The 52,319-nt window shown below is 71.4% G+C and carries 37 protein-coding genes and 2 pseudogenes; 30 read left to right on the forward strand and 9 right to left on the reverse strand.

Annotated elements, in window-relative coordinates:
- Window positions 1-166 precede the first annotated feature (166 nt).
- Both IE182_RS17465 and IE182_RS17470 read right to left on the reverse strand, forming a co-directional pair.
- Window positions 167-715, reverse strand: a complete 549-nt coding sequence (locus IE182_RS17465; RefSeq protein WP_190110777.1) for a DoxX family protein — start codon at window positions 713-715, stop codon at window positions 167-169.
- A 52-nt stretch (window positions 716-767) separates the two neighbouring features.
- Window positions 768-1,400: a TIGR03085 family metal-binding protein gene (locus IE182_RS17470; RefSeq protein WP_190110778.1), complete on the reverse strand. Its 633-nt coding sequence runs from the start codon at window positions 1,398-1,400 to the stop codon at window positions 768-770.
- A gap of 123 nt (window positions 1,401-1,523) precedes the next feature.
- On the opposite strand from IE182_RS17470, the gene hisI reads away from it, so the two are divergent.
- The 18 genes and pseudogenes from hisI (at window position 1,524) to IE182_RS17555 (ending at window position 30,704) form a co-directional block, all read left to right on the forward strand.
- Window positions 1,524-1,907: a phosphoribosyl-AMP cyclohydrolase gene (gene hisI, locus IE182_RS17475; RefSeq protein ID WP_190110779.1), complete on the forward strand. Its 384-nt coding sequence runs from the start codon at window positions 1,524-1,526 to the stop codon at window positions 1,905-1,907.
- An 11-nt stretch (window positions 1,908-1,918) separates the two neighbouring features.
- Window positions 1,919-3,475, forward strand: a complete 1,557-nt coding sequence (locus tag IE182_RS17480) for an anthranilate synthase component I (RefSeq protein ID WP_190110780.1) — start codon at window positions 1,919-1,921, stop codon at window positions 3,473-3,475.
- Between the two features lie 82 nt (window positions 3,476-3,557).
- Window positions 3,558-4,208 carry a TIGR02234 family membrane protein gene (locus tag IE182_RS17485; protein ID WP_190110781.1) on the forward strand — a complete coding sequence of 217 codons (651 nt, stop codon included), beginning with the start codon at window positions 3,558-3,560 and terminating at the stop codon, window positions 4,206-4,208.
- Between the two features lie 102 nt (window positions 4,209-4,310).
- Window positions 4,311-4,538, forward strand: coding sequence for an HGxxPAAW family protein (locus tag IE182_RS17490; protein ID WP_190110782.1), 228 nt, complete (start codon window positions 4,311-4,313; stop codon window positions 4,536-4,538).
- Between the two features lie 100 nt (window positions 4,539-4,638).
- Window positions 4,639-5,070 (forward strand): DUF2752 domain-containing protein, encoded by a 432-nt coding sequence (locus IE182_RS17495; RefSeq protein ID WP_190110783.1) that lies wholly within the window; start codon window positions 4,639-4,641, stop codon window positions 5,068-5,070.
- A gap of 148 nt (window positions 5,071-5,218) precedes the next feature.
- Window positions 5,219-6,031, forward strand: a complete 813-nt coding sequence (gene trpC, locus IE182_RS17500; protein WP_190110784.1) for an indole-3-glycerol phosphate synthase TrpC — start codon at window positions 5,219-5,221, stop codon at window positions 6,029-6,031.
- A pseudogene (gene trpM, locus IE182_RS32795) lies at window positions 5,970-6,191 on the forward strand (tryptophan biosynthesis modulator TrpM); the annotation flags it as partial. The gene trpC and the pseudogene trpM, both read left to right, overlap by 62 nt.
- Window positions 6,192-6,327: 136 nt before the next feature.
- A complete protein-coding gene (gene trpB, locus IE182_RS17505; RefSeq protein WP_190110785.1) occupies window positions 6,328-7,572 on the forward strand; it encodes a tryptophan synthase subunit beta in 1,245 nt (414 codons plus the stop codon).
- On the forward strand, window positions 7,572-8,387 hold the full coding sequence (trpA, locus tag IE182_RS17510; protein ID WP_190110786.1) for a tryptophan synthase subunit alpha: 816 nt from the start codon (window positions 7,572-7,574) through the stop codon (window positions 8,385-8,387). The genes trpB and trpA overlap by 1 nt, the downstream gene beginning before the upstream one ends.
- Window positions 8,388-8,392: 5 nt before the next feature.
- Complete coding sequence (locus tag IE182_RS17515; protein WP_373303578.1) at window positions 8,393-9,238, forward strand: DsbA family protein; 846 nt, start codon at window positions 8,393-8,395, stop codon at window positions 9,236-9,238.
- Between the two features lie 199 nt (window positions 9,239-9,437).
- A complete protein-coding gene (locus tag IE182_RS17520; RefSeq protein ID WP_229844897.1) occupies window positions 9,438-19,925 on the forward strand; it encodes a LamG-like jellyroll fold domain-containing protein in 10,488 nt (3,495 codons plus the stop codon).
- Between the two features lie 45 nt (window positions 19,926-19,970).
- A complete protein-coding gene (locus tag IE182_RS17525) occupies window positions 19,971-20,471 on the forward strand; it encodes an SMI1/KNR4 family protein (protein WP_190110787.1) in 501 nt (166 codons plus the stop codon).
- 500 nt (window positions 20,472-20,971) lie between these two features.
- Window positions 20,972-21,130, forward strand: a complete 159-nt coding sequence (locus tag IE182_RS17530) for a hypothetical protein (RefSeq protein ID WP_190110788.1) — start codon at window positions 20,972-20,974, stop codon at window positions 21,128-21,130.
- A gap of 262 nt (window positions 21,131-21,392) precedes the next feature.
- Window positions 21,393-22,241, forward strand: coding sequence for a DUF8017 domain-containing protein (locus tag IE182_RS17535; protein WP_190110789.1), 849 nt, complete (start codon window positions 21,393-21,395; stop codon window positions 22,239-22,241).
- Between the two features lie 80 nt (window positions 22,242-22,321).
- Window positions 22,322-23,335, forward strand: a complete 1,014-nt coding sequence (gene lgt, locus IE182_RS17540; RefSeq protein ID WP_190110790.1) for a prolipoprotein diacylglyceryl transferase — start codon at window positions 22,322-22,324, stop codon at window positions 23,333-23,335.
- 242 nt (window positions 23,336-23,577) lie between these two features.
- Window positions 23,578-24,309 carry a VIT1/CCC1 transporter family protein gene (locus IE182_RS17545; protein WP_190110791.1) on the forward strand — a complete coding sequence of 244 codons (732 nt, stop codon included), beginning with the start codon at window positions 23,578-23,580 and terminating at the stop codon, window positions 24,307-24,309.
- Between the two features lie 391 nt (window positions 24,310-24,700).
- Window positions 24,701-29,251, forward strand: a complete 4,551-nt coding sequence (gene gltB / locus IE182_RS17550; protein WP_190110792.1) for a glutamate synthase large subunit — start codon at window positions 24,701-24,703, stop codon at window positions 29,249-29,251.
- The gene (locus IE182_RS17555) at window positions 29,244-30,704 is read left to right on the forward strand and encodes a glutamate synthase subunit beta (protein ID WP_190110793.1); all 1,461 of its coding nucleotides are present in this window, start codon (window positions 29,244-29,246) and stop codon (window positions 30,702-30,704) included. The genes gltB and IE182_RS17555 overlap by 8 nt, the downstream gene beginning before the upstream one ends.
- 87 nt (window positions 30,705-30,791) lie before the next feature.
- Here IE182_RS17555 and IE182_RS17560 read toward each other — a convergent pair whose 3' ends face one another.
- From IE182_RS17560 to IE182_RS17570, 3 genes are all read right to left on the reverse strand, one after another.
- Window positions 30,792-31,460: a calcium-binding protein gene (locus IE182_RS17560; protein WP_190110794.1), complete on the reverse strand. Its 669-nt coding sequence runs from the start codon at window positions 31,458-31,460 to the stop codon at window positions 30,792-30,794.
- Entirely contained in the window at window positions 31,457-32,650 is a 1,194-nt protein-coding gene (gene wecB, locus IE182_RS17565) for a non-hydrolyzing UDP-N-acetylglucosamine 2-epimerase (RefSeq protein ID WP_229844900.1), read from the reverse strand. The genes IE182_RS17560 and wecB overlap by 4 nt, the downstream gene beginning before the upstream one ends.
- A gap of 66 nt (window positions 32,651-32,716) precedes the next feature.
- Complete coding sequence (locus IE182_RS17570; RefSeq protein WP_190110795.1) at window positions 32,717-33,970, reverse strand: glycosyltransferase; 1,254 nt, start codon at window positions 33,968-33,970, stop codon at window positions 32,717-32,719.
- Between the two features lie 522 nt (window positions 33,971-34,492).
- Here IE182_RS17570 and IE182_RS17575 point away from each other — a divergent pair.
- Together IE182_RS17575 and IE182_RS17580 are read left to right on the forward strand one after the other, a co-directional pair.
- A complete protein-coding gene (locus IE182_RS17575; protein ID WP_190110796.1) occupies window positions 34,493-36,334 on the forward strand; it encodes a DUF2334 domain-containing protein in 1,842 nt (613 codons plus the stop codon).
- Between the two features lie 5 nt (window positions 36,335-36,339).
- On the forward strand, window positions 36,340-37,389 hold the full coding sequence (locus IE182_RS17580; RefSeq protein ID WP_229844901.1) for a glycoside hydrolase family 113: 1,050 nt from the start codon (window positions 36,340-36,342) through the stop codon (window positions 37,387-37,389).
- A 43-nt stretch (window positions 37,390-37,432) separates the two neighbouring features.
- Here IE182_RS17580 and IE182_RS17585 read toward each other — a convergent pair whose 3' ends face one another.
- The gene (locus tag IE182_RS17585) at window positions 37,433-38,302 is read right to left on the reverse strand and encodes a hypothetical protein (protein WP_190110798.1); all 870 of its coding nucleotides are present in this window, start codon (window positions 38,300-38,302) and stop codon (window positions 37,433-37,435) included.
- 208 nt (window positions 38,303-38,510) lie between these two features.
- On the opposite strand from IE182_RS17585, the gene IE182_RS17590 reads away from it, so the two are divergent.
- From IE182_RS17590 to IE182_RS17610, 5 genes are all read left to right on the forward strand, one after another.
- The gene (locus IE182_RS17590; protein WP_190110799.1) at window positions 38,511-39,311 is read left to right on the forward strand and encodes a serine protease; all 801 of its coding nucleotides are present in this window, start codon (window positions 38,511-38,513) and stop codon (window positions 39,309-39,311) included.
- Between the two features lie 287 nt (window positions 39,312-39,598).
- On the forward strand, window positions 39,599-40,303 hold the full coding sequence (locus IE182_RS17595) for a hypothetical protein (protein ID WP_190110800.1): 705 nt from the start codon (window positions 39,599-39,601) through the stop codon (window positions 40,301-40,303).
- A 289-nt stretch (window positions 40,304-40,592) separates the two neighbouring features.
- Window positions 40,593-41,276, forward strand: coding sequence for a response regulator (locus tag IE182_RS17600; RefSeq protein ID WP_190110801.1), 684 nt, complete (start codon window positions 40,593-40,595; stop codon window positions 41,274-41,276).
- On the forward strand, window positions 41,273-42,427 hold the full coding sequence (locus IE182_RS17605) for a sensor histidine kinase (protein ID WP_190110802.1): 1,155 nt from the start codon (window positions 41,273-41,275) through the stop codon (window positions 42,425-42,427). The genes IE182_RS17600 and IE182_RS17605 overlap by 4 nt, the downstream gene beginning before the upstream one ends.
- Window positions 42,428-42,539: 112 nt before the next feature.
- On the forward strand, window positions 42,540-43,283 hold the full coding sequence (locus IE182_RS17610) for an MBL fold metallo-hydrolase (protein ID WP_190110803.1): 744 nt from the start codon (window positions 42,540-42,542) through the stop codon (window positions 43,281-43,283).
- Here IE182_RS17610 and IE182_RS17615 read toward each other — a convergent pair.
- On the reverse strand, window positions 43,253-43,657 hold the full coding sequence (locus tag IE182_RS17615) for a VOC family protein (protein WP_190110804.1): 405 nt from the start codon (window positions 43,655-43,657) through the stop codon (window positions 43,253-43,255). The two genes, IE182_RS17610 and IE182_RS17615, sit on opposite strands and share 31 nt — an antisense overlap.
- A 46-nt stretch (window positions 43,658-43,703) precedes the next feature.
- Window positions 43,704-44,987 carry an alpha/beta hydrolase gene (locus IE182_RS17620; protein WP_229844902.1) on the reverse strand — a complete coding sequence of 428 codons (1,284 nt, stop codon included), beginning with the start codon at window positions 44,985-44,987 and terminating at the stop codon, window positions 43,704-43,706.
- Between the two features lie 184 nt (window positions 44,988-45,171).
- Here IE182_RS17620 and IE182_RS32615 point away from each other — a divergent pair, with 184 nt between their 5' ends.
- From IE182_RS32615 to IE182_RS32625, 3 genes and pseudogenes are all read left to right on the forward strand, one after another.
- The gene (locus IE182_RS32615; RefSeq protein ID WP_308432119.1) at window positions 45,172-46,860 is read left to right on the forward strand and encodes an endo-alpha-N-acetylgalactosaminidase family protein; all 1,689 of its coding nucleotides are present in this window, start codon (window positions 45,172-45,174) and stop codon (window positions 46,858-46,860) included.
- Window positions 46,861-46,869: 9 nt separating this feature from the next.
- Window positions 46,870-47,136: pseudogene (locus IE182_RS32620) on the forward strand (glycoside hydrolase family 101 beta sandwich domain-containing protein); the annotation flags it as partial.
- A 30-nt stretch (window positions 47,137-47,166) separates the two neighbouring features.
- The gene (locus IE182_RS32625) at window positions 47,167-48,237 is read left to right on the forward strand and encodes a hypothetical protein (RefSeq protein ID WP_308432120.1); all 1,071 of its coding nucleotides are present in this window, start codon (window positions 47,167-47,169) and stop codon (window positions 48,235-48,237) included.
- 62 nt (window positions 48,238-48,299) lie between these two features.
- Here IE182_RS32625 and IE182_RS17630 read toward each other — a convergent pair whose 3' ends face one another.
- Window positions 48,300-50,063 carry a glycoside hydrolase family 35 protein gene (locus IE182_RS17630; protein ID WP_190110805.1) on the reverse strand — a complete coding sequence of 588 codons (1,764 nt, stop codon included), beginning with the start codon at window positions 50,061-50,063 and terminating at the stop codon, window positions 48,300-48,302.
- Window positions 50,064-50,190: 127 nt separating this feature from the next.
- Between IE182_RS17630 and IE182_RS17635 the strand changes: the two genes are divergently transcribed.
- The gene (locus IE182_RS17635) at window positions 50,191-51,081 is read left to right on the forward strand and encodes a helix-turn-helix transcriptional regulator (RefSeq protein ID WP_190110806.1); all 891 of its coding nucleotides are present in this window, start codon (window positions 50,191-50,193) and stop codon (window positions 51,079-51,081) included.
- 16 nt (window positions 51,082-51,097) lie between these two features.
- Window positions 51,098-51,403 carry a chorismate mutase gene (locus tag IE182_RS17640; protein WP_190110807.1) on the forward strand — a complete coding sequence of 102 codons (306 nt, stop codon included), beginning with the start codon at window positions 51,098-51,100 and terminating at the stop codon, window positions 51,401-51,403.
- Window positions 51,404-52,319: the final 916 nt, after the last annotated feature.

Consider the following 52,319-nt stretch of genomic DNA (forward strand, 5'->3'; position numbering starts at 1 on the left):
GCGTGCGTGCTGGGGGCGCCTCCCAGCGGTAGCTGGGGGAGTCGCGGGCCAGGCGGGACTTTGCGGACACGGCCTAGCCCGCGGGGCTTTCGTCCTCGAACGCCGGACGGGCTGTTCTTCGGCCCGTCCGGCTCTTTGAGTACCAGGGCAAGCCCGGCCCCCCGCCCTAGTGCCGGATCAGCAGGAACACGGCCCCCGCCACCAACGCCAGCACGATCGCCGCCACCCCGTACACCAGCCGGTTCTCCCGCAGCACCGGCACGTGGTGGTCCACCGAGTACCGCCCCGGCCCCGTCAGCGCCAAAGCCGTGGCCGACAAGGCGACCAAAAGGGTGAATTCCACCCCCTTCGGCAGGAAGAACCCGCCGTCCCACGTCACGCCCAGCGCGTTGACCATCGTGCCCAGCACCGCCGCGGCCGCCAGCGGCGTCAGCAGCCCCAGGGCGAGCCCCAGGCCGCCCAGCGTCTCGCTGAGCCCGGCGATGACGGCCATCGCCTTCGGCGCCGGATAGCCCAGCGCGGCGAAGCCCTTCGCGACGCCGTCGATCCCGGGCCCGTCGAACCAGCCGAACAGCTTCTGCGTGCCGTGTCCCACCATGATGATGCCGAGCATGAGGCGCAGCAGCAGGAGTCCCAGCGAGACGCCCGTGTCCGCTCCCGCCGGCGGTGCGCCGCCGCGGTCGCCGTACGCATAGGTTCCGCTGCGGTAAGCCATGATGGGCACCTTTCTCCGGATCCCTGGATCCCCCCGGACGGCCCCCGAGCCTCTAGATTCCCAGTGTCCCCTTCTGCAGCTTCGCCAGCGCGTCCTCGCCGCCGTCCAGCTCCACCGTGGCGGCGTCCTGGCGGCCGAAGGCGAAGAGGGTCAGCTCCCCGGGCTCCCCGGTGACCGTCACCACGGGCGTGCCCCGGCGGGCGACCGCCGTGCGGCCGTCGGGCCGGCGCAGCACCAGCCCCACCGGTGCCTTGCGCCCCAGCAGTCGTGCCGTCCGCTCCAGCCGGCTCCACAGCGCGTCCGCGAAGACCGGGTCCAGGGTGCGCGGCGACCACTCGGGCTGGGCGCGGCGCACGTCCTCGGTGTGGACGAAGAACTCGACGGTGTTGGCCGCCTCGTCGACCTGCTTGAGGGCGTACGGCGACAGGCGCGGCGGGCCGGTGCGGATGAGCTGGATCAGCTCCTCGTACGGCTTCCCCGCGAACTCCGCCTGTACGCGCTCCAGGCGGGCGGCCAGCGGCTTGAAGACGATGCCGGCCGCCGCGTCGGAGCGCCGCTCGCGCACCACGACGTGCGCGGCCAGATCGCGGGAGCGCCAGCCGGCGCACAGCGTGGGCGCGTTGGGGCCCACGGTCTCCAACAGGTCGGCGAGGAGCAGACGTTCGCGCTGGGCGTGAGTTGACATGGCGTCAGCCTACGGCCGCGCCCCCCGGCGGGGCCACGCCCACCCGGCCCAGGCGTGTTGGCATCCCTGGCAGCAAGCTGCGACCGCGGCCCCCGGCCGCCCGCGAGGGGGCAGAATGGGGCCATGACCGGCAACGCCCCCTCCTCCGGCCCCTCGGCCGGCTCCGCTCTCGACCCCGCCATCGCCGCCCGCCTCAAGCGCAGCGCCGACGGCCTGGTCCCCGCCATCGCCCAGCAGTACGACACCGGCGAGGTGCTCATGCTCGGCTGGATGGACGACGAGGCACTGCACCGCACCCTCACCACCGGCCGCTGCACCTACTGGAGCCGCAGCCGCCGGGAGTACTGGGTCAAGGGCGACACCTCCGGGCACGCGCAGCACGTGAAGTCCGTGGCCCTGGACTGCGACGGGGACACCCTCCTGGTGAAGGTCGACCAGGTCGGCCCGGCGTGCCACACGGGCACCCGCACCTGTTTCGACGCCGACACCCTCCCGCTGGGACAGTAGGCTCCGCTGCCATGGCTGCCACGTCCGCATCTGTCGCCCACGGGTCCGGCGGGGATGTCACCCCCGACGCCGACACCTTCCGCACGCTGGCGAAGGACCGCCGGGTCATCCCGGTCACCCGCCGCTTCCTCGTCGACGGGGACACCCCCGTCGGCCTCTACCGCAAGCTCGCCGCCGAACGGCCCGGAACGTTCCTCCTGGAATCCGCGGAGAACGGCCGGACCTGGTCCCGCTACTCCTTCATCGGCGTCCGCAGCGCCGCCACCCTCACCGTGCGCGAGGGGGAGGCCCACTGGCTGGGCACCCCGCCCGTGGGCGTGCCCACCACGGGTGACCCGCTGGCCGCCCTGAAGACCACGGTGGAGGCCCTGCACACCCCGCGCGACCTCATCGAGGGCGCCGGACTGCCGCCCTTCACCGGCGGCATGGTGGGGTACCTCGGCTACGACATCGTCCGCCGCCTGGAGCGGATCGGCGAGCACCCCGGCGGTGCCGACGGCCTGGACCTGCCCGAGCTGACCATGCTGCTCACCTCCGACCTCGCCGTCCTCGACCACTGGAACGGCACCGTCCTGCTGATCGCCAACGCGATCAACCACAACGACCTGTCGACCGGCGTCGACGAGGCGTACGCCGACGCCGTCGCGCGCCTCGACGCGATGGCCGCCGACCTGTGCCGCCCGGTCCCCACCGACCCCACCGCCCTGCCGCCCTCGGAGCTGCCGGAGTACACCGCCCGCTGGGGCGGCCCCGACTACATGGCGGCCGTGGACGACATCAAGGAGCGCATCCGCGCGGGCGAGGCGTTCCAGGTCGTGCCCTCGCAGCGGTTCGAGACGCCCTGCACGGCCTCCGCGCTGGACGTCTACCGCGTGCTGCGGGCGACGAACCCGAGCCCGTACATGTACCTGTTCCGCTTCGACGGGTTCGACGTCGTCGGCTCCAGCCCCGAGGCGCTGGTCAAGGTCGAGGACGGGCGGGCGATGGTGCACCCCATCGCCGGCACCCGCCCGCGCGGGGCCACCCCGCAGGAGGACGCGGCGCTCGCCGAGGAGCTGCTGGCCGACCCCAAGGAGCGCGCCGAGCACCTGATGCTCGTCGACCTCGGCCGCAACGACCTCGGCCGGGTCTGCCGGCCCGGCAGCGTCGAGGTCGTCGACTTCATGGCGATCGAGCGCTACAGCCACGTGATGCACATCGTCTCCACGGTCACCGGCCGGCTGGCCGAGGGCCGCACGGCCTTCGACGTGCTCACCGCCTGCTTCCCGGCCGGCACCCTCTCCGGGGCCCCCAAGCCCCGGGCCATGCAGATCATCGAGGAGCTGGAGCCCACCCGGCGCGGCCTCTACGGCGGCTGCGTCGGCTACCTCGACTTCGCGGGGGACTCCGACACCGCCATCGCCATCCGCACCGCGCTCCTGCGCGACGGCACCGCCTACGTCCAGGCGGGCGCCGGCGTCGTCGCCGACTCCGACCCGGCCGCCGAGGACGCCGAATGCCGCAACAAGGCGGCGGCCGTCCTCAGGGCGGTGAACACGGCGAACCGCCTCGGCCGGCCGGGGCACTAGGTCGGCCGTACCCCACGGGGGCGTACGGCCGACGTACGCCCCCGTGGGCGCGGCCCCCGGCCGACAGGGGATAGTGGTAACCGTGAGCGCAGCCGTACCCCATCCCCGCCCCGCCGCCGCCCCGCACTCCGCGGGCGGCGCCCGACGCAGCGTCGCCGTCGCCCTCCTGCTGAGTGCGGCCGGCGCCGCGCTCGTCCTGCTGGCCGGCGGCCGCACCTGGTCCGAGGGCACCGCCCCCGTCGCCGAGGGCAGCAGCGTCCCGGAGCACGCCAGCGGCCAGGACGTCACCGCCCTGCCCGGCGCCCTGGCCATCGTCGCCCTCGCCGCCCTGGTCGCCGTCTTCGCCGTGCGCGGCGCCGGCCGCACGCTGGTGTCCGTGCTGCTCGCACTGAGCGGCGCCGGCATCGTCGTCGCCGCGCTCACCGGCGCCGACGACACCGCCGCCCTGGAGGAGAAGGCCGCCAAGGTCTCCGGCCTCACCCGCGCCTCCATCGAGAACGTCGGCCACACCGCCTGGCCCTGGGTCGCCGTCGCCGGCGGCGTCCTGCTGCTCCTGGCCGGACTGCTCGCCCTGCGCTACGGCCGTCACTGGCCCGCCATGTCCGGCCGCTACGAGCGCGAGGGCGCGCCCCGCCCCCGCCGCACCCGGACCGCCCCCGACCCGGACCGCCCCGAGGAGCTGTGGAAGGCCCTCGACCGCGGCGAGGATCCCACGGGCGGAACCGGCCGGTGACACACGGCCAACCCCGGCGCACGGCGGCCCGGGGCGTCGGGGAGAATGACCCCGAGCGATCTCTGCGCCCGCAGGCGCGTCACAGCAACGAGGAGTCAACTCATGTCGGCTAGCGACCACGGCCACACCCCTGCCGCCTGGACCGGCGTCACCATCGCCTTCATCGGCTTCTGCATCTCGGGCGCGTTCGTCGTGATGGCGAAGCCCGCCGGTTTCTGGGCCGGCATGGTCGTGGTCGCCCTCGGCGGCGTCGTCGGTCTGGTCATGCGCTCCATGGGCATGGGCCAGGCCCCCAAGCGCGCCCCGAAGCCCCAGGCGCAGAAGGTCTGACCCCTTCCTGCCCCCGCCTAGGCGCGGCCCGGGCCCGTACGGTCGTAAGAACACGGGCCCTGAGCTGCGCCTTCGTGCTTTCCGGCCGACACTCGGCTGTGTGAGTGTTCCTGCCCGCGGCCCGCGCCGCGCCCGTACGGCGGCCCGGCTGGCCGCGCCGCTGGGCGTGGCGGCCGGCCTCGGCGCGGCCGTCGCCTGGGTCGCCGTCGTGGACCCCAACCGGCCCGGCCGCTACCCCGCCTGCCCGCTGCTGCGCTGGACGGGCCTGTACTGCCCCGGCTGCGGCGGCCTGCGCGGCCTGCACGCGCTGGCGCACGGCGACGTCGTCACCGCGCTGGGCGCCAACGCCCTGGCCGTCGCCGGTTATGCCGTCTTCGCCGTGCTCTGGGGGGCGTGGCTGGTCAGGGCAGTACGGACGGGTGGGGGTATGCCGGTCGATTTGCGGGCAAAACACTGGTGGGTGCTGGCGGGGATCGTCCTCGCCTTCACGACGGTGCGGAACCTCCCGTTCGGGGCCGTGCTGGCACCCTGAGGAGTTACTCGCGGGTTCGGATGGCAGGAACCTGCGTCAACCGGATGCGAAACCTTCGCCCTCCGGCAAGTACCATCGCAGTTGCCTGGTAGGTTCGTGCCGAGCCGCACCAGTCCAGACCAGCCGAGTCCGGAAGGGGGCCGCTCGCGTGAGTGTGCTCGACGAGATCATCGACGGAGTCCGTGCCGACCTCGCGGAGCGGCAGGCGCGCGTCAGCCTCGACGAGCTCAAGGAACGCGCGGCCAAGGCTCCGCAGGCCCGCGACGGCGTCGCCGCCCTGCGCGGCGAGAACGTCAGCGTGATCTGCGAGGTCAAGCGGTCCAGCCCCTCCAAGGGCGCGCTCGCGGCCATCGCCGACCCGGCCGGCCTCGCCGCGGACTACGAGGCGGGCGGCGCGGCCGTCATCAGCGTCCTCACCGAGCAGCGGCGCTTCGGCGGCTCGCTCGCCGACCTGGAGGCCGTCCGCGCCAAGGTCGACATCCCGATCCTGCGCAAGGACTTCATCGTCACCGCCTACCAGCTGTGGGAGGCGCGGGCCTACGGGGCCGACCTCGCCCTGCTGATCGTCGCCGCGCTGGAGCAGGAGGCCCTCGTCTCCCTCATCGAGCGGGCCGAGTCCATCGGGCTCACCCCGCTGGTCGAGGTGCACGACGAGGAGGAGGTCCAGCGCGCGGTGGACGCCGGCGCCCGCATCATCGGCGTCAACGCCCGCAACCTCAAGACCCTGGAGGTCGACCGCGGCACCTTCGCCCGCGTCGCCCCCGAGATCCCGGACGGCATCATCAAGATCGCCGAGTCCGGCGTGCGCGGCCCGCACGACCTCATCGCCTACGCCAACGAGGGCGCCGACGCCGTGCTGGTGGGCGAGTCCCTCGTCACCGGCCGCGACCCCAAGGGCGCCGTCGCCGACCTCGTCGCGGCCGGGGCCCACCCGGCCCTGCGGCAGCACGGACGGGGCTGACCGAGCCATGAGGGCGTACGCGCGTCTGGCCCGGGGGTGCCGCCCCCGGGGCTGCCGTGCGCCCGCGCGCCGCATACTCGGGCGTCGCGTGCGGTACCACATCGGCTGTGAGCCGGGCCAGATCAACGGGATGCGATGGCGCCGCAGCGCCGAGCTGTAGCTTCCCGTCATCGCCGGGTGCAGCGCCGTCGCCCCCTCCCGCCGTGCGGCAGGAGGCGGCCACCGGCGGCGGGCGTTCGCGTCCGACCGCCCGCCCGTCACCCGGATCGCCCACAGATCCGCTGAGGAGTACCTCCGTGTCCTCTGACTTCTTCGTTCCCGACCCCGAGGGGTCGGTGCCCACCGCCGCCGGCTACTTCGGCGCGTTCGGCGGCAAGTTCATCCCCGAGGCGCTCGTCGCCGCCGTCGACGAGGTCGCCGCCGAGTACGAGAAGGCCAAGGCCGACCCCGCCTTCGCCGCCGAGCTCAACGACCTGATGGTCAACTACACCGGCCGTCCCAGCGCCCTCACCGAGGTGCCGCGGTTCGCCGAACACGCGGGCGGCGCCCGCGTCTTCCTCAAGCGCGAGGACCTCAACCACACCGGCTCGCACAAGATCAACAACGTGCTGGGCCAGGCGCTGCTCACCAAGCGCATGGGCAAGACCCGCGTCATCGCCGAGACCGGCGCCGGGCAGCACGGCGTGGCCACCGCCACCGCCTGCGCCCTCTTCGGCCTCGAATGCACCATCTACATGGGCGAGGTCGACACCCAGCGGCAGGCGCTCAACGTCGCCCGCATGCGGATGCTCGGCGCCGAGGTCATCGCCGTGAAGTCCGGCAGCCGCACCCTCAAGGACGCCATCAACGAGGCGTTCCGCGACTGGGTCGCCAACGTCGACCGCACGCACTACCTCTTCGGCACCGTCGCCGGTCCGCACCCCTTCCCGGCGCTGGTCCGCGACTTCCACCGCGTCATCGGCGTGGAGGCCCGCCGTCAGATCCTGGAGCGCGCCGGCCGGCTGCCGGACGCGGCCGTCGCCTGCGTCGGCGGCGGCTCCAACGCCATCGGCCTCTTCCACGCCTTCATCCCCGACGAGGGCGTCCGGCTGATCGGCTGCGAGCCGGGCGGCCACGGAGTCGAGAGCGGCGAGCACGCGGCCACCCTCACCGCCGGCACCCCCGGCATCCTGCACGGCTCCCGCAGCTACGTCCTGCAGGACGAGGACGGCCAGATCACCGAGCCGTACTCCATCTCGGCGGGCCTCGACTACCCGGGCATCGGCCCCGAGCACTCCTACCTCAAGGACATCGGCCGCGCCGAGTACCGCGCCGTCACCGACGACGCCGCGATGCAGGCCCTGCGCCTGCTCTCGCGCACCGAGGGCATCATCCCGGCCATCGAGAGCGCCCACGCGCTGGCCGGCGCCCTGGAGCTCGGCCGCGAGCTCGGCAAGGACGGGCTGATCCTGGTCAACCTCTCCGGCCGCGGCGACAAGGACATGGACACGGCGGCCCGTTACTTCGGGCTGTACGACAACGCTGCCGAGGGGGCCGAGTAATGGCGGGCAACATCGAACTGCTGAACTCGGTCCTGGCCGCCGCCAGGTCCGAGAACCGCGCCGCGCTCGTCGGCTACCTCCCCGCGGGCTTCCCGACGGTCGCCGACGGCGTACGGGCCATCACGGCCATGCTCGACGGCGGCTGCGACGTCGTCGAGGTCGGCCTGCCGCACAGCGACCCGGTCCTGGACGGCCCGGTCATCCAGACCGCCGACGACATCGCCCTGCGCGGCGGCATCAAGATCACCGATGTCCTCCGCACGGTCAAGGAGGCGCACGAGATCACCGGTGCGCCCGTCCTGGTGATGACCTACTGGAACCCGGTCGACGCCTACGGCGTGGAGCGCTTCGCCGCCGACCTCGCGGCAGCGGGCGGCGCGGGCTGCATCCTGCCCGACCTGCCGGTCGAGGAGTCCGAGGTCTGGCGCAAGGCCGCCGAACAGCACGGCCTGGCCACGGTGTTCGTGGTCGCGCCGAGCAGCCGCGACGACCGCCTCGCCAAGATCACGGCAGCGGGCAGCGGCTTCGTCTACGCCGCCTCCCTGATGGGCGTGACGGGCACGCGCGAGTCGGTCGGCCAGGAGGCCCAGGACCTGGTCCGCCGCACCCGCGCCATGACGTCGCTGCCGGTGTGCGTCGGTCTCGGCGTCTCCAACGCCGAACAGGCGGCCCAGGTCGCCCAGTTCGCCGACGGCGTCATCGTCGGCTCGGCCTTCGTCAAGCGGCTGCTGGAGGCACCCGACCTGGACAGCGGCCTCGCCGCGGTCCGCACCCTGGCGGGCGAACTGGCGGAGGGCGTGCGCAAGCGCGCGTAACTCTTTTGAAGGAAACGACGGCCGGGGGTGCGCTGGTGCGCACCCCCGGTTCGTTGTACCGGGACGTGAGCCAGAAGAACAGCGACGGAAAGCGCAGCGCCCGCGAGCGCCTGCAGGAACAGCGCCAGCAGGAGGAGTCCCGGGCCAAGCGCAAGCGGACCCTGATCGCGGGCGTCGTGGTGGTGGCGGTCCTCGGCGCGGGCGCCGGCATCGCGGCCCTGGTGGCAGGCTCCACGAGCGGCAAGGACAACAAGCGCAAGGCGTCCGGCCCCGTGATCGCCCCCCAGGGCGCGGTGGGCAAGGACGCCCTCGCCATCCCGGTCGGCGACCAGGCCGCCAAGGCCACCCTGGTCGTCTACGAGGACTTCCGCTGCCCGGGCTGCGGCCAGTTCGAGAACGGCTTCCGCGACACCATCCACGACCTGCAGGACAAGCGCCAGCTCAAGGCCGAGTACCACCTGGTCGCCCTGATCGACAAGAACCTCCACGGCACCGGCTCCGTCAACGCCGCCAACGCCGCGGCCTGCGCCCAGGACGCCGGCAAGTTCCTCGCCTACCACGACGAGCTCTACAAGAACCAGCCGCCGGAGACCGACGACGCCTACGGCAAGAAGGCCCGCCTGCTGGAACTGGCCGGCAAGGTCGACGGCCTGAAGACCCCGGCCTTCGAGAAGTGCGTCAACGAGGGCACCCACGACAGCTGGGTCCAGAAGTCCCAGGACAACTTCACCACCTCCGGCCTCCGCGGCACCCCCACGGTCATCCTCAACGGCAAGAGCCTGTACGACGACCCGACGAAGCCGCTGACGCCGGAGAAGTTCCGGCAGATGGTGGCGGAGGCGCAGAAGTAGGGGTCGCCTGCGAGGGATTGTCCATGGATGGCCGGAATTTGAGATTCCGGATGTGTAATGGAATTGCAAATTCCGGTCATTGAGGGACCGTTATATCCCTTATGGGGTTGAGTGAAGATCGCCTAAGTAGTAGACATGGGCGATTTTTGTCCACTCCTTAGGGAAAGTCGTGCGTTTTACACGTCACATATCCTTCGCCATGGCGCTTGTCATGGCCCTGCTGTGCGGGACCGAGCAGGTCGCGCTGGCAGTCGATCAATGGAATCGAAGTTCACCAGGCAGTCCTGGAGCTCCCGATCAACTATGGGGATCCGCGGCCGGCCGGGGCCACCGGGCTACTGGGGGCGCCACCGAAGCCGCGGCCACGGGCGGCCGTCCGGGAGCACTGGAAGCCCCGGGCCAGCTGCCGGCCGAACACAAGCTGACCGAGCGTGAGCTCGGTGGCAAGCCCCAGCAGCCCACGATGGGCAAGGCGGAGCAGGCCAAGGCCCCGGACACCCCGACGCCACAGGGCTTCTCGGAGAAGACGAGCAAGGAGGTGCCCGCCGGGCGGCAGGAGCGTCGGCGCACCTTCCTCAACGAGAACGGCACCTACACCACCCGTTTCTACAACGAACCCGTTCATTTCAAGGATCGCGACGGCTCCTGGAAGCCGATCGACTCCACACTGGTCCGCTCCGACCGTGGCCTTCGTGTGGCGAGCCAGGCCGGACCGCTGTGGGAGACCCGCTCGACCGCGGCTGCCATCAGCTTCGCCCCCACGGCGGACGCGAGCCCGGTGATGAGCATGAAGCTGAGCGACGGTCCGTCGCTGGGCTACGGCCTCTCGGGAAGCACCTCCGCGCCGGGCAAGGTCGACGGGAGCGTCATCACCTACCCCGACGTTCGCCAGGCCGCGGACCTGCAGTACATCGCGGGCAGCGACTCCGTGAAGGAGACGCTCCTCCTCAAGAGCAAGGACGCGCCGACCGAATGGCGCTTCCCGCTCCTGACGGACGGTCTGACCGCCAAGCTCGACGACCAGGGCGGAGTGGTGTTCGTCGACAAGGACGCCCACATGCGCGCCCGGATGCCGGCGGGCTGGATGGAGGACTCGCACCTGGCGGAGAACGCCAACCAGGGTGAGATCTCCTCCGGTGTCCGCTACGCGCTGGACACGGAGAACGGCCGCCACGTACTGGTGGTTTCGCTCGACAAGGACTGGCTGAGCGCGCCGGAGCGAGTGTTTCCGGTGAAGGTCGACCCGTCGGTCAAGGGCATCGACGCCACATCCGGAACGTATGTCCAGGCGCCGTACAACACCGACTTCTCCAGCGACACGGTCCTCAAGGCCGGCACGTACGACGGAGGGTCGCACAAGGCGGCGTCGTTCCTGCGCTTCGACGGCGTGGAGAGCTCGCTCAAGAACGCCTGGGTGCTCGACGCCAAGCTGGCCCTCTACAACACGTGGTCGTACTCCTGCGACGCGCGGCCGGTGACCGTACACCCCATCACCTCCGACTGGGCCGAGTCCTCGACGAAGTCGTACCCCGGCCCGGCGACCGGATCGTCGCTCGCTTCCAAGAGCTTCGCGCACGGTTGGCGTCCGCCGAACACGGAGACGTGGGCCTGCGGCGCCGCGTGGGAGTCGATGGGGCTGGGCTCGGACGGCCGTCAGCTCGTCGACGACTGGACCCACGGCCGCAAGAAGAACTACGGCCTCGCCGTGAAGGCATCGGAATCGGACTCCAAGGCGTGGAAGCAGTTCGGCTCCGACGACTACCCGAACGGGAAGCCGAGCCTGGACGTCACCTGGACGCGGTACGGAGCCACGTACAAGGTCGGTGACTTCACCAAGCCGGTGACGGCCACCTCTCAGGGATCCATGAAGGTCACCGTCACCAACCAGGGTCAGGACACCTGGACCAGGGGTGGCAAGATCCAGCTGCGCTACAACCTGTACGACGAGTCGGGCAAGGAGTACAACGACGCGTCGCACGTCGCCTGGACCCCGATGCCGCAGGACGTCGCGCCCGGTCAGAGCGTCACTCTCGACGCGAAGATCGCCGCGCTCCAGCCCGCCACCTACACCCTGGTGTGGACCATGGACGTCCTCGACGGCCCCAGGTTCACCAGCGAAGGCGTACCGGGATCGGCGATCAAGTTCGCCGCCGTCAACCTTCCGCCGCAGCTCACGGCCGAGTCGCCCGCCAGCGGTGCGATGCTCAACTCCCTGACCCCGAACCTCTGGGCATCCGGAAAGGACGAGGACCACTCTCCGTCCGGCAGCCTGCAGTACTCCTTCGAGGTCTGCGAGGTCGAGGGCAAGGACGCCCGGAAGAACTGCCGCAGCAGCGACCGCGGTACGGCCCAGCAGTGGGCCGTACCCAGCGGCTGGCTGTCGTGGAGCAAGAACTACGCCTGGTACGCCTATGCCTACGACGGCAAGGACACGTCCAACCGTCCGGGTCCGGCGTACTTCACCACACAGGTCCCGCAGCCCGCTGTGACCGCCCACCTCGGTGGCGACGGCGGCCATGAGTTCGGCAGCCGGTCAGGCAACTACGCTACAGCCGCCACCGACGCCTCCGTCCCCACCGTGGGACCGGAGCTGTCCGTGGTCCGCACGTACAACTCGCTCGACCCGCGCAGCGACAATGTCTTCGGCAGCGGCTGGTCCACCCGATGGGACATGCGCGCGGTCGCCGAGGGCACCGGCAATGTCGTGGTCACGACCGCCGGTGGCAGCCGCGTCCGCTTCGGCCGGAACACCGACGGCACCTACGCTGCTCCCGCCGGTGGCCCGATCACTCTCACCTCCGTCAGTGGTGGCGGTTGGGTGCTGCGCGACAAGTCGGCCAGCACGTACTCCTTCGACTCCTCCGGTCGGCTGACGAAGATCACTGACGGGGTGGGCCGGGAGCAGCGGCTGACCTACACCGACGGCAAGCTGACCGAGGCCCGCGACGTGCTCTCCGGGAGGTCGCTCGTCTTCACCTGGAGCGGCGGCAAGGTCGCCACGGCCACCGCCAAGGGCACGGCCCCCGGCGCGGACGGTCTGACGTGGGCGTACACCTACACCGGAGACCGCCTCACCAAGGTCTGCCCGCCAGGTACCACCGACAAGTGCACGGTCTACGAGTACGGCGACGGCTCGCTCTACCGCAGCATGGTGCTCGACCAGAATCCCGTCTCCTACTGGCGGCTGGGCGAGTCCCAGGGTGCGATCGCCGCGAGCGACGCTCCTTCCCGCACCGGCCTCAACCAGGCCCTCTACCGGGACGTGAAGGTGGGCGCGGCGGGAGCCGTGGCGGGCACGAGCGACAAGGCAGCCTCCTTCGACGGCACCGACTCCTATGTCGAGCTGCCCGAGGACACCCTGCGGACGTCGACCTTCCTCACCACTGAGCTGTGGTTCAAGACCACCAAGCCTGGTGTGCTGGTCGGTTTCCAGGACGGCCGCCTTGCCGACGGTCAGCCCAACGACTGGACCCCCGCCCTCTCCGTCAACAGCGCGGGCAAGCTGGTCGGGCAGTACTGGACCGGCAGGGTCCAGCCCATCGTCAGCGGCAACGCCGTCAACGACGACACCTGGCACCACGCGGCGCTCACCTCGGCCGGCACCACACAGTCGCTGTACCTCGACGGTGTCCTGGTCGGCTCGCTGACCGGGCCGATCGACCACCGCAAGCAGTCCTTCACCTACCTGGGTGCCGGCTACTCCAGCACCAGCTGGGACGGCCAGGCCGCCGGCGTCCGGCACTTCACCGGTCTCATGGACGAGGTGGCCGTCTACCACCAGTCCCTGGACGCCACCACCGTCGCCGAGCACTACGGTGCCCGCGCCGCGTCGGGCCGGCTGACCAAGGTCACCCTTCCGTCGGGACGCGTCCACGCCCAGGTCACCTACGACACCGGCACCGGTCGCGTCACCGAGACCACGGACGACAAGGGCGGCACATGGAAGGTCTCTGCGCCCTCCTACTCCGCCGGCTCGGCGGCGTACGCCGACACGGTCCGCACGTCCGGGCCCGTCGAGTACTGGCGGCTCGGTGACCGCAGCGGTTCCACTGCGTCCAACGAGATCAGCGGTGGCGCGGACGGTTCCTACCGCGACGGCGTGATGCTCGGCGCGGTCGGGGCCTTCTCCGACGGCGACGACGGTTCGGTGACGCTCGACGGGGCGTCGGGTGCCGTGGAGGTCCCCACGGACCCGCTCAAGGGGGCCACCTCGCTCTCCTTCGAGCTGTGGTTCCGCACGGGGAAGCAAGGTGTCCTGCTGGGTCTGCAGAACGCGGAGCTGGGCAAGCAGCCGACCGACTGGAACCCGAGCCTGCTGGTCGATTCGGACGGCAAGCTGCGCGGCCAGCTGTGGCACGGTGGCTCCTGGCAGCCGATCGTCTCCGGCAAGAAGGTCACGGACAACGAGTGGCACCACACGGTCCTCACCGGAGGCACTGGTGGGCAGACGCTCTATCTCGACGGCGCCAAGGTCGGTTCCCTGGCCGGTGCCGCCAAGCCGGAGACACTGGACCACGCCTACCTGGGCGCGGGCCACTCCAGTGAGGGCTGGGACGGCCAGAGCGCCGGCACTCGCTATCTCACCGGCCAACTGGACGAGGTGGCGTTCTACACCAAGGAGCTGACCGACGCCACGGTCGCCGAGCACTACCGCTCGCGCACCGGCCTGGTCTCCGGTGACGGCGGCCACTACCGGGGCACGGTCACCGCCGACGCGCCCTCCGGCTACTGGCGCCTGGACGAGACCAGCGGCGACAAGGCCCACAGCAAGGCCGCCGTGTACGCCGGTGACGGCACCTACGCCAAGGCCGGGCTCGGCGCCACGGGCGCTTTCGGGCCCGGCGACAACGGCGCGGTGACGTTGGCCGGGGACGGCTGGGTCGAGCTGCCGTTCGGAGTCATGGGCAACACCCCGGCCATGACGGCCGAGATGTGGTTCCGCACGAGTAAGCCGAGCGGTGTGCTGCTGGGCCTGCAGAACACGGAGCTGGGCAAGACACCCACCGACTGGAACCCCAGCCTGCTCATCGACGCCGACGGCAAGCTGCGCGGTCAGCTCTGGCACGGCGGTTCCGGGAAGCCGGTCGTCTCGGGCACGGCGGTCACCGACAACGAGTGGCACCATGTGGTCATCACCGGCGGCAGCACCAGCCAGTCCCTCTACCTGGACGGTACGAAGGTCGGCGGCCTCAACGAGCCGTCCAAGCCGGAAACCATGGCCCACACATACCTGGGCGGTGGCTACTCGAGCGAGGGCTGGGACGGTCAGAAGCCGGGTACCCGGTACTTCACCGGTGACCTCGACGAGGCTGCCTTCTACCCGAAGGAGCTCACCGAGGATCAGGTGGGCGAGCACTACCGGGCGATGCGCTACTCCGGCGTGTCCTCGCTGACGTCCACCATCAGCGTCACCGACCCGGCGGGCAGGACCAGCAGCGTCTCCTACGACGCCCTGCGCGGCCAGCGCCCGGTGACCGCGACGGACGCCGAAGGGGGCCGTACCACCTACACGTACGACACCGGCGGCTTCCTGCACACGGTGACCGACCCCAACGGGCACTTCGCCGTGACCGGACACGATGCGCGCGGCAACACGGTCTCGAAGACCACCTGCCGTGACGCCAACTCCTGCTGGACGTCCTTCACCGACTACTACCTGAACACCACCGACCCGCTCGACCCGCGCAACGACAAGCCCACGGCGACCCGCGACGCCCGCTCCACGAGCGCCCGGGACGACCGTTACCGCACGTCGACGACGTACACGGCGCTCGGTCTCCCGGACACCACGGTCCTCGCGGACGGCCGCAAGTCGGTCACGGCGTACACCGGCGGGCAGGAACCCGCCGTCGGCGGTGGCACCGTCCCGGCCGGCCTGGTCCGGACGACCACCGCTCCCGGCGGGGCCGTCACGGAATACGGCTACACCGCGCAGGGCGACCTCGCCCAGGCGACGGCCCCGTCCGGGCTGGTCACGCGCTACACCTACGACGGCATCGGCCGGAAGATCTCCGAGACGCAGGTCTCGGACAGCCGGCCGGACGGTGTGACCACGGCCTTCGCCTACGACGCCATGTCCCGGATCGTCTCCGAGACGGGCGCTGCGGTGAAGAACGAGATCACGGGCGTCACCCATACCGCGAAGACCACGCGCGCCTTCGACCCCGACGGCAAGCTGCTGACCGAATCCACGGAGGACACCACGGGCGGTGACGCCAAGCGCACCACCACCCACCACTACGACGAGCACGGCCTTGGGGACAAGACGACCGACGCCGAGGGCAACGACACCGTCGTCGCCTACGACGTCTTCGGCCGCACGTCCCGTACGACCGACGCCCTCGGTACGACGTACGAGTTCCGCTACACGCCGGGCGGCCGCCTCGCGGAAACGGTTCTCAAGTCGTGGAAGGGCGACGCCTCCGGCGACCCCAAGGATCTGGTGGTCGCCTCCCACGCGTACGACCCGGTGGGCCGTCTGGCCTCGACGGCCGACGCCATGGGAGCCGTCACTGCCTTCACCTACTACGACGACGGAACCCTCGCCTCGAAGACGGCCAAGGCCGTCACCCGGGCCGACGGCAGCAAGCACGACATCGTGCTGGAGGCCGACACCTATGACGGAGCAGGGAACCTGATCCAGCAGACGGCCGGTGGCGGCACCGCCACCGTCGTCAACGAGCTGGACGCCACGGGCCGCGTCACGCGCAGCGTGCTCGACCCCAACGGCCTCAACCGCTGGACGTCCTACGCCTACGACGACGCCGACCGGCCCGTCGAGCAGAAGACCGCGCTGAGCACGCAGCGCTTCACCTATGACAAGGCAGGCAACAGGCTCACCCAGACCGCCGTCGACGGCGACCGCTCGCGTACGGCGAAGTTCGCCTACGACCAGCGGGGTCTGACCGTCACGTCGACGACCCCGCGCGGCAACGAGACCGGCGCCGACGCGGCGGCCTTCACCACCACCAACCGCTACGACGCCCTCGGCCGCCTCGTGGAGCAAACCGCCCCGCAGGTCCAGGCCGAGCAGCCGGGCCAGCAGCCCCAGGCCGTCAAGCCCAGCACCCTCAGGGGGTACAACACCTTCGGCGAGGCCACCGAGGCCCGCGCCGCGAACGGGTCGGTGACCCGCACCACGGTCGACAAGCTCGGCCGGGCCACCGCCGTCACCCTGCCCGACTACACCCCGCCCGGCGGAGAGAAGATCACCGCCGTCTCCCGGGTCGTCTATGACGCCGTGGGCCGCAAGACGGCGACCACCGACCCGCTGGGCCGGACGGTCAGCTACGCCTACGACCAACTGGGCCACCTGATCCGGCAGTCGCTCCCGGCGACCAGCCTGCTCAACGCCAATCTCGGCGGCGACGCCGGCACCTTGCAGCAACCGTCGACACTCGACGACAAGGCGAATCGTTTCACTTGGACGCCCACGGGCCTGCGCCTCTCCGCTACCGGGCCCACCGGCGCGCGGACCGAGGCCACGTACGACGAGCTGGGCCGGAAGCTGACGGCCACGACCGTCGAGCGCTACCCGTCGGTGCAGAACCTGACAGCGCGCTACGCCTGGGACGACGCGGGCAACCAGACGACGTCCACCAGCCCGGCGGGCCTGGTCACATCGGCCACGTACGACGTGGCGGGCGAGGTCCTGAGCACCATCGAGCCCGGCGGCGGGGCGACGAAGTTCGTGTACGACGCCCTGGGGCGCCGGATCCAGGCCGTCGACGCGACGGGCCGGAAGAGCGTCACGCGCTACGACGGCTTCGGCGGTGCGGTCGGCACGGCCGACTACGGCACCGGTGACACCGTTCTGCGTTCGACCGCTGTGGAGTACGACGCCGACGGCAATCGCGTCTCCGCCACTTCGGCCTCGGGATCGAAGGCGACCTTCGCGTACGACGCCCTGGGCCGGATGACGCAGCAGGCCGAGCCCGTCGCCGACGGCAAGTCCATCACCACTGCGTTCGGCTATGACGTGATGGGCAACCGCACGCGCCTGACGGACGGCCGTGGCAACGCCACGACCTACACCTTCACACCGTGGGGCCTGCCCGAGTCCACGATCGAGCCCGCGACGGCGGCGCAGCCGAAGCCTGCCGACCGCACGTGGACCAAGGTCTACGACGCAGCCGGCCAGAACGTGGCCGAGCTTCTGCCCGGCGGTGTCGAGCGACACAGCACCTACGACGTGCAGGGCCGGCTGACCAAGGAGACGGGCACGGGCGCCGAGGCCGCCACCACCGACCGGGTCCTGGAGCACGACCCGGCGGGCCGTCTCACCAAGGTCGGCTCGGGCGACGTCCTCAACCCGAACACCTACACCTACAACGACCGTGGTCAGCTGCTGACCACCAACGGGCCGGGAGGCAAGTCCACCTACACCTACGACAACGACGGCAACATGACGTCCCGGACCGACAAGTCCGGAACCAGCACCTACGGCTATGACGCCGCAGGCCGTCTGAACCGCACCGAGGACGCCGTCACCGGCGGCCAGACGATCACCGCCTACGATGCGGCCGGTCGTGTGCTGCAGGAGCAGTACGCCGCCAAGCCCGCCGGCGCGACGAACTGGCAGCCCGGTGGCCGACGGGGTTACGTCTACGACCAGCTCGGCCGGCTGACCGGGTCCAAGGTCACCGGCGTGGACGGCACGACCGAGCTCATGTCCACCGCGTACGACTACGACCTGGACAACCGTCTCACCACGAAGACCACCAGCGGCGTCGCGGGCGCCGGAAAGGAAACGTACGCATACGACAAGGCCGGGCGTCTGGCGTCCTGGACGGGCGACGGGAAGACCACGTCGTACACGTGGGACGACGCGGGCAACCGCGTCAAGGCCGGTGACTCCACCGCCACCTTCGACGAGGCCAACCGTCAGCTGACGGACGGCACGACCCGGTACGGCTACACGCCGCGTGGCACGCTCTCGTCCGTCGACGCGGGCGGCAGCAAGCGTTCGCTGACCCATGACGCCTTCGAGCGCCGCATCGCCGACGGGGACACGAGATTCACCTACGACTCGCTCGACCGAGTGAGCCGGCACGGTGACACCGCCTTCACGTACGACGGCGGCTCCAACAACCTGGTCTCGGACGGCTCCAGCACCTACAGCCGGACGCCGGGCGGCGCACTGCTCGGCAGCACGGACGGCACGACCGCGCAGCGGTCGGTGACCGACCAGCACACGGATGTGGTCGCCGGCCTGTCACCCGACGGTGCAAAGGTCGTGGGCTCTGCCTCGTACGACCCGTTCGGCATGGTTCGCTCCAAGGCCGGCTCGCGTTCCTCGCTGGGCTATCAGTCCGGCTGGACCGACCCGGCGAGCGGCGAGGTCAACATGGCCTCCCGCTGGTACCAGCCGGCCACGGGACGCTTCGCGGCCCGTGACACATGGCAGCTCGACCCGAGTCCGTCGGTTCAGGCAAACCGTTACGCCTACGGCAATGCCTCGCCGCTCAACGGAACGGACCTGTCGGGGCACTGTTTCTGGGATGCCTGTATCGGAGAAGCCGAGCTGGCATGGCTGGGCGGCTCTGCGCTCATCGGCGCCTGCATGGCCTACTGCGGAGACCTGGCGGAGAACCTGAACGACGCCCTGTCCTGGGAGGGAAGTTCTTCCAGCGGATACACAAATACGGACACCGATGTCTACGACTTCGGCTGGGACTACAGCGACAGCATGGCAAGCAGTATCAACGCGCAGGCTGATCGCTTCTATTGGAGGGGCCTCGAAGAACGAAACACCCAGATCTGGGACGAGGAAGAAGGCGGCGGATACTACGAGCCGGAAGACTACTGGGAGCCGACCTACCGTCCCACCTATCGAGGCATATCGCGCGGCTACGGCAGGACGATAGCCCGCCCCCGCACCCCGATCCACCCCCCGCCGCCGCCCATCGACCAGAACCCCAACAACGGCAAGAAGCCGAAGCCCGCGCCGGATCGTGGACCGCTGAAGCCGGACTGGGAGCCGGGCGGTGGCTGGAAGCCTGGCGACGTGGTCAATACGATCATCACGGGCGCACACATCCTGGACCTGTTCAACAGCGACTCGCATGACCCGAATCGAGAGCCGGCAGAGGCCCCTCACCCGACACCGGGTGCAGACCCCTCTCGTGGAGGTCGAGGAAGTGGCGACCAGGACGACGATGATGTGGACTGCACCAAGCTCCTCGAGATGGACACGGCCTCCAAGGGGATGTCCGGGCCTGTGTGCTTCCGTGCGCCCAAGGGGGCCACTGCCGCTCAAATCGCGGAGCTGAAGGACCATATAGCGGCTATCAACGCGATTCCTGGCTACTGGTCTCCGAAGGGACGTGTGTCACCCGGCAAGGAGATGGTCGGAAATCAGACACTCAGTTCGCTGGCCAAGAAGTATCTGACTGAACATAAGAAAGAATTGGAGGGTACGCCCTACGAGTACAACGGCAACGTAGCCGGTCACCTTCCTGACACGACATGGTCCGGGAAGCAGCAGCCATACTGCTGGCATCAGCAGGATGGAAAGGTGAATTCCACGGTCGGTTCATATGCGAATAAGTACCCGGTGGGCTACAAGCCAACCGGCTTCTACTATGCCGGTGTGCGAGAGAATCCCGGCACCTATACGACGGAATATGAATCCGGATCTGTGTCCGTGGGAGCCTATGGGCTATGCCAGATCAATAGGCAGCCGTGATGGATTGGCTGTCCATGGCTTTCGGAGTTGATGGAGGTGGAGAGTATGCGAGACCTGATCGCAAAGCTTGTTGAGAAGCGGATTCAGGAGGCTGCCCAGGATCCAGGCATCTACAGTCCGATCAAGTTCCGTCCGTCGGCTACTCGGGAGCAGCTGACGGAGCTGGAGAGTTTCATGGGACAGGCACTCGAGCCGAGATATCGGGAATTTCTTTCGGTGAGTGACGGGCTGGAGAACTTCTACTTCGAGATGCCCATCCTGGGCTGCCGAGACTGGCCTGAAAGTGCAGCCCTGGTCCGTGCTCAATCTTTCCAGGAGCTGATCCTCGACATGGGAACGCTGGAAGATGAGGGACTTCCTTCTAGTGCAAGATTGACTCCTGTGTCTGTCGATGAGGATGAGACCAGTGGGATCTTTATGATCGACACTCAGGGTGCAATGCGGGAGCGTTTCTGGTGGACGGGTGACGGCTCAAGTCTGCTCTTTCCTGATTTCGCCGAAGTGATTGCGTACGTAGTCGATCCCGCTAGCTATCTTTCGCGATAGCTTCTTCGTTCCCGCGAATCTGCTTGACTCGGCTCAGCACAGCCGTCTGAAGACAGCCCGCCCCGGTGCGCCGGGGCGGGCTGTCGTGCGTTCTCCGGCGTGCGCCGCCCGCTGGTGCACATCTATCGCCGCCCTCGCGGTCGCCGATTGCCGGGGCCCGCGCCCTCTCGCGCTTGATGTCCCAGCAGGCTTGGCGGCGCGGACGCCGGGGGAGGGGCAGGGCAACCGCTTGTCTCGGCGGTCTGTTCGCTCGTCACGGCTCCCACCTCCGCCGGCTGCGCCGGTCGGCCTCGGCCGCTTCGGCTCGGAGCTCGTCTTCAGTCGACGCTTCCGGCTCGGGCTGGCCTTCCTGCGCCGGAGTCGGCACCTCGTCCTCAGTCGCCCTCATAGAGTCACCTCTGCTTCGCACTTCTCGCGACGGCGGAGATCGATGCCGTGCGCGTCACGCACAGGAAGATCTCGCCCGCGACGGCTTGGGTCGCCTCCTTCGGGCGACCACGGTGAACTACGACCTCTCGTACCTCTCTCGCGTGCTCAACGGGAAGCAGCAGCCCTCGCGGGAGCTGGCGCAGACCCTGGACGAGCTCGTCGGGTCCGACGGCACCTTGTCCGCGCGGCACAGCGGCGGGCGGCAGCGGATGCTCACCCGATCCACGTGATCCGTCGTGGGCCTGGTGGATCAATGAATGCGAGACCTCCGGCCACGACCGCCGAAGGCTTCGCTCCACATTGCGCGAAATCGCCCGCACCCCCGCACCCCCGAAGCCCCTCATGGCTGAAGGACCTTGCGCGGGACGTGGCACACATGCCGCAGCTCACCGCCGCCTGATCACTTGCGCCGGCGGAGCGGCAGCCGCGACCGCACGCATCCCGCATCCCCGGCTCACCCCCTCATGATCACGCCCCCTATCGTTGCGCCCCATGTGGCCAGAACAGCAGCCGAACCCGTACCAGCAGCCGGCGCAGGAGCCCGGTCCGCGGGATGACGGGGGCAGGCGGACTGCCGTTGTCTCCGTCGTCCTGGCCGGTGTGGTCGTCATCGCCTGCGGGGTCACCGGGTACGTGGTGCTGAGCGGTGACGGCACGAAGGACGAGGCCGGGCCCGGGCCCACTGCCTCTGCTTCGTCCCGGCCGGCCGCGCCGAGCCCTTCGGGCGATGCCCGGGGTGGCGACGGGTATCCGGAGCCGGTCGTCCCGGGCTGGAAGGTCGTGGTGAACCCGCAGCGCGGCATCGCCTTCGACGTGCCCCCGGACTGGGACCGCAAGTCGGTCGACTGGGCCAGCTACGTCTCCGAACAGGACGACCCGGACGGCGAGGCCATCGTCGGCTTCTTGGCCCCGGCGATCCTCAAGGAGGAGTGGTGCCGGAGCGGCAGCGACAGCACCATGCACCTCGCCGCCGCCGGCTCCCGGGGCGAGATCGGGGCCAAGAACACCGACGACGCCGCGCGCAGGAACGCCGGTCTGTGGATCTACGGTGGGTACACCCAGCCGGACAAGAAGAAGATCAAGACCAGCGCGGCGGAGCCGTTCACGACCCGGTCCGGCCTCACGGGCAGCCTGGCGACGAGCTACTCCACCGGCCTGGAGAAGACAGGCAAGTGCGACTACAACGGCAAGGCCACCGCGTTCGCCTTCAAGGACGCCCACGGTGATTTCGCCTCCTGGACCTTCCACGGCGTGAAGGGCGTGGTCGAGGAGGTGCCGGACGCCACCGTCCGCAAGATCCTCTCCACGGTGCGGCTGACCGGCGCTCCGTCGGAGCGATGAGCGCGGGCCTACCGTGAGTAAAGGGGGCGGGGCGGCCGCTCTGGGACTCGGCGGCGCCACAGGGTAGGTTCGTAGCTGTCATGGAACTCGCATACATTCCCAGCCCCTCGACCGGGGTGGTCTATCTCGGACCGGTCCCGCTGCGCGGCTATGCCTTCTGCATCATCATCGGCGTCTTCGTCGCCGTCTGGCTCGGCAACAAGCGCTGGATCGCCCGCGGCGGCCGGGCCGGGACCGTGGCCGACATTGCCGTGTGGGCGGTGCCCTTCGGGCTCGTCGGCGGGCGGCTCTACCACGTGATCACCGACTACGAGCTGTACTTCGGCTCGGGTCGGAACTGGGTGGACGCCTTCAAGATCTGGGAAGGCGGCCTCGGCATCTGGGGCGCCGTCGCGCTCGGCGCGGTCGGTGCCTGGATCGGGTGCCGGCGCCGGGGGATCCCGCTGCCGGCGTACGCGGACGCCATCGCGCCCGGCATCGCCCTGGCCCAGGCCATCGGGCGCTGGGGCAACTGGTTCAACCAGGAGCTCTACGGCAAGGCCACCGACCTGCCGTGGGCGCTGAAGATCGACGCGAACCCGGCCATCGGGCGCGTCGCCGGTACGTACCACCCGACGTTCCTCTACGAGTCGCTGTGGTGCCTGGGCGTCGCCGCCCTGGTGATCTTCGCCGACCGGAAGTTCCGGCTCGGGCACGGGCGGGCCTTCGCCCTCTACGTCGCCGCCTACACCGTCGGGCGCTTCTGGACCGAGTACCTCCGCGTCGACGAGGCCCACCACGTACTCGGCCTGCGGCTCAACGGGTGGACCTCGATCCTGGTCTTCCTCGCCGCCGTCGCCTACATCGTGATCTCCGCCAAGCGGGTCCCCGGGCGGGAGCTCGTCGTGGAGCCGGCGGCCGATGAGGGCGCGGATGCGGGGGCGAAAGCGGAGGCCGGGAACAAGGTCGTCGCCAAGTCTGCCGAGGCCAAGCCCGCCAAGCCGGCCCCCGCCAAGCCGGCCCCCGCCAAGCCGGCCCCCGCCAAGCCGGCCGCGGCCAAGCCCGCCGGTGCCAAGCCCGAGGACTCCGCCTCCGGCAGCGCCAAGAAGCTCTGACGCGCAGCAGCACCCCGCGTCGCCCGGCCCCCACGGACTCACCGTGGGGGCCGGTTCCGTTCCCGGTTCTTTCCCTTTGCCTCCCCCCGCCGGGAATATTTCGGAGCTCGCCGCAAAACCGCAGGTCAGAGAGGTAAGTTCGGCCTTCCTTGCTAGCAGGGCACCCCTGTTCGTGCGTACCTTCGGATCTCAGAGGGGTGGGGCGTCGGGCCCGTGCCCCTGGGGAAGGGAGCGCTCGGAGAATGGCTGTCCTGGATACGGCCGCGGCGACACACGCCGCCCACCGTGACAACCACACGCACCGCGACGTGAACGGCGGCTGGCTGCGCCCCGCCGTGTTCGGTGCCATGGACGGGCTGGTCTCCAACGTGGCCTTGATGACGGGTGTGGCCGGTGGGTCCGCTTCCTCCGAGGCCATCGTCATAGCCGGCCTCGCCGGCCTGGCCGCGGGAGCGTTCTCCATGGCGGCCGGCGAGTACACCTCGGTCGCCTCGCAGCGCGAGCTCGTCCTCGCCGAGCTGGACGTCGAGCGGCGCGAGCTGCGCAAGCACCCGGCCGACGAGCTGCAGGAGCTGGCGGCGCTCTACGAGTCCCGCGGCGTCGAGCCGAAGCTGGCCCGCGAGGTCGCCCGGCAGCTGTCGAAGGACCCCGAGCAGGCGCTGGAGATCCACGCCCGCGAGGAGCTCGGCATCGACCCCTCCGACCTGCCCTCGCCCACGGTCGCCGCCGCCTCCTCCTTCGGTTCGTTCGCGTTGGGCGCCCTGCTGCCCGTACTGCCGTACCTCCTCGGCGCCACCCAGCTGTGGCCTGCGGTGCTGCTGGCGCTGCTGGGGCTGTTCGCCTGCGGTGCCGTCGTGGCGCGGGTGACGGCCCGGTCGTGGTGGTTCAGCGGGCTGCGGCAGCTGGTGCTCGGTGGTGCCGCGGCGGGTGTGACGTACCTCCTCGGTATTGCCTTCGGCACGGCTGTGGGGTAATTCTTATGCGGGCTGTCGCATAACGCACGCGTTTCGGCGCGGTTTCAGGCCCTGAGTGGCCGGGCACAATCCGGAAGCGCAGCGGGCAACGCCGCCCGCGTCCCGCTCTCCCTTCCGGTGCGGCCGGGCCTGGTGATCCCACGGTTCCCGGAGTGCCTCAGCGCAGCGTCCGGCGACCATCCGGCAGCCACCCGGCGACCGCGTGGTGTCCACATGGTGAAATGCGTCTTCCATATTCTGGAGAACGCTTCATCCTGTAGCTCACACCACTCGCATCACCCGCACCACTTGCATTACCTCTTCACCCGCACCACCTTCTTCAGCAGAGGGCCAGCGTCGTCCCTCGGCACATGCATCACGACATGACTGCCAAACGACGACGGGAGCGCCGATGCGCCACGCATCCCACCCCGCCCCGCAGGGGATGTACGACCCTCGCAACGAGCACGACGCCTGTGGCGTGGGCTTCGTCGCGACTCTCACCGGCGAGGCGAGCCACGCGCTCGTCGAACAGGCGCTCACCGTCCTGCGCAACATGGAGCACCGCGGCGCCACCGGCTCGGACCCCGACTCGGGCGACGGCGCGGGCATCCTGCTGCAGGTCCCCGACGCTTTTCTGCGCGAGAGCGTCGGCTTCACGCTCCCCGCCGCCGGCTCCTACGCCGTCGGCATCGGCTTCCTGCCCGCCGCGCCCGCGGACGCGGCCACCGCCGTCTCGCACATCGAGACGATCGCCGCCGAAGAGGGCCTGGCCGTCCTCGGCTGGCGCGAGGTCCCCGTCGCCCCCGAACTCCTCGGCGCCGGCGCCCGGGCCACCATGCCCGCCTTCCGGCAGCTGTTCGTGGCCGACAACGAGAACACCGGCCTCGCCCTCGACCGCAAGGCATTCGCCCTGCGCAAGCGCGCCGAGCGCGAGGCGGACACGTACTTCCCCTCGCTGTCCTCCCGGACCATCGTCTACAAGGGCATGCTCACCACCGGGCAGCTGGAGCCGTTCTTCCCGGACCTCTCCGACCGCCGCTGCGCCACCGCCATCGCGCTGGTCCACTCCCGCTTCTCCACCAACACCTTCCCCAGCTGGCCGCTCGCCCACCCGTACCGCTTCGTCGCCCACAACGGTGAGATCAACACGGTCAAGGGCAACCGCAACTGGATGCGCGCCCGTGAATCCCAGCTGGCCAGCGACCTCTTCGGCCCGGACCGGGACCTGGACCGCCTCTTCCCCGTCTGCACCCCCGACGCCTCCGACTCCGCCTCCTTCGACGAGGTCCTGGAGCTGCTCCACCTCGGCGGGCGCTCCCTGCCGCACAGCGTGCTGATGATGATCCCCGAGGCATGGGAGAACCACGCCTCCATGGACCCCGCCCGGCGCGCCTTCTACCAGTACCACTCCACCCTGATGGAGCCCTGGGACGGACCGGCCTGCGTCACCTTCACCGACGGCACCCTCGTCGGCGCCGTCCTCGACCGCAACGGCCTGCGCCCCGGCCGCTACTGGGTCACCGACGACGGCCTGGTCGTGCTCTCCTCCGAGGTCGGCGTCCTCGACATCGACCCCGCCAAGGTCGTCCGCAAGGGCCGCCTGCAGCCCGGCAAGATGTTCCTCGTCGACACCGAGGGCCACCGCATCATCGAGGACGACGAGATCAAGGCCGCCCTCGCCGCCGAGCAGCCCTACCGGGAGTGGCTGGAAGCCGGCCTCATCGACCTGGCCGACCTCCCCGAGCGCGAGCACATCGTGCACACCCACGCCTCGGTCACCCGCCGCCAGCAGACCTTCGGCTACACCGAGGAAGAGCTGCGCGTCATCCTGGCCCCGATGGCGAAGTCCGGCGCCGAGCCCATCGGCTCGATGGGCACCGATTCCCCCATCGCCGCGCTCTCCGAGCGGCCCCGCCTGCTCTTCGACTACTTCACCCAGCTCTTCGCGCAGGTCACCAACCCGCCGCTGGACGCCATCCGCGAGGAGCTCGTCACCTCGCTCATCTCCTCCCTCGGCCCGCAGCGCAACCTGCTCGACCCGACCGCCGCGTCCTGTCGCAGCGTGACCCTTCCCTTCCCGGTCATCGACAACGACGAGCTGGCCAAGCTCATCCACATCAACGCCGACGGCGACCTGCCGGGCCTGAAGGCCGCCACCCTCTCCGGCCTCTACCGCGTCTCCGGCGGCGGCGACGCCCTGGCCGCGCGCCTGACGGCGATGTGTGCCGAGGCCGACGCCGCCATCGCCGGCGGCGCCCGTCTCATCGTGCTCTCCGACCGGCACTCCGACGCCGAGCACGCCCCCATCCCGTCCCTGCTGCTGACCTCGGCCATCCACCACCACCTCATCCGCACCAAGCAGCGCACCCAGGTGGGCCTGCTGGTCGAGGCCGGTGACGTCCGCGAGGTCCACCACGTCGCGCTGCTCATCGGCTACGGCGCGGCGGCCGTCAACCCCTACCTGGCCATGGAGTCCGTCGAGGACCTCGTCCGCGCCGGGACGTTCCTGCCGGACCTGGCCCCCGAGGACGCCATCCGCAACCTCATCAAGGCGCTCGGCAAGGGCGTCCTGAAGGTGATGTCCAAGATGGGCATCTCCACCGTCGCCTCCTACCGCGGCGCCCAGGTCTTCGAGGCCGTCGGCCTCGACGAGACCTTCGTTGCCACCTACTTCCACGGCACCGCCACCAAGATCGGCGGCGCCGGCCTGGACGTCGTCGCCCGTGACGTCGCGGCCCGGCACGCCAAGGCGTACCCCGCCACCGGCATCCCCGCCAGCCACCGCCGCCTCGACATCGGCGGCGAGTACCAGTGGCGCCGCGAGGGCGAGCCGCACCTGTTCGACCCCGACACCGTCTTCCGGCTCCAGCACTCCACCCGCGCCCGCCGCTACGACATCTTCAAGCAGTACACGCAGCGCGTGGACGAGCAGTCCGAGCGCCTGATGACCCTGCGCGGGCTCTTCTCCTTCAAGAGCGACCGCCCCTCGATCCCCCTGGACGAGGTCGAGCCCGTCGCGGAGATCGTCAAGCGCTTCTCCACCGGCGCCATGTCGTACGGCTCCATCTCCCAGGAGGCGCACGAGACGCTCGCCATCGCCATGAACCGGCTGGGCGCCAAGTCCAACACCGGTGAGGGCGGCGAGGACCCCGAGCGCCTCTACGACCCCGCGCGCCGCTCCAGCATCAAGCAGGTGGCGTCCGGCCGCTTCGGCGTCACCAGCGAGTACCTCGTCAACTCCGACGACATCCAGATCAAGATGGCCCAGGGCGCCAAGCCCGGCGAGGGCGGCCAGCTGCCCGGCCACAAGGTCTACCCCTGGGTCGCGAAGACCCGGCACTCCACCCCCGGCGTCGGCCTGATCTCGCCGCCCCCGCACCACGACATCTACTCCATCGAGGACCTCGCCCAGCTCATCCACGACCTCAAGAACGCCAACCCCGCCGCCCGCATCCACGTGAAGCTGGTGTCCGAGGTCGGCGTCGGCACGGTCGCGGCGGGCGTCTCCAAGGCCCACGCCGACGTCGTCCTCATCTCCGGCCACGACGGCGGCACCGGCGCCTCCCCGCTGACCTCCCTCAAGCACGCGGGCGGCCCCTGGGAGCTCGGCCTCGCCGAGACCCAGCAGACCCTGCTGCTCAACGGCCTGCGCGACCGCATCGTCGTGCAGACCGACGGCCAGCTCAAGACCGGCCGCGACGTGATCGTCGCCGCCCTCCTGGGCGCCGAGGAGTTCGGCTTCGCGACCGCGCCCCTGGTCGTCTCCGGCTGCGTCATGATGCGCGTCTGCCACCTGGACACCTGCCCCGTCGGCATCGCCACCCAGAACCCGGTCCTGCGCGAGCGCTTCAACGGCAAGGCCGAATTCGTCGTCAACTTCTTCGAGTTCATCGCCGAGGAGGTCCGGGAGATCCTCGCCGAGCTGGGCTTCCGCACCCTTGAGGAGGCCGTCGGCCACGCCGAACTCCTCGACACCGGCAGGGCCGTGACGCACTGGAAGGCCCAGGGCCTCGACCTCGCCCCCCTGCTGCACGTGCCGGACCTGCCCGCCGGGGCCGCCCGCCACCGCACCACCGCACAGGACCACGGCCTGGCCAAGGCGCTCGACAACCAGCTGATCAAGCTCGCCGCCGACGCCCTCAACACCGTCGGCGCCGAGGCACCCCAGCCCGTCCGCGCCCAGCTGCCCATCCGCAACATCAACCGCACCGTCGGCACCATGCTCGGCCACGAGGTGACCAAGAAGTACGGCGGCGCCGGCCTGCCCGACGACACCATCGACATCACCTTCACCGGCTCCGCCGGCCAGTCCTTCGGCGCCTTCCTGCCGCGCGGCGTCACCCTGCGCCTGGAGGGCGACGCCAACGACTACGTCGGCAAGGGCCTCTCCGGCGGCCGCATCGTCGTCCGCCCCGACCGCGGCGCCGACCACCTCGCCGAGTACTCCACCATCGCCGGCAACACCCTCGCCTACGGCGCCACCGGCGGCGAGCTGTACCTGCGCGGCAGCGTCGGCGAACGCTTCTGCGTCCGCAACTCCGGTGCCACCGTCGTCTCCGAGGGCGTCGGCGACCACGGCTGCGAGTACATGACCGGCGGCAGGGCTGTCGTCCTCGGCCCCACCGGCCGCAACTTCGCGGCCGGCATGTCCGGCGGCGTGGCCTACGTCCTCGACCTGGCCCCCGACAACGTCAACAAGGAGCTGGCCGCCGCCGTCGACACCCTCGGCGCCGACGACCGGCAGTGGCTGCACGACGTGGTGCGCCGCCACCACGAGGAGACCGCCTCCACCGTCGCGGCCGGCCTCCTCGCCGACTGGGACACGGCCGTGACCCGCTTCCGCAAGGTCATGCCGACCACGTACAAGGCAGTGCTCGCCGCCAAGGACGCCGCCGAGCGAGCCGGTCTCTCCGAGACCGAGACCCACGAGAAGATGATGGAGGCGGCGACCCATGGCTGACCCGAAGGGCTTTCTCACCACCGACCGCGAGGTCGCCCGCACCCGCCCCGTCGCCGAGCGCGTCCGCGACTGGAACGAGGTCTACGTCCCCGGCTCCCTGCTGCCGATCGTGACCAAGCAGGCGAGCCGCTGCATGGACTGCGGCATCCCGTTCTGCCACAACGGCTGTCCGCTCGGAAACCTCATCCCCGAGTGGAACGACTACGCCTACCGCGACGACTGGCAGGCCGCCGGCGAGCGGCTGCACGCCACCAACAACTTCCCCGAGTTCACCGGCCGCCTGTGCCCGGCACCCTGCGAGTCCGCCTGCGTGCTCGGCATCAACCAGCAGCCCGTCACCATCAAGAACGTCGAAGTCACCATCATCGACAAGGCGTGGGAGGCAGGCGACGTCACCCCCCAGCCGCCCGAGCGGCTCTCCGGCAAGACCGTCGCCGTCATCGGCTCCGGCCCCGCCGGCCTCGCCGCCGCCCAGCAGCTGACCCGGGCCGGCCACACCGTCGCCGTCTACGAGCGCGCCGACCGCATCGGCGGCCTGCTGCGCTACGGCATCCCCGAGTTCAAGATGGAGAAGCGGCACATCAACCGCCGCATCGAGCAGATGCGCGCGGAGGGCACCAAGTTCCGCACCGAGGTGGAGATCGGCCGCGACATCGACGCCGCCAAGCTCCGCAAGCGCTACGACGCCGTCGTCATCGCCGCCGGCGCCACCACCTCCCGCGACCTGCCCGTGCCCGGCCGCGAGCTGGCGGGCATCCACTTCGCCATGGAGTACCTGCCCCTGGCCAACAAGGTGCAGGAGGGCGACCTCACGGTCTCCCCGATCAGCGCCGAGGGCAAGCACGTCGTCGTCATCGGCGGCGGCGACACCGGCGCCGACTGCGTCGGCACCGCCCACCGCCAGGGTGCCGCGTCCGTCACCCAGCTGGAGATCATGCCCAGGCCGGGGGAGCAGCGGAACGAGGGCCAGCCCTGGCCGACCTTCCCCATGCTCTACAAGGTCACCTCGGCGCACGAGGAGGGCGGCGAGCGGATCTACTCCGTCTCCACCACCCACTTCGAGGGCGACGAGGACGGCAACGTCCAGTGGCTGCACCTCGTCGAGGTGGAGTTCACCGGCGGCAAGCTCACGCAGAAGCCCGGCACCGAGCGTCGCATCCCCGCCCAGCTCGTCACCCTCGCGATGGGTTTCACCGGCACCGACCGACAGAACGGTCTCGTCGAGCAGTTCGGCCTGGAGCTGGACGAGCGCGGCAACATCGCCCGCGACGCCGACTACGCCACCAACGTCCCCGGCGTGTTCGTCGCCGGTGACGCCGGCCGCGGCCAGTCGCTCATCGTCTGGGCCATCGCCGAGGGCCGCTCCGCCGCCCGCGGCGTGGACCGCCACCTCACCGGGACCAGCACCCTGCCGGCCCCCGTCAGGCCGACGGACCGTGCCCTGAGCGTCTGACACACCGGGCCGGTACACGGCCCGCCGCACACTCGGCGCCTGCCTCATCCCCGACCCCGAGGCAGGCGCCGCCGTGCGCGGCGAAGGTCACTCGGCAGGACGCGCCGACATGTCGCTGAACACCACCCGGGCGTCCTCCGTGTACGCCCCGACGTTGCCCCGCAAGTACGGGCGCTCCTTGTCCTCGTAGGCCACCAGCCCGCGTCCGTCCACGCTCACCTCCATCCGCGCCCCGCGCTGCCCGACCCGGACGTCCGACCACTTGCCGACGGGGAACCGCTCCGAGCCGGTGGCCAGGAAGCGCTGCCCGCCGGGATAGGCGGGGTCGCGCTTGCCCAGCTCCCAGCCGTTGGGCTTGAGGGTGATGTAGTAGAAGTGCTCCGGGTCCATGTAGCCCCAGACCAGCCACGGCACCTCCCACGGATTGGGCTTGGGGGTGCGCAGCTGCGCCACCGTGCGCATCCGCGCCCGGTAGTCCACGTCCGCGTACTGCTGCGTGGAGACGACCAGCCCGGCGTGGGTCTCCTCCGGCACCTGGGAGGGCTTGGGGGAGAGGGCCAGGCCGTCGTGCCGGCCGATGTTCTCGCCGTGGCCGTCGAAGACCGACCGCCACGGCCCGTGGACCGATCCCTCGGCCCACGGCGTCGCCGGCTCTCCGTCCTCGTCCCCCCAGATGCCGCTCACGGCGAAGACGATGCCCGCCACGACGGCGGCCGCGAACAGGGTGAGGGCGAGGAGCCGGTGAACTCTCGTCATGCCGTCGAGTATGACCCCGGGCCGTCGGACGGGGAGACGATCAGCGCATCCTGAGCGCCCGCGGCGTCGGCGTCGGCGCCGAAGTCCTCCGCCAGCTGGGCCACGATGCGCTCCGTGGCGAGCCCGTCCCCGAAGGGGTTGCCGGCCGTCGCCATGCGCTCGTACTCCTCCCGGTCGTCCAGCAGCTGCATGGCCGCGTCCAGGATGGCCTGCGGGTCCGTGCCGACCAGCCGGGCCGCGCCCGCATCGACGGCCTCGGGCCGTTCGGTGGTGGTCCGCAGGACCAGGGCCGGCTTGCCGAGGCTCGGGGCCTCCTCCTGGATGCCGCCGGAGTCGGTCAGCACCAGGTCGCAGCCGGCGAGCGTGGCGGAGAAGTCCACGTAGCCCAGCGGCTCGACGACGTGGATGTGCTCGTGGCCGGAGAGCTCGGGCAGCAGGGCCTCGCGGACGGCGGGGCTCTTGTGCAGCGGCAGCACGATCTCCACGTCGCCGCGGTCCGCGAGCCGGCGCAGGGCCTTGCCCATGGCCCGCATCTTGTCGCCCTGGTTCTCGCGGCGGTGCAGGGTGACCAGCACGCGGCGCAGGTCGCTGCGGAAGTGGTTGACGCCGGTGTTCTGTTCGAGGACCCACAGGAGGTTGTCGATGACGGTGTTGCCGGTGACGAACACCTCGGCGTCCGGCACCCCTTCGGCCGTCAGGTGCCCGGCCGCGCGGGGCGTGGGCGCGAAGTGCCAGCGGGTCATCCGGCCTATGAGGCGCCGGTTGAGCTCCTCGGGGAACGGGTTGTCCAGCACGCCCGTGCGCAGCCCCGCCTCCACGTGGGCCACGGGGATGTGCTCGTAGAAGGCGGCGAGGGCGCCGGTCAGCGCGGAGGTGGTGTCGCCCTGGACGACGACGACGTCGGGCCGCTCGGTACGGACGACCTCGCCCAGCCCGTCGATGAGGCGGGCGGTCAGCGTGGACAGCTCCTGCCGGTCGCGCATGACGTCGAGTTCGACGCGGACCTCCACTTGGAGGAGCTCCAGCATCTGGTGGAGCATCTCGCGGTGCTGGCCGGTGGTGACGACGATGGGCTCGAAGAGCGGTGAGGCCGCCATGGCGCGGGCGACGGGGGCGAGCTTGATGGCTTCGGGACGGGTGCCCAGGACGAGCATGGCGCGTACGGGCGTGGTGATGACGTTCGGAGACATGGTTCTCCCTTGGAGAGCATGCAGGGATGACGGTTGTGGTGTGCCGGTCCGCCGTGCTGCGCGGCGTCAGGTGCGCGCGGTCTTGAGCCAGGTCTGCTTGCCCGTGAGCATCCGCCACAGGCCCCACCATCCGGCGGCGAACCAGATGTAGCCGTAGAAGACGAAGACGTGGGACAGCAGGATCGCCCGGACGAGTCCGAGCCCTCGCTCGCGCCGTGAGTAGACCCAGCCGTAGGCGTACGCCGCGGTGAACGACAGGACGTACGGGCCGATGATCCACAGGGGCGAGATCAGGGCGTGCCCGGCCTGGACGGACCCGATGAGGGTGCCGGCCGTGGCGATGAGGAAGGACAGCGGCAGCAGTGAGGTGAGCAGGATCAGCACGGGGCTGGAGAGGTGGTACAGCAGGTCCACGGCGGCCTTGGTGGGCACCTCGCGCAGGATGAGCGGGATCAGCCCGGCCGACTGCAGGTGGCCCTGGAACCAGCGGGAGCGCTGGCGCACCAGACGCTTGACGTCGAGCACGGCCTGCTGGGAGACCGCCGCGGTGGTGCAGTGCTGGTTGGTCCAGCCACGGGCGATGAGGCGCACCCCGAGGTCGAGGTCCTCGGTCAGGGAGTCGCTCCACGGCCCCCGGCCGTCCTCGCCACCGAGGGTGTCCAGCGCGGACAGGCGCATGAACTGGCCGTTGCCGCCCATGCCGACGCTGCCGAAGTAGCGGCGGGCGGACTGGAAGATGTCGCCGTAGATGACGAATTCCATGTCCTGGAGGCGGGCGAGCAGGCCCTTGTGGCGGTTGTACATCCGCACACCGACCTGGGTGGCGCCGGTGCGCGGGTCGTCGAAGTAGGGGTCGACGGCCTGGACGACGTGCGGGTCGAGCCGGCCGTCGGCGTCGACGACGCAGACGATGACGTCGGCCGGGTCCCGGCCGTCGAGGATGCCGGACTCGCGAAGGTGGCGGATGCCGTTGTTGAGTGCCGCCCCCTTGCCCTTGCGGGCGTCGGGCAGGTGCCGCTGCAGCAGCCGGACCCGGTCGGGGTCGGCGGCGCGGGCGATGGCGGCCGTGCGGTCGTCGGACGCGTCGTCGATGACCAGGGCCATGAAGTTCCCGGCGGGCAGAGAGGTGATGCGCGCCAGGCTCTCGGCGAGGACCTTCTCCTCGTTCAGGCAGGCGAGGAGGAAGACGTAGAGACGTTCCGTGCGTGGGCCGCGGTCGCGGCGGACGCGACGTCTGGAGAGGACGAAGAGGGTGCTGTTGTAACACCCCGCCATCACGATGATGGCAATGCTCGACCAGAGCAGGACTTCGGTGATCATGAACGGTCACCGGAGTTTCGGAGCACGTACCAGAATTTGGCCGAAAGAAGAGCGGCGGCTATCGCGCAGTAGAGCAGGAATCCCGCTCCGGCCGCCTCCTGCAGTCCCCTGGCAAAGGGTATGCCCGGCATAACTTCTGGGGCTGCCGTCAGTCCGGCCAAAGGCAGGACTGTCCCCAGAGCGGGTTTTCCGTACATGAGTTCCCCCCGGATTCCGCCTCGCTTGAGGCGTGCGCTGGGAAGGTATCAGACCGAGCGACCTGTTCCGTCCCGCATGGTGAGACTTGTTGAATCGGAAGAGTAAATTCTGTGTACCAACCGGTAGTTATGCCAGCTGGGGTCAGTTGTGTGACGCATGGGGTTGAAGGTCTACACCAATTAGGTTGTTATTTATTGAACGGTCCGGACCAGGGATGTCTATTGACACCCACCCCAACGCCCCACAAGAATCGGCCAACTGTCGGGACTTGAACCCTCGGGGGACGGGACCGGCAACAGCTGGTTCAACCAGGGGGGAACAACAATGAAAAATTCGCGAGGGAGAGCGGGGCTTTCCCGTCTCTCGCTCATCCTGTCCCTGATCGCCGCCCTGCTGGGCGGCGTCGCGCTTTCCACGGGGGCCGAGGCCGCGATAGGCGGGGACGGCAAACCCCTGCCCTCGTACGGTCTCAAGGGGGTCGGTTCCGCTTCGCTCTCCGGAGCGAGCACCAATGACCTCAAGGGCTGGGTGTCCGCCCGGCTGAGCAACGACCGCAAGCGCCAGGCGCACAAGCTGACGGTCACTCCGGCGCCCGTCACCAAGGCCGCCCCCGCCGCCCCCGCCCAGGCCCTCGCGGCCCCGGCCGGCCCCGCGGCGCTCGTTCTCTACGACACCACCGGCCCCTACGGGCACCTCGGCGAGCTCTACGCCATGGCGATCGCCAACCTCGGCGGCCACTTCGGCACCGTGACGGCCAAGCCGGTATCCGCCTACACCGCGGGCATGGTGGAGCAGTACACCTCCACCTACTACGTCGGCTCGACGTACTACGGCGGCACCATCCCCGATGCCATCCCCGCCGCCTTCTACCAGGACGCGCTGAAGACCACGAAGCCCGTCACCTGGATCGGCGACAACATCTGGAACATGGCCAACACGGTCGGCATCGAGAACTTCAAGAAGAAGTACGGCTGGGACCCGACCAACTCCTTCTTCGAGACCAACGGCAACGTCGGCAACATCAACCAGGTCACGTACAAGAACCAGACGCTGACCCGGAAGATCCCGGCCGGCTTCGACGGCGGTGTCCTGCACCCGGCGGTCGTCGACGGCCCCGACTACCCGGACATCACGGAGCTCGCGCAGGCCAAGGACGCCAACAACGGAGCCACGCTCCCCTGGGCCTTCCGCTCCTCCAACCTCACCTACGTGGGCGAGATCCCCTTCACCTACGTCTCCGAGGCCGACCGCGTCATCGTCTTCGAGGACCTGCTCTTCGACGGCCTGGCCCCCGCGACCGCCGAGCGCCACCGCGCGTTCGTCCGGCTGGAGGACATCAGCCCCGACGCCGACCCGGCGAAGCTGCGGGCGATGGCCGATTACCTCTACTCGCAGAAGATCCCCTACGGGATCAACGTCATCCCGGTCTACACCGACCCCAAGGGCGCCTACAACAACGGCGTGGCGAAGACCGTCACCCTGGCCCAGGCCCCGCAGGTCGTCGACGCGCTCAAGTACATGCTCCAGCGCGGCGCCGTCCTGATGAACCACGGCTACACGCACCAGTACAAGAACGTCAACAACCCCTACACCGGGGTCACGGGCGACGACTTCGAGTTCTTCCGCGCCCACGTCGACGCCGCCGACAGCGTCATCTACGACGGGCCGGTGGCCGAGGACTCCACCATCTGGGCGCAGTCCAGGGTGACGTCCGCCCTCGCCGCCTTCACGGCCGCGGGCCTGCCCAAGCCCACGCTGTGGACGACGCCGCACTACGCGGCCTCGGCCACCGACTACCGGGTCTTCGGCCAGAACTACACCGCCCGGCTGGAGCGTTCGCTGTACTTCGCCGGGACGCTCAGCGGCGGAACGGTGAACTCCAGCCGATACATCGGCCAGTTCTTCCCGTACGCGGTCAAGGACGTCTACGGTACGACCGTGCTCCCCGAGAACATCGGCAACTACGAGCCCGTGCCGTACAACAACCACCCGGCGCGGCTGCCGGCCGACCTCATCGCCTCGGCCAAGGCCAACCTGGCGGTGCGTGACGGCGTGGCCAGCTTCTTCTACCACCCGTACTACGACGTGGAGCCGCTGAAGCAGACGGTCGAAGGCATCCGTGCCCTCGGCTACACCTTCGTGGCCCCCGCGGCTCTCACCCAGTGAACGCGATGAGGAGGACGGCCGCCGTGATGGCGGTGGCCGTCCTCTTCGTCGCCGGGTGCTCCTCGTCCGGCGACGACGACGATTCCGGGCCCACGACCGGTCCGAGCGGCCGGCCCGACGACAGGAAGGTGAGCGGGTTGCGCGGCTTCACGCTCCCCTCGTGGAACACCGACGACTACAGCAGCAAGAAAGCCGGAACGTATCTGCGCCAGATCGCGGGCACCGGCGCCCGGTGGGTGACGTTCACCCCCACCTGGTACCAGGACAAGGTCACCGACTCGGCCATGCGCACCACGGGCGAGACCGCCGGTGACGACAGCCTGCGCCACATCATCCGCCTCGCCCACGAGGCGGGGCTCAAGACCATGGTCAAGCCGCACGTCGACCTGACCAAGGGCGGCGACCGCGCCGAGATCCGGCCCAAGGACCGGGACGCCTGGTTCGACGCGTACCGGCGCTTCATCACCCACTACGCACGGCTGTCGGCCGACGCGGGCGTCGAGCAGTTCTCCGTCGGCACCGAGCTCGCGGGCACCTCGCAGGACGGCGAGCGCTGGGGGCGGACCATCGCCGCGATCCGCGAACGCTACAAGGGCCCGCTGACCTACGCCGCCAACTACGACGAGTACCAGAAGATCCCCTTCTGGAAGGACCTCGACGTCATCGGCATCGACGCCTACTGGCCGCTGGCCGACAAGGCCACGACGGACCCCGCGCGGCTGCGGCAGGCATGGCAGCCGATCACGGAGGAACTGGCCGCTTTCTCGGAGCGACAGCACCGGAAGATCCTCTTCACCGAGGCCGGGTACGTCAGCCAGCGCGGTACGACGACGGCGCCCTTCTCCTGGACCGTCAGTAAGCGGGACGGCGAGGAGGAACAGGCCGCGGCCTACGAGGCGTTGCTCGCCGCGTTCGACGGCAAGCCCTGGTGGGCGGGCGTGTGCTGGTGGATGTGGGACGACTGGCCGGACAGCGGCGAGACCGCCAAGCGCCTGGCGTACACGCCGCACGGCAAGCCCGCGGAGAAGGTGCTGCGCAAGTGGTGGGGCCGGTAGGCGCCGTCCGCCGCCGACGGCCGCGGCAGGCGCCGGCCGGCCGTCACGTGTCGCAGTCCAGCTCCGTCCGGCACAGCGTGCACCGGGCCCGCACCCGCCCCCGCACGGGCAGCCGGATGCGCTGCCAGCAGGTCGGGCAAGGGAAGCTGACCCGTGGGGGATCGCCCTCGAAGGCGTACCCCGTCTCCGGCGCGGCCACCTGTCCGCGCCGGTCCCGTGCGTAGCGGTGGCGCCCCAGTCGCCCGGCGGCGGCCAGCGGGGGGCGCCGCGCGTCCCGCTGCGCCCGGCCGCGCCCCTGTACGTACGCGTCGTACGCCTGCGCGCTGGTGAACCACGGCGAGGGGTCCTCGCCGAAGGCGAGGGCGCGCTTGGCGAGCACGTACCCGAACTCCTCGGGCGTGAGGTACCCCAGCTTCTGCGCGGAGACCGGGGATTCGCGGTAGGCGTCCAGCAGCAGCCATCCCGCGCCCAGGTAGGCGGCGGCGGTGTCGGTGAGGATCTCGTTGTCCCGGGTGCCGGGGAACTCCAGCCCGAGCCGGTGCAGGTAGACGTGCATCACTTCGTGCGCGAGCGCGGCCCCGATGTCGCGGCGGTGGGTCTTGAAGCGCGTGTTGAGCTCGATGAAGTACTCGGGCCCCGCGGCCAGTTCGATGCTGCCGGCGTGCCGCATGTCGCGGAAGGCGACGATCATCCGGGCGTCCGGCAGCCGCAGGTGGCGCACCATCTCGCCGGCGATCCGCTGGACGCCCAGGTAGGGGTCCTCGTCGTCGGAGAAGGCGACGTCGGCCGGCGGCACGCTCGCCGCGAAGGACTGCACCCCGTCGTAGGACAGCCGCTTGTAGAGCGCGGTGATCGCCGAACGCACCGTCTCCAGGTGCGGGAAGCCGTGCTCGATCGCGAGGTCCGAGCCCACGCGTGACCACCCCCGTGCGGTTGCCGGTGCCCTTCCACTCTACGGGCGCGGGTCCCGTGCCGACTGGCCGAAAACGCGACTAGGTCGCGGCTGCCGCCCGCCCGATAATCGCAAAGCGCATTGTCATGAGCCGAACAAGACCGGCTGGACGAGGCCGGCCCCCACCTCGGTCGTGGAGTGCGCACAACCTCCCACGAAAGGAAGACCGTTGCGCAACTTCCTCAAGGTGCTCAGGAGATGCACCGCAGTCGGCGCGGTCGCCCTCGCCGCGTTCAGCCTCCAGCCGGGCACCGCCCAGGCGCACGACCCCGAACCGCGGCCCGGCCCGGGCGTCATCGGCGGAACCCCCGCCGCCCAGGGAGAGTTCCCCTGGATGGTGCGGCTGTCCATGGGCTGCGGCGGCGCCCTCTACACCCAGCAGATCGTCCTGACCGCCGCGCACTGCGTCAGCGGCAGCGGCCCCAACACCTCCATCACCGTCACCGCCGGCGTCGTCGACCTCCAGTCCTCCCAGGCGGTCAAGGTCAAGTCCACCCGGGTCCTGCAGGCCCCCGGCTACAACGGCGTCGGCAAGGACTGGGCACTCATCAAGCTCGCCAAACCCATCAACCTGCCCACCCTCAAGACCGCCGACACCACGGCCTACAACCAGGGCACCTTCACCGTCGCCGGCTGGGGCGCCACCAGCGAGGGCGGCCCGCAGTCCAGGGTCCTGCTCAAGGCCGAGGTCCCCTACGTCGACGACGCCACCTGCGAGGGCGCCTACGGCGGCAGCCTCACCCCCGGCGAGGAGATCTGCGCCGGCTTCATGGACACCGGCGGCGTCGACACCTGCCAGGGCGACTCCGGCGGCCCGATGTTCCGCAAGGACGACGCGGGCGCCTGGATACAGGTCGGCATCGTCAGCTGGGGCCAGGGCTGCGCACGCCCCGGCTACCCCGGCGTCTACACCGAGGTGAGCACCTTCGCCTCCGCCATCCGCTCCGCCGCGGCGAGCCTCGGCGGCTGAGCGCACCCGGCCCGTACCGGCCCGGCCGGGCCGTGCGCTGACCCGGACGGCCCAGCCCCGGTACGGGCTCCCGGGCCCCCTCCGCGGACCCGCCGCGCCGGTACCCCCGGCCCGCCCACCCGCACTTTGGTATGACCCGGAGGGGGTCCCGTCATCCTTTCGGCCGAGACGAGAATGGTCGGACAGTCGAGGTGTGGAGCGCATAAACGTCCGTAACGTGAAGGGCGTGCCTCCGGGAAGGACCGGCGGCCGCAGCCAGAGCCGACCGTTACGGAAAGGCACCCCCCGTGTCCGTCAAGTCCCGCATCGCCGCCGCCACCGTCCTCACCGCCGCCGTCGCGGCCGTGGCGTACCCGACGGCGACGGCCTTCGCGGCGGACGGGCGGGACCCCGGCGTCCGCCCCGGCACCACCGTCCAGCACGTACGGCTCCCCGATGGCAGCCGGGCCAGCCTGACCTCCGGCGACGGCGGCGCGCGCGTGACCGTCACCAGCCACGGCAAGGAGCAGCGCACCTTCGACGCCGGCCGCCCCACGGCCGACCTGGACCGGCTCCACCTGCGCATCCTCGGCGGCGACGGCGACCGGCCCACCCTGCGCGCCCGGCTCGACGGCAGCAGCCTGACCAACTACTACGACTTCACCTCCGGCTCCCTGCGCCACACCCCCGAGGCCACCGGCCGCCCCGCCGCGGCCGCCGCCCCGTCCGCCGCCACCGCCGTCTCCCGGACGCACGACACGCCCGGCCGGGCCGCCGCGGGCAAGGACGCCGGGCACGCCACCCGGGCCGCGACCGCCGGCCGGCCGCCCCACGACTCGTCCGGCAACCCCGTACGGCGCGTGGTCGAGGCGGGCCACATCATCAAGGCCAGCCACGACGCCGGTGACGTCGGCACCCCGGCCGTCGCGGCCGGCGTCGCCCTCGTGGCCGTCGTCGGCGGCGCCTACGGTGTGCGCGTGGCGCTGCGCCGCTACGGACGCACCGCCGACTGACCACCGGCCGAGCGACCACCGGCCGACGGGCTACCGGTCGACTGACACCACCGGCCGACGGGCCGGGCGACCACCGGCCGGCCCGGCCCGCGCCACCCCTTCGGGCCGGCCGCCGCACCCCTGCCCGGCACGGCCCCCGCCACCCCGCGGTGCTTCCCCGGCCGTCCGCTGCGGTTGCGGCCCCCGCACACCCCCGGTGACATGGAGGGACGCCCGGTACGGGCGCGGCTCTGCGCGCACCGAACCCTTCCGAGACCGTCCGAGGCTGCAAAGGAGCGAGGGGCACAGCATGCCGATCACCGTGGTCATCGCGGACGACCAGGAGATGGTCCGCACCGGGTTCCGGATGATCCTGGAGAGCCAGCCCGACATCGAGGTCGTCGCGGACGTCGTCGACGGCGAGGCGGCCCTGGAGGCCGTGGAACGGCACCGGCCCGACGTCCTGCTCCTCGACATCCGCATGCCCAAGCTGGACGGGCTGGAGGTCACCCGCCGCCTGTCCGAGCTGTCCGCCGCCCACCCCGAGCGCGGCCAGCGCCCCCGGATCGTCATCGTCACCACCTTCGACCTCGACGAGTACGTCCACACCGCCCTGCGCAACGGCGCCTCCGGCTTTCTGCTCAAGGACGCGAGCCCGGCCATGCTGGTCGAGGCCGTGCACGCCGCGGCCGTCGGCGACTCCCTCATCTCGCCCGCGATCACCGTCCGGCTGCTGCGCGACATGGCGCCGGCGGGCCCGGGGGCCGCCGGCACCGTCAGGCAGCCGTCCGAGCCGCTCACCGACCGCGAGGCCGACGTCGTGCGCTGCCTGGCCCGCGGGGCCACCAACGCCGAGATCGCCGGCGAACTCTTCGTCTCCCTGTCCACGGTCAAGACCCACCTGGCCAACGTGCAGCTCAAGCTCGACGCCCGGAACCGCGTCGAGATCGCCGCCTGGGCCTGGGAGAGCGGACTGGCCACGGGCGGCACGTGAACAGATGGGCCGGGTGGGCCGCCCGCCACCCCCGGGGATCGGCCGTCGCCAAGGCCGCCCTGGGGGCCGTCCTGCTCTGCCTCGTCGGCTTCGAGGGCTTCGCCCTCGCCCGCCAGCCCAGCGAGCCGCACGCCGTCGTCCTCGCCTCCGGCGTCCTCGTCTGCCTGTGCGCCGTGCCCTACGGCTGGATCACCCTGAACGTACGGGCGGGCATCGCCGTCGCCCTGTCCCTGACCGCGTCCGTCGCGCTGATGGCCGGACGGCATCCGACGGTCGTGTGGGGCATGGGGGAGGGCATCGCCCTGCTCGTCCTGCTCAGCCTCGTCGTCAGCCGGTCCTCGCAGCGCGTCGTCCGCGTCCTCGGCCCGCTGCTCGCACTGGCCGTCGTCGCGGCGCCCATGCGCGACCTCAACCCGGAGTGGTTCACGGCGCTGGCTGCGATCCTGACCGTCGTCGTGGGCAGCTACTCCCTGATCCTGCGGGGCCAGTCGGCGCAGCGGGCCCGCGACCTGGTCGCCGTGCGCACCGCGGAACGGCTGGAGCTGGCCCGCGAACTGCACGACCTGGTCGCCCACCACATCACCGGCATCGCCGTGCAGGCCCAGGCCGCCCGCTTCACCGCCCTGGAGGGGCCGGCCGCCGCCGGGGCGTTCGAGCGCATCGAGACGTCCGCGGCCGAGGCGCTGGGCGCGATGCGCCGCCTCGTGGGCGTCCTGCGCGAGGGGGAGGCCGAGACCGAGCCGGTCGCCGGTCTGCCCGAAGTGCGCGAGCTGACCGAGGCGTTCGCCCGTACGGGACCGCCCGTCGCCCTTTACATCGAGCGCGGCATGGAAACCTGGATCCCGGGTGAAGTCGCCGCGGGCGTCCACCGCGTCGTCCGCGAGGCCCTGACCAACGTCCGCAAGCACGCGGCGGACGCCACGGCCGTCCGGATCGGGGTGCGCGGTGTGCCCGCGGGCGTCGAGCTGCGCATCGCGGACGACGGCAAGCGGGCCGCCGCCCTGTCCGAACAGGCCCGGGGCGGCGGCTTCGGCCTCGTGGGGCTCGCCGAACGCGCCAAGGCCATGGGGGGCCGGCTGACGGCCGGCCCGGCGCCCGAGGGGGGCTGGCAGGTGACCGCGCTGTTCCCGGTGGACCGCAAGGCGGCATGACACGGCGTGGCAGGGCATGTCGCAGCGTGCGGCGGGACGTTACGCCCGGGGCTCAATCCGCGGACGGCGCAAACACTGGTCCCGGGACCGGAACGATCTTTAGCGTGGCGCCATGGAGACCACACGCGTCACACCGGACATATGGATGTTCACGTTCGCCGTCGGCCAGTCCTACGCCGTGCGGCTGCAGGACGGACGGGGCTGGGCCCTCGTCGACACCGGGCTGCCCGGGAACGAGGGGCCGGTCCTCGACGCCCTCGCGGGGCTGGGCGCCCGCCCGCAGGACGTCCGCGACATCGTGCTCACCCACTACCACTTCGACCACACCGGCTCCGCAGCCGCCCTCGCCGCGGCGACGGGCGCGCGGGTGCTGGCCGGGGCGGCCGACGCCCCCGTGATCCGGGGCGAGCTGCCGGAGCCGCCGCCGGTGCTGCAGGAATGGGAGATACCGCTGTTCGAGTCCGTGCAGGCCGGACTGGCGGACGTCCCGCCCGCCCAGCCCTGCGGGGTGGACCGGGAACTGGTGGACGGGGACGTCCTGGACTGGGGCGAGGAGGTGCGGGTCGTCGCCGTGCCGGGACACACCGACGGCAGCGTGGCCCTGCACCTGACCTCGTCGGGGGTGCTGTTCACCGGCGACACCATCGCCAACGTCCAGCAGCTCATGCCGGGCGTCTTCAACACCGACCTGCAGCAGACGATCGCCTCCTTCCACCGCCAGGCCGCACTGGACGTCCGGACGGCCTGTTTCGGTCACGGTGCGCCGATCGTGGGCGGCGCGGGGGAGGCGCTGCGGGCTGCCGCCGAGGCGCTGACGGCGGCCCATCAGGACGGAACGACGGACTCCTGCCCGTAGCAGAGGCAGAAGGGGTGCCCTGCAGGGTCGGCATAGACCCGGAACCCCCGCTCCCGCCCGCCGCTGTCGTGGAGGAACGACGCGCCCAGCGCGAGGACTTCCTCCTGGGCGCGCTCCACGTCCTCGCGCGTGTCGACGTCGAAGTCGAGATGCATCTGCTGCGGGTGAGCGGGGTCCGGCCAGCGCGGCGGGCGGTAGTCGCCCTCCACCCGCTGGAAGGCGATCCGCTGCCGGGTGGCGGGGTCGGCCAGCCAGACCCAGGACGGGTCGCTGTCGTCCGCGACGACCCGCCAGCCCAGGACGGCGGCGTAGAACGCCGCCAGGGCGGCGGGGTCGGGGCAGTCGATGACGGTGCACTGCAACGTGGCGATCATGGAAGCATGATGCCGCGTCGCCCGCCGGCCGGGAACGCAAGCCCGTTCACGGCGTGCGCTGCACCGCATCGAACCAGCGCGCGATCTCCGGCGTCGCTTTCGTGAACGCCCCGAAATGACCGGTCTTCCCGTGGTCGACGACCGGGACCCGCACGCCGTGACGCGCGAAGTCACGGGCACAGTTGACCGAGTTCGCGATGGGCACGTCCCGGTCCCCGGCCGCGGTGTGCAGACGCACCGGCACCGCCGGCTTCCAGCCGCAGGTGCCGTCCTGCGCCCGCATCGCCTCCAGCAGCCCGCCCGAGGGGTGCCGCAGCCGCTCGGAGAACCCGTCGGTCACCAGCTCCCCGACCGTCGCCGGCAGCGCCTTGAAGATCTCCTCCTCCGTGTGCCGGCTGTCGAAGAGCCGGTCGACGACGCCCGCGTACGGCTGCCGGAACACCTCGGCCGGGTCCCGGTAGATCGGATGCAGCCGGTTCTGGGCCGTGAGGTAGTACGACAGGTAGAAGACGGCGCTGCGCTCGTCGACCCTCCCGTCGACGATGCCGGGCATCTCGGCCTTCTCCAGGTCGTACGGACCGGAGACCGGCGCCAGGGCCCGCAGCCTGAAGTGCCGGTCCGCGCCCGCGTCCAGGGCCCGGGCGAGCGCCACCGCCACCTGCCCGCCCTGCGAGAAGCCGGTGGCGTACACATCACCCGTCAGCTGCCGGCCCTGCCGCTGCGCCGCCGTGCGCGCCGCCCGCAGCATGTCGACGGAGGCGGTGACGGCCGAGGCGGTGTCCATGTACGGGTGGCGGCCCGGACCGTTGCCGAGACCGAGGTAGTCGGGCGCCGCCACCGCACGGCCCGCCGCCGCGTGCACGTACGGCGAGAGCCGGCCGAAGCCCTTGCCCTCGATGACGGAGGGCGCGTACGTGCGGCTGGCCATGGTGCCGTGCGTGTCGGAGACCACCGCCAGCCTGCGGCCGCCACCATCGGGCAGCACCAGCAGACCCGTGGCCGTGGTCGGCCGGCCCTGCGGGGTGACGGTCCGGTAGGTCAGCCGGTAGGCCCGTACCCCGTACCGCACCGGCGCATCCGTGAACTCCGGGCCCAGGTACGCCGCGACCTCCTTGCCGGTGAGCTCGGCCACGCGTTCGGTGCGCAGCAGCGCACCACGCCCGGCGTCCACCGAGGCGTGCGCCGGGGCGCCCGCCGGCGACGGCTGCGCCGCCACGGCCGGCGCCGCCGCCAGCGCCGCCAGAACGACCGCCGCCGCGGCCGCCACCGCCCGGCGCCGCACCGAACTCCCCTGACCCGCCCGCCGGTTCCCCATCCCTGTGATCGTCATGCCGACGACCCTACGAGACGCCACGGCTCGTTTCCCCCTCCCTGAGAGGGGCCCTCGCCACCCCGACCCCTAAGGGCCCGCCTCCTCCCCGCCGCCGAGGCGACCCCACCCGCCCTTCGTTAGTCCAAGACCGCCCCGCCCTTTGTCCATGGTCACCCCGGCCCCGCCGCACCACGGTATCGCCGTGACCGCAGACCACCCGGGCCCGAGCCGACGGGCCGTAGTCGTCACCACCGCCCTCGCCGGAATCGGCCTCGGCGCCGCCCGCGCGGCAGCCGCCGACGGCGAAGCCGTCCTGCGCTCCGACGCCCTGGACGTCCGCGTCGACACCACCTTCCCCCGCATCCTCACCTACACCCACCGCACCACCGGCGCCGTCCTCCACGCCCAGGACGAACCCGTCACCTCCCTGCTCGTCGACGGCACCGCACACACCCCCACCGTCACCACCACCCTCGCCGCCGACCACGCCTCCTACACCCTCCGCCTGAACGGCGGCACCCGCATCGACGTCGAGATCCGTGTCCACCACTGGCGCATCGACTGGCGGGTCACCCGCATCGCCGACACCCCCACCCTGCGCATCGGCACCCTGCGCATCCCCGGCCTCGCCTTCCTGTCCGTCCGCAGCACCCAGCCCGGCGCGGCCCTGCTCGCCGCCCGCATCCACCTGGACGCCACCAAGGACGGCGACACCCTCGTCCGCCCGACGGCCACCACACCCCCCGACTCCGCCCCCACCGGCTGCGCCTACGCCGTCGTCAGCACCGACCGGCTCGCGGCCGCCATCGAGACCAACACCGTCCACGACCGGCCGGACGCCACCACCTCCTGGGAGAACGGCCGCTTCCGGCGGCAGACCCTCACCCGCGCCCACCACACCGAAGCCCGGCTCACCTGCGGCGAATGGACCCACCGCGCCGCCGGCGCACCCCCGTCCGCCACCGACCCCCTGCCGCACGTCACCGTCATCCTCACCGGCGACCGCAACGGCGACGGCACCGTCGACTGGCAGGACGCCGCCATCGCGATGCGCGACATCATGACCGCCCCGCCCGGAGCGGACGAACAACACCTGCGCGTTGTCCCCCACATCGCGTTCAACTTCGCCAGCCAGGCCACCAATCCGTTCCTGACCACCCTCGACCACATCAAACGCATCCACCTCGCCACCGACGGACTGCGCCAGTTCACCCTCCTCAAGGGCTACCAGTCCGAAGGCCACGACTCCGCCCACCCCGACTACGGCGGCCACTACAACACCCGCGCCGGCGGCCTCGACGACCTCAACACCCTGCTGCGCCACGGCAAGAGGTGGAACAGCGACTTCGCCGTGCACGTCAACACCACCGAGTCCTACCCCGTCGCCCACGCCTTCTCCGAGACGCTCGTCGACAAGAACGACCGGCAGTGGGACTGGCTCGACCAGTCGTACCGCATCGACGCCCGCCGCGACCTGCTCTCCGGCGACATCGCCCGCCGCTTTTGGCAACTGCGCGAGGAAACCGACCCCGCCCTGGACATTCTCTACCTCGACGTCTTCCGCGAGTCCGGCTGGAACTCCGACGCACTGCAGCGCATCCTGCACGCACAAGGCTGGAAGATCACCAGCGAATGGGGACACGGCCTGGAACGCTCCAGCCTGTGGTCCCACTGGGCAACCGAGACCGACTACGGGCCCGACACCTCCCGCGGCATCAACTCCCGGCTCATCCGCTTCATCCGCCACCACCAAAAGGACGTCTTCGCCGACAAATGGCCACTCCTGGGCACCGCGAAACTCGGCACCTTCGAGGGCTGGCGCGGCAAGACCGACTGGACGTCCTTCCACCGGCAGCTGTGGACCGAGAACCTCCCCGCCAAATACCTGTAGGCGTTCACGATCCGCACCTGGCACGACCACGACATCACCCTGACCGGACCCGGCGGGCTCACCACCCGCGTCACCGACGCCGACGGCACCCGGCGCATCACCACCGACGGCCGCACCGTCTGCACCGGCGACACCTACCTGCTGCCCTGGGAACCGCGCCGCGCCACCGACCCCGCCAAGCTCTACCACTACAACCCGCACGGCGGCGCCACCACCTGGCAACTGCCCCGCGCCTGGGCCGCCCTGCCCACCGTCGTCCTGCACCGCCTCACCGACCAGGGCCGCACCGACACCACCGAGCTGCCGGTGCGCGACACCCGCATCACCCTCGACGCCGCACCCGGACAGCCCTACGTCCTCACCCCACGCCACCGGCGCCACCGCCCCGACCCCCGCTGGGGCGAGGGCACCCCGCTGCGCGACCCGAACTTCCTCTCCGGCACCCTCGACGCCTGGCACGTCACCGGCCCGGCCCACGCCGAACGCAGCACCCCCGGCCACTGGGAACTGGTCATCGGCCCCGGCGGCGCGGCCACCGTCAGCCAGCGACTGGCCCGCCTGAGACCCGGCACCTACGTCGCATCCGCCCAGGTCGAGGTCGGCGCCACGGCGGGGGAGCGGCGCCGGGCCGCGCTCACCGTCCGCACGGCCGACGGCACCACCGCCACCAACTTCACCGAGACCTCCACCGCCGCCAACCACATGGCCGCCGACAGCAAGCACGGCACACGCTTCCAGCGGATGTTCACCTGGTTCACCGTGCCCGCCGGCGGCGGCCCCACCACCCTGTCCCTGACGGCAGCCCCCGGCACCGCACGCGTCCGCTTCGCCGCCGTACGCGTCGTACCCGGCCGGCGATCCCCCGCACCACCGGACGCCCTGGCCTCCGAGGACTTCGAGAACGTCCCCCAGGGCTGGGGACCCTTCGTCAAGGGCGACGCCGGAGGCACCACCGACCCCCGCACCCACATCGCCCAGCGGCACGCCCCGTACACCCAGCGCGGCTGGAACGGCAAAGCCGTCGACGACGTCGTCGACGGCACCCAGTCGCTGAAGTCACGCGGCGAGAACCCCGGCCTGGTCTACCGGACCCTCCCGCACACCGTGCGCTTCACCCCCGGCCGCCGCTACCGCGTGACCTTCCGCTACGTCAACGAACGGGCCGACCAGTACGCGTGGGTCACCGGCGTGGACGAACCCGCACCGCGCGAGCTCCACCGGACGGCCCTGCCGGCCGCCCCCGCCCCCGCCGTGCACTCCTACCTGTTCACCGCACCGGAAACGGGTGAGGCATGGGTGGGACTGCGGAAAGTCGGCACCAACGGGACCGCTGAGTTCTGCCTGGATGGCTTCACCGTGCACACAGTCGGGCAATAGACCTCCACGGGGTTCCGTCCCGTTGGTCACCGTCATCGGCCGGTGACCAGCGGGACGGGAGCTCAGCACAGCCGCGCCTCCGCCTCGCCCGCGGCCTCGCACTCCAGCACCAGCAGCTCGTTCTCCCCCTCCCGCAGGACCGGCCCCGGCACGTACAGGGCACGCTGCGGCCCCAGCGCCCGGTAACGGCCCAGACAGAAGCCGTTGACCCACACATGGCCGCGCACCCAGCCCGGCAGCTCCAGCGAGGCGTCACCCGCCCCCGCCACCCGGAACGACCCGCGGTACAGGCCGGGTGCCCCCTCCCGCCCCTCCCACCCCCGCCAGGGCAGCCCGGCCAGGGCACCCGGCTCCTCCAGCGCCTCCAGCCGCAACCCCCGCGCCCGCACCCCGTGCACGTACTGCCGCTCGTGCAGCAGGCCACCCGTGATGCCCTTGGACTCACCCAGCCGCGGACCGTAATTGACCCGGCCCAGCGACTCCACCCACACCTCCACCACGGCCGGCCCCGCCACCTCACCGACGAGCGCGCACTCCCCGTCCCCACCGTCCAGCACCGCCGCACGCCCGCCGTCCACCCACACCACCGCCACGTCCCGCAGCCCCACCACCGTCAGGGGCCGGGGCCCGCGCGGCCCCTGGACCACGAAGCGGTACCGCACCAGCCCCCGCTCCACCCCCAGCTCCTCGAACGACGGCGGCACCGCCGCCTCGGCCTCCGCCTCCCCCAGAACGTCCACCACGTCCGTCAACGGCACCCACGCCCCCACCCGGACCCCCACCGGCGCACCCAGCACCGCAGGAGCCGGCGGCAGCGCAGGCAGCGGCCCTTCCCCGTCCCGGAAACCGGCCAGCACCTCCCGCAGCGCCCAGAACTTCTCCGTGGGCCGGCCGTACTCGTCGACCGGCGCGTCGTAGTCGTACGACGTGACGACCGGACGCAACGCCCCCCGGTGATCCTCCCCGGCACGGTTGGCACCCGCCCAGCCCCCGAAGTTCGTGCCCCCGTGCGCCATGTAGACGTTCACCGACGCCCCGCACTCAAGGATCTCCCGCAGCGCCCCCGCCGCATCCGCAGCCGCCCGCCCCGCCTCCTCGCCACCCCAGTGCGTGAACCAGCCGCACCAGAACTCCATGCACATCAGCGGCCCCCGCGGCCGGAACCCGCGCAGCACCCCGAACGCCTCACGCGCCCCCGAACCGAAGTTCACCGTCGCCGTCAGCCCCGGCACCGAACCCCCCGACAGCATGTGCTCCTCGGGACCGTCCGAGGTGACCAGCGGCACGCTCACCCCGAGCGCCTTCCACCGTTCTACGAGATGCCGCAGATAAACCCCGTCACTGCCATAGGACCCGTACTCGTTCTCCACCTGCAACAGCACCACCGGCCCGCCCCGGCCGACCTGCCGCTCCACCACCTCCTGCGCCACCACCCCCAGCCAACCGTCGACCGCCCGCACGAACCGCTCGTCCCGCGTGCGCACCCGACGCCCCAGCGCACCCGTCAGCCACCACGGCAGCCCCCCGTTCTCCCACTCCGCACAGATGTACGGACCCGGGCGCACGATCGCATACAGCCCCGCCGCCTGCGCCGCGTCCAGGAAACGACCCAGCGCCCCCACGTCCCGCAGCCGCCCCGGCCGCGGCTCGTGCCAGTTCCACGGCACGTACGTCTCCACACAGTTGAGCCCCATCGCCCGCAGCATCCCCAGCCGGTGCCCCCACAGCCCCTCGTGCACCCGGAAGTAGTGCAACGCCCCCGACAACAGCCGCACGGGCCGCCCGTCGAGCTCGAAGTCGTCGTCCCCCACCCTGAACTCCGGCACGTCCCCGCCCGCCCTTCAGCCACCACCGCCGACCGGGCCATCGTCGCCCTCTGGCGAGCCGGACGGCCATGGACAAAGATCGGCCCTGTTTGGACGGAGCCCACCGCACGACGAAGGGCAGCCACGCGTGTATCACACCTGGATGCGGTACTTCACCCCCGGCCCGGTCCACCACCGGCTCGGCCTGGTCTGCCTCGGCGTCGGCCTCCAGCACGGCGCCCTCCCCGCCGTCGGCCCCCGCACCCTCGACCACCACGTCGCCGTCGTCATCAGCGCCGGATCCGGCTGGTACCGCACCCCCGACGCCCGCACCCACCCCGTGACCGCCCCCGCCCTCATCTGGCTCGCCCCCGGCACCCCCCACCACTACGGAGCCGGGCACGGCGCCGGCTGGGACGAGAGCTTCGTCGACTTCACCGGCGCCGCCGTCACCGCCTACACCGAACTGGGCTACATCGAGCCCGAACGGCCCGTCGTCCCCCTGACCGACACCACCGCTCCCCGCGCCGCCGTCGCCCGCATCGCCCGCGCCGCCCGCCGCGGCAACCCCCTGCTGGAGGTCGAGACCTCCGCCGCCGTCCACGAGCTCCTCGTCGCCCTGCGCCGGGCCCGCGCCGACCGCGCCGACGACACCGACCCCGTCCTGCAGGCCCTGGCCCGCGACGCCTTCCTGCCGCTGTCCGTCACCCAGCACGCCGCCCGCCACGGCATGACCCCCGCCGAGCTGCGCACCGCCGTGCGGCGCGCGGCCGGCTGCAGCCCCAAGGACTACCTCCTCGGCATCCGCCTCGGCCGCGCCAAGGAACTGCTGGCCGCCACCGACCTCCCCGTCGCCGCCGTCGCCCGGCGCGTCGGCTACGACGACCCCGCCTACTTCAGCCGTCTCTTCACCCGCCGGGTCGGCACCGCCCCCGTCCGCTTCCGGGAACGCCAGGGCCGCGCCGTACCCGGCGGCTGGAGCCACGAGATCCCCGACCCGGCGCACCCACCGGTCATCGGTTCGCGTTCTTCCGCATAGGCTCGGTGGGGTGGACATGAACAACAGTGCCAACGACGAGTCCGTCCGTGCCGAGCTGAACCGCCTGCGCGACAGCATCGACAACATCGATGCCGCGGTCATCCACATGCTCGCCGAACGCTTCAAATGCACCCAGCAGGTCGGCCACCTCAAGGCCGCCCACCGGATGCCCCCCGCCGACCCCGCCCGCGAGGCCCGCCAGATCGCCCGCCTGCGCGAACTGGCGGAAAACGCCAAGCTCGACCCCGCCTTCGCCGAGAAGTTCCTGAACTTCATCATCGCCGAGGTCATCCGCCACCACGAGACGATCGCCCGGGCCTGAGCCGCCCATGCCATCGGTGGGGGAGGGGGCAGCGCCCCCGGGCCCCGGCCTGGGGCAGCGCCCCCGGCCTCCCGGCCAGGGACAGCGCCCCCGGCCTGCCGGCCAGGGACAGCGCCCCCGGCCTGCCGGCCAGGGACAGCGCCCCCGGCCTCCCGGCCAGGCCGGTTCGCACCCGGCACCCGGCCAGGGGCAGCGCCCCCGGCTCCCCGACCAGGGGCAGCGCCCCCGGCCTCCGGGCCAGGCCGGTTCGCACCCGGCACCCGGCCAGGGGCAGCGCCCCCGGCCTCCCTGCTAGGGACAGCGCCCCCGGCCTGCCGGCCAGGCCGGTTCGCACCCGGCGCCCCGGCACGCGGGGAGGCGGGACCGCACCCGACCTGCCCTGGCCGGGGACGGGCCCGTAGGCCGGGCCTGCACCCCGGGCCCGTGGGCCGGCCTGAACCGCGCCCGTAGCCGGGCTTGCGCCCCGGGCCGTAGGGCGGCCTGTGCCCCGGGTCGAGCCTGTTTCACTTGGGCTGAGCCTGTTTACCGGGGCCGGGCCCGTTCCGCTCGGGCCGAGGCCGCCCGACTCGGGCCGAGCTCGTACCACTCGGGCCCCGAGGCCCGTCCCACCCGGCCCGTCCCACCCGGCCCGTCCCACCCGGCCCGTCCCACCCGGCCCGTCCCACCCGGGCCGTCCCACCCGGGCTTGAATCCCGTTCGCGCGCCGAGCCTGCCCTGCTCGGGCCGAGCCTGCCCTGCTCGGGCCGAGCCTGCCCTACTTGGGCTGAGCCTGTTTCACTCGGGCCGAGCCCGTACCACTCGGGGCGAGGGCGCCCCACTTGGGGCGAGCCCGTATCGCTCGGGTCGCGCCCGCCCACCCGGGTCGCGCCCGCCCACCCGGGTCGCGCCCGCCCACCCGGGTCGCGCCCGCCCACCC

The sequence above is a fragment of the Streptomyces cinnamoneus genome, from assembly GCF_014650495.1.
In the GTDB taxonomy this organism is placed as follows: Bacteria; Actinomycetota; Actinomycetes; order Streptomycetales; family Streptomycetaceae; genus Streptomyces; species Streptomyces cinnamoneus.

What these genes read in the sequence shown, in the direction of transcription:
- IE182_RS17545 (WP_190110791.1), top strand. Translation starts at nt 23,578, where the DNA reads ATGGCTGTCCTGGATACGGCCGCGGCGACACACGCCGCCCACCGTGAC.
- IE182_RS17525 (WP_190110787.1), top strand. Translation starts at nt 19,971, where the DNA reads ATGCGAGACCTGATCGCAAAGCTTGTTGAGAAGCGGATTCAGGAGGCT.
- IE182_RS17640 (WP_190110807.1), top strand. Translation starts at nt 51,098, where the DNA reads ATGAACAACAGTGCCAACGACGAGTCCGTCCGTGCCGAGCTGAACCGC.
- IE182_RS17465 (WP_190110777.1), bottom strand. Translation starts at nt 715, where the DNA reads ATGGCTTACCGCAGCGGAACCTATGCGTACGGCGACCGCGGCGGCGCA.
- IE182_RS17580 (WP_229844901.1), top strand. Translation starts at nt 36,340, where the DNA reads ATGAGGAGGACGGCCGCCGTGATGGCGGTGGCCGTCCTCTTCGTCGCC.
- IE182_RS17470 (WP_190110778.1), bottom strand. Translation starts at nt 1,400, where the DNA reads ATGTCAACTCACGCCCAGCGCGAACGTCTGCTCCTCGCCGACCTGTTG.
- wecB (WP_229844900.1), bottom strand. Translation starts at nt 32,650, where the DNA reads ATGTCTCCGAACGTCATCACCACGCCCGTACGCGCCATGCTCGTCCTG.
- gltB (WP_190110792.1), top strand. Translation starts at nt 24,701, where the DNA reads ATGCGCCACGCATCCCACCCCGCCCCGCAGGGGATGTACGACCCTCGC.
- IE182_RS17620 (WP_229844902.1), bottom strand. Translation starts at nt 44,987, where the DNA reads ATGACGATCACAGGGATGGGGAACCGGCGGGCGGGTCAGGGGAGTTCG.
- IE182_RS17560 (WP_190110794.1), bottom strand. Translation starts at nt 31,460, where the DNA reads ATGACGAGAGTTCACCGGCTCCTCGCCCTCACCCTGTTCGCGGCCGCC.
- IE182_RS17610 (WP_190110803.1), top strand. Translation starts at nt 42,540, where the DNA reads ATGGAGACCACACGCGTCACACCGGACATATGGATGTTCACGTTCGCC.
- IE182_RS17520 (WP_229844897.1), top strand. Translation starts at nt 9,438, where the DNA reads ATGGCGCTTGTCATGGCCCTGCTGTGCGGGACCGAGCAGGTCGCGCTG.
- lgt (WP_190110790.1), top strand. Translation starts at nt 22,322, where the DNA reads ATGGAACTCGCATACATTCCCAGCCCCTCGACCGGGGTGGTCTATCTC.
- IE182_RS17535 (WP_190110789.1), top strand. Translation starts at nt 21,393, where the DNA reads ATGTGGCCAGAACAGCAGCCGAACCCGTACCAGCAGCCGGCGCAGGAG.
- IE182_RS17480 (WP_190110780.1), top strand. Translation starts at nt 1,919, where the DNA reads ATGGCTGCCACGTCCGCATCTGTCGCCCACGGGTCCGGCGGGGATGTC.
- IE182_RS17490 (WP_190110782.1), top strand. Translation starts at nt 4,311, where the DNA reads ATGTCGGCTAGCGACCACGGCCACACCCCTGCCGCCTGGACCGGCGTC.
- IE182_RS17555 (WP_190110793.1), top strand. Translation starts at nt 29,244, where the DNA reads ATGGCTGACCCGAAGGGCTTTCTCACCACCGACCGCGAGGTCGCCCGC.
- IE182_RS17570 (WP_190110795.1), bottom strand. Translation starts at nt 33,970, where the DNA reads ATGATCACCGAAGTCCTGCTCTGGTCGAGCATTGCCATCATCGTGATG.
- hisI (WP_190110779.1), top strand. Translation starts at nt 1,524, where the DNA reads ATGACCGGCAACGCCCCCTCCTCCGGCCCCTCGGCCGGCTCCGCTCTC.
- IE182_RS17615 (WP_190110804.1), bottom strand. Translation starts at nt 43,657, where the DNA reads ATGATCGCCACGTTGCAGTGCACCGTCATCGACTGCCCCGACCCCGCC.
- trpA (WP_190110786.1), top strand. Translation starts at nt 7,572, where the DNA reads ATGGCGGGCAACATCGAACTGCTGAACTCGGTCCTGGCCGCCGCCAGG.
- IE182_RS17600 (WP_190110801.1), top strand. Translation starts at nt 40,593, where the DNA reads ATGCCGATCACCGTGGTCATCGCGGACGACCAGGAGATGGTCCGCACC.
- IE182_RS17575 (WP_190110796.1), top strand. Translation starts at nt 34,493, where the DNA reads ATGAAAAATTCGCGAGGGAGAGCGGGGCTTTCCCGTCTCTCGCTCATC.